A 51,887-nucleotide genomic window follows, 5' to 3' on the forward strand; every position below is an offset into this window, starting at 1 on the left:
GGTGTCGAGAACTTCGGAATCCCTCATCGCACTTCTCCTGATTGGAAGTAGCGAGTGTAGAAAGTCACGACCGCGTTCGGGACTCCTGGTTGCAGGCTGTTACCGGCGAAGCGATGGAAGGCGAGCTTTGTGGCACCAGCGGCAACGCGATGCCGCTCATCGGCTTCAGGCCAGACGGGCGGCGGCCAACAAGTCGCGAGTGCGCAAAGCCTCGCGGCGGGCGGCGGCCGCGAAGTCTTCACCGGCCGACGCGTACAGGATGGCGCGCGACGAATTGACGATGACCGCCCCCGTCGTGCGCCCAGCCGCATCAGCGCGATGCCCCGCGCGCACCGTGGCCAGCGCATCACCACCCTGCGCACCCACACCAGGAATGAGCAGCGGCAAGGTGGGCGCCAGCTCACGGACACGGGCAATTTCGTTGGGGTAAGTGGCACCCACCACCAGGCCGAGTTGTCCGTTCAGATTCCAGGGCCCCTGTGCCAGCTGGGCCACGTGTTCGTACAGCAGGGGCTGCCCAGCGACAGAGGCCAAGCGCTGGTTCTGCAAATCGTCACCGCCGGGATTCGAGGTGCGGCACAGCAAAAAGGCGCCCTTGCCGTGGTGTTTCAGATAGGGCTGCACCGAATCGAAACCCATGAACGGAGAGAGCGTGACAGCGTCGGCGCCATAGCGCTCGAAGGCTTCGATGGCGTACTGCTCGGCGGTGCTGCCGATGTCGCCGCGCTTGGCATCCAGGATCACCGGCACCTGCGACGCCACGCGCTTCATGTGCGCCATCAGCCGCTCCAGCTGGTCCTCAGCGCGGTGCGCCGCGAAGTAGGCGATCTGGGGTTTGAATGCGATGACCGCGTCGGCTGTGGCCTCCACGATGGCAGCACAAAAATCGTAAATGCGACTGGCGTCGCCCTTGAGCGCACCTGGAAAACGGGCCGGGTCCGGGTCCAGGCCGACACACAGCAGGGACCGGTTGCGCACCTCGGCAGCGCCGAGCATCTCGATGAACGTCATGGGGCTGGATTTTACGGTTGCGCCCTGAGCGTCAGCGCCGAGACCACGCGAACCAAGACACACCACTACCATCGCGGCATGCAAGCCCTCACCCGTCAGCAACTCACGTTGCTCGTTCTCATCACGCTGTTGTGGGGCGTCAACTGGCCGATCCTCAAGCTCGGCGTCTCCAGCTTCCCACCGCTGAGCTTTCGCGGTCTGAGCATCTGGATGGGCTTACCGGTGATCGCCATGGTGCTGGTCTGGCGTCGCGTGCCGTTCACCGTGGGTCGGGCGCACTGGCGCCAGCTGGCGCTGCTCACCTTGTTCAACATGTTCTTCTGGCACACGCTGGCCATCCTCGCGGTGCAGTCCCTCTCCAGTGGGCGCGCGGCGATCCTGGGCTACACCATGCCGGTGTTCTCTGCCGTCTTCGGGGCGCTCTGGTTCGGCCAGCGCCTGATCCCACGCGCCTGGGTAGGCGTGGCCGCCGCCGCGCTGGGGGTGGTGCTACTGCTGTGGCATGAGATCACCCAGTTTTCAGGGCGCCCGCAAGGCGTGGCCATGATGCTGATGGCCGCCGCCGGCTGGGCCGTGGGCACGCAGCTGATGCGGCGCACGACCATTCCAGCGCCGACGCTGACGCTCGCTTTCTGGATGACGCTGTTCACCGCAATCTGGATGACACTGCTGGCCGTGCTGTTTGAACGCAACGCCTGGAGTTGGCCCGCGCCACCGGTCTGGGGCGCGGTGATCTACAACGCGCTGGCGATTTTTGCGTTTGCCCAGGTCGCCTGGCTGATGCTGGCGCGCGACCTGCCACCGATCGCCTCCACCCTCTCGGTGATGTTCATTCCAGTGCTGGGCGTGTTCAGCGGTGCCTGGTGGCTGGGCGAAACCCTGCACTGGCAGGACTGGGCGGCAGTGGCACTGGTGGTCCTGGCGATCGGCACGGTGTTGTTGCCCTCCCCGCGCCGGCTTCGCCGTCACCCCCCAGGGGGCGGCACTGGCGGACCGGCATAGTTGGTTCCGCGGTGCCCTGGGGCGCGCGGCCTACGGACCGCTCGACGGGTTTGCGTGGCGCCTTGGCGGGGAGTGTCTTCCGAGCGGTCCGAAGGCCGCTCGGTCCCAGGACGCCGTCGGTCCGGCTCCGCCGGCCGACCAGCGTCGCCCCCTGGGGGGTGACGGCGAAGCCGGCGCGGGGGGGACCTACTGGTCCATCGCCAGGCACAGGTCGGCCCAGGCCTTGGCCTTGTCGGTGGGTGTGCGCAACAGGTAGGCCGGGTGGTAGGTCACGATCACCGGCACCCCTTGGTACCGATGCACCTGGCCGCGCAGCTTGCCGATGGGCTCGTTGGTCTGGAGCAGGGCCTGCACCGCGAAGCGACCCATGGCGAGGATGAGGCGCGGCTGGAGCAGCGCGACCTGGCGGGCCAGGTAGGGTTCGCACTGCGTCACCTCGGCGGGCAGGGGGTTGCGGTTGGCTGGCGGGCGGCACTTGAGCACATTGGCGATGTAAGCACCCTGATCGCCGGCCTCGCTGCGGCTGCGGCCCACCGCGCGCAGCATGTTGTCGAGCAGTTGGCCCGCGGCGCCGACGAAAGGCTCGCCCTGGCGGTCCTCGTTTTCGCCTGGCGCTTCGCCGACCACCATCCAGTCGGCCTGGGTGTCGCCGACACCAAACACGGTGTTCTGTCGACTCTCGCAGAGCCCACACGCACGGCAGCTGGCCACGGTGGCCCGCAAGGTGGCCCAGTCCATCTGTTCCACGCCTTCGGGCAAGGAGAATCTGGGTCGGTCGGCTGAGGGTGCGGCGACCGGCGCCACCAGAGGCGCTGAAGCTTCTGCACGCTGACGCTGGGGCGCAGGTGCTGCAGTTTCGCGAACCGGCAGCACCGGTTCGGTGGTCTGCCGTGCGGGTGAGTCGTCGCGCGGCGCCCACACGCGCACCCCCATCTCGGCCAGCATGGCGCGCTGGCGCGCGTCGAGTGCGGGCACGAACGAGGTGTCGGGCGTCTCGTCCTGAGCCTCGGGTCGTTGTTTGCTCATGCCGCGGCTTCCTTGTCCGAAACGGATGCCAGCGGCAGGCTCATCACCACCGCATCTTCGCGCTGAAACTGGCCAGCCGGGTAGTAGCCACGGCGCAAACCGACCTGGGTGAAGCCGTATCGCTCATAGACCCGGCGCGCCACGGTGTTGCTGAGCCTCACCTCCAGCCACAGGCACTGCGCCCCGCCCGCCCGCGACCACAGCACCAGCGCGTCCAGCAGGCAGCGCGCCCAGCCCTGGCGCTGGTGAGTGGGCGCGACGGTGATGTTGAGCAAATGCATCTCGTCCACGCCGGGCATGGCCACCAGGTAGCCCAGCAGCACCCGGCCATCGGCGCGCACCGGGTGCACCACCTCACCGGGCAACGACTCGCCCAGCAGCAAGATGGCGGCATAGCCCGAGGCCAGCGAGTCGGCAAAGTGCTTGAGCGACCAGGGATGGGCGTAGGCAGCCACCTCGACCGCGCGCACCGTATCCAAATCGTGTTCGGTCATCGGGGCAAAGCAGGCGCGACGCTCGCCGGACGACGGAGCGTCGGACGGCCAGGGCAGCCCTGGCGGCGTCAGCGAAGCACATGGTTGGGCTGGCGCCTGCATCGTCCGCACCTCAGACATCGAGCGGTGCCACCGGCGCGGGCGCGGCCAGCCGAGCGAGTTGTTCGCGGCGCAACTGCTCACGTTCGGCGCTGGTCTGGGCCACTTTGTCCCGCACATACAAGGGCAGCGCCAGGTGCGCTGGCACTGCTTTGCCCTCGGCCAAGGCAGCGGGGGCCAGCTGCAACAGCGCACGCGCGGTGGGAAAGGCCTGCTGGCGCTGGCCCGGTACCTCGCTGAACTCGGCGCCATGGCCAACAAACACATTGCCCGCGAGCAGATCGGTACGGGCATCATGCGCGGCGTCGGCGGGCCAGGCGTTGCGCCACCAGTCCGCGACATCGCCGGGGGCACACAGCCGCGGCGGAGACTGCTCCACCAGACCGGCATCGCTCAGGCAATACGCCGCCACGTACAGCTCGCCCATGCGCGCGTCCAGCAGCGCAGCGATCCGCCTTGGCGCAGGACCGCCAGCTTCAGCCTGCAAGGAGAGCGACTCGCGCGCCAACGCCTGCAGCGTGTCGACCGGCAGCACCTGCAGGCCGTCGGGCCGCTGCGGGCCACGTGCGCCATAGGCCAACCCCTGCACCACGGCGCAGGCCGTGCGCAGGCCGGTGAAAGAACCAGGGCCACGCGCAAATACCAGCGCGTCCAGCTCCTGCAGTGTCCAGCCAGCCTCAGCCAGCAGCGACTGGATCACCGGCAGCAAGGTCAGCGAGGCCTGAGCGGCACCGGGTCCGGTGTGCTGCCACATCGGCTGGCCCGGCGCGCCACTGCCCAGCGCGACCGACAAGGTGTCGGTGCTGGTCTCGATGGCGAGCAGTTTCAGGGTCGGCGCAGGCATGAGCCGATTATCGGACACCCCTTCTGAGGCGGACTGGGCCTGAGCAATGAACGCTTCCGGGCCACAAACCCGACCGGTCAGGTCGATGGCACCTTGCCGCTGCCAGCACCACCGCATAATGGAATTTCCATGGTTACATCCGGTATCACCCTGCACCCGCTCGCGGCTCGCCTGGCGCGTTGCTGGGTCGGTCGCGTGCTCGCAGCGGTGCTGGCCGGCCTGGCCTTGCCTGCCTGCGCCCAGCTACCGCCCGCAATGAGCGCGGCACTGCAGCGCGCGCAGGTGCCGCAGAGCGCGGTCTCGGCCCTGGTGGTACCGGTCGATCCGCCGCTGGCCGAGCGCTTGCGGCACCGGGCCGACGCATCGGTGAATCCCGCCTCGGTGATGAAGCTGGTGACCACCTACGCGGCGCTCGACCTGCTGGGCGCCGACTTCACCTGGGACACCCAGTTCCTCACCGACGGCACGGTGGACCAGGGCGCGCTGCGCGGCAACCTCTATGTGCGCGGCGGCGGTGACCCCAAGCTCGTGCTGGAGCGACTGACTGCCGCCTTCATGGCGCTGCAAGACAAGGGCGTGCGCGTGATCCTGGGCGACATGGTGCTGGACCAGAGCGCCTTCGACCTGCCCGAGCACGACCCTGGCGCGTTCGATGGCGAATCCCTGCGGCCCTACAACGCCAGCCCCGAGGCCTTGCTGGTCAACTTCAAATCGGTGGTGCTCACCTTCCAGCCCGATCGCGCTGCCGGCGTGGCCCACGTGCTGAGCGAACCGCCGCTGGCCGGTCTGGCGATCGACGCCACCGTGCCTCTGGGGCGCGGCGGCTGTGGTGACTGGCGCGAAACGCTGCAGGCCCGGTTCGACAGCGCCGAAGCCATCCGGTTCGTGGGCAGCTACCCGGCCAGCTGCGGTGAAAAGGTCTGGCCCGTGGCCTACCAGGACCCGGCCAGCTACGCCGTGCGCTCCATGGAGGGCCTTTGGCGCGCCAGCGGCGGCATGCTCACCGGTCAGGTGCGCGCCGGCCTCACCCCGCCGGGCGCCCGCCTGCTGCATAGCGCCGAGTCGCTCCCACTGTCCGCGATCATCGACGACGTCAACCAGTGGAGCAACAACGTGATGGCGCAGCAGGTCTTCCTCACGCTGGGCCGCCTGTCCCCGGCGCGAGTCGATGCCATGACCGAGCCGCGCGGACGCCTGCAGCCGATGCGCACCGGTCGCTTCGAGCGCTCGCGCGAAGTGGTCAGCCGCTGGTGGGCCTCCACCTTTGGCATCCGATCTGCACCGCCCACCATGGACAACGGTGCTGGCCTCTCGCGAACCGAACGCATCACACCCGAAGCCCTGGCCGAGCTGCTCAAGCGTGCCGCGCGCCACCCCCAGGGTGCACAGTTCGTGCAAAGCCTCTCGGTGGCCGGCGTCAGCGGCACGGCCGCGCGCATGGCTCGCGGCAACGACAGCGCCGCCCGCGGCAACGCCTGGCTCAAGACCGGCACCCTGCGCGACGTGACCGGCATCGCCGGCTACGTCAACGCCCGCAACGGCGCCCGCTACGTGGTGATTGGCTTCGTCAACCACCCCAACGCGCCAGCGGCCAGACCGGCACTGGATGCCCTGGTGGAGTGGGCGGCAGGATTGCCGGACTGAAGGCGGCTGGCAAAGGATCGCCGACACTGCGGTCCTCGCATCCTCCTTTTTGCACCCATGTCGCTCGGTGACCTGGTCGGCTACGCCGCCGCTTTTCTGACCACCGTGAGTTTTGTGCCCCAGGTCTGGCACACCCTTCGTTCGCGCGACGTGAGCGGCATCTCGCTGGGCATGTACGCCTGCTTCACCCTCGGGGTGTTTCTGTGGCTGATCTATGGTCTGGTGCTGGAAGCCTGGCCGGTGGTCATCGCCAACACCATCACGCTGGCCCTGGCGCTGGCCATTCTGACCATGAAGCTGCGGTTCGGACGGCGCTGAGTAATGGGTAAGGCGCAGTAAGTGCGTTCGGTGCCTCGGAGACACGTCCACTCGTTTACCCGCAAAGCAATTTCCAAAAACCAGTTTACGATTCTGGAATCGCACGGTCGTTCTTTTTTCAGATGGTGCGCCACCTCAATCATTCCTTTCGCTGGAGTCCTTTATGTTGATCAGAGCCTCGTTGAGTTCCGCAATTCTGGTCATGACATTGACCCTTTCCGCCTGCGGCGGCGGCGATGACTACGACAAACTGGTGTCATTCGGAGACAGCCTGAGCGACGTTGGAACCCACCAAGTCGGTACCGTGGCAGCGGCGGGCGGAGGCAGGTGGACCGTCAATTCGGCCGCGGGTGGCGAAATCTGGACCGAACGCCTCGCTGTCAGGCTCGGCGTGGCGAGGCCCTGCGCGGCCGAGACCGGACTTTCGCCTAATCTGCCGGGCATCTCCGGAGCGCCGATCGTCTCCAAGCCTGGTTGTTTTGGCTACGCACAGGGCAGCGCACGCATTACCGACCCCAGGGGCCCGAATTCGATTGCGTTGCAGGCCTTGGGGCAGCAGAACTTAGGCCTCATCGCCAAACCCATGGCCGACCAGATGGCTGCACATTTGGCGGCCACTGGGGGTCGCTACAACGGCAAGGAACTCGTCACTGTGCTGGCGGGCGCCAACGACGTGTTCATGGAATTGGCTTTCCTCGGCAATGCTGCGGCTGGTGGCGCTGCAGACGGCCCAACTGCTGTGGCTCGCCTCGGAGCAGCCGGTGCGAGACTCGGGCAGCTGGTCAAGTCCGAAATAGTCGCCAAAGGGGCGTCCCGAGTCTTGGTCCTCAATGTCCCCAACGTGGCAGGCACTCCGTTTGCGCGCGGCCTCGACATGAGCAACCCCGGCACAGCAGCCTTGATTGATGCCATGGTGGGCGCATTCAATACCGCCTTGAGGTCAGAGCTCACTGGGGTGACCGGTGTGCTGCTCGCCGACGCCTACACCCAGAGTCAAGACACAAGCCCTTACACCAACACCACAGACGTTGCTTGCGGAGCCAATGCGCTAGGTGGAACATCTCTGGTGTGCAACGCGGGTAACCTCAATAGTGGAGATGTTTCCCGTTACCAGTTCGCTGATGATGTGCATCCGAGCCCGTATGGCCAGCAAGTCCTGGCGGACTTCGCTGCACGCGAGATGGTTCGTGCGGGCTGGCTCTGACGTGAATCAGTAGCCAACAAAAAAGCCGACCCCGGGGTCGGCTTTTTCTTGGGTGAGGCAGCGCCTTCACCAGCGCCGGATGATCTGGTCGTAGGCGTAGTCACCAAACAGGCGGTGGGCTTCGGGGGTGAGATGGCGACCATCAGCGAACAAATAATCGACGTAATTGGCGTCGATCAGCGTGGTGGTGTCGCAAGCCGTTGCCACGGGCGGGACACAGACGGCGCTGGTCGCGTTGGTCAGGCCGTAGGCGCCGGGGATGCGCACCAGATCGTTGACGTAGAAGGCCAGGTCGATGAACAGCAGGTTGGCGCCCAGGTCCTCGGCGTTGACTTTGAAGCTATTGTTGAACGCCAGGGCCGCGTCAGAAAAGGCCACGGTCTGGCCCAAGGCGATCACCTCGGGCGCCTTGCCCAGGTCGTACATGCCCGCCACCGCGACGAACTTGGCGCCTGAAGCAATCAGAGCGCGCACCGAGTCCGCCAGGGTCCTACCGGCGGTAGATGCGGAAGCGGTGGACACAAAAATGTCCTGCATCGGGGCGTTGATCAGAAACAGGTCATTCGCCCCCGGTGCGCCCGCAGCGGTGATCTGGCCAGCGATGTCTGCAACCGTCGCGTTGCCGGCGGCAAAACCGTCGGCGGCGGTGAGCGTGAGCCCATAGCGCGTCGCGATCTGGTCCACCCACAGCCTGGCCGAGCCGTCGTTGACGGTGAAGCGCGGGCTGCCCAGGAAGCTCAGGCCATCACCCAGCACGCGGATGCGCGAAGGCCGCAGGGCCGAGACGATGTCGCCATCGCCGCAAGCGCTGAGCAGCGCCGGGCCCGCCAACGCAGCGGCGCCCGTGAGCAGGCTGCCTTGAAGGAAGCGGCGGCGCGAGTTCTGCGCGGGAATGGTGCGAGGGGAATCGGATTTCATGAAAGCTTTCTCTGGACACTCCGGGTCGGGACGATCCGGGGCGTTGAGGGGGAAGCTTAGTTTATCGGCTTGCCACCGATGGCTGGCAGGTGGTGGTGATTGGGCTTCAGGCCGCAGCCCGATGCAGGCGATCACTCACCCCTGCCCAGGCCGAATCAGCTGGCGGCGTTTCAACCCAGATCAGCGGCACGCCGGTGGCGTCGAGCTCGCGCATCACCGCAAACAGCTCGTGAGCGGCGCGCTGCGCGTCGTCGGGCATGCGCCGCAGCACCACGCCGCGCCCGGCGCGCAGGGCGGTGCGGGCATAGACCGCGATGTTTTTGGCGTCGGCACCCAGCACATCAAGAGCGGCCTGCAGTTGCTGGGCCGGCATGAGTCGCACCTTGGCCCGGGGTGCGTAATGGGAAGCCAGCGTGCCGGAGGCGCGGGGCGAGGCTTCATCGCGCAGCTTCAGACTCAGGCCGGTGATGGCCTCGATCTGCGCAGCGGTGATGGCTCCCGGGCGCAGCAGCACCGGCGCGCCCCGCGTGGCGTCGACGATGGTGGACTCGATACCAACCGGGCAGGCGCCGCCGTCGAGAATGAGCAACTCGTCATAGCCCAGATCGGCAAACTCTTCGCTCACATGCTGTGCCGTCGTCGGGCTCACGCGGCCGAAGCGGTTGGCACTGGGTGCCGCCACGCCGGCCACACCCGCGGCCTGCGCGGCGATCAGGAGCGACTGCGCCACCGGGTGCGCCGGACAGCGCAAACCGATCGAATCCTGCCCACCGGCGGCCGCAGCAGCCACCTCGGGCCGCCGCGGCAGGATCAGGGTCAACGGGCCAGGCCAGCAGGCCTGCATGAGCGCCACGGCGAACTCGGGCACCTGGGAGGCAAACGGTGCCACCGCGTCGCGCCAGCCGGGCGCGCCGGCGATGGTCGCGGGCGCGAGGTGCACGATGAGTGGATGGTCAGCGGGTCTGCCTTTGGCCGCAAAAATGCGCCGCACGGCCTGGGCGTCGTCTGCCCGCGCGGCCAGACCATAAACAGTTTCTGTCGGCATGCCGACCAGCCCACCGGCAGCCAGGCGCTGTGCCGCGGCCTCGATGGCGCCAGCCGCGCCAGACTGCAGGCGCAGTGGCATGGTCAGAGTGCGGGCAGGCCCAGCAGCGCCAGCACCTGACGCGCGGTGGCGCGCACCTGTTCCACGTTAGGGGCGGTGATGTTGAGGTGGCCCATCTTGCGCCCGGGTCGCGGGCTCAGCTTGCCGTACTGGTGCAGATGCGTGCCTGGCAAGGCAAGCACCTGGTCCCAGGGGGGCGACACAGGGCGCTCGCTCTGCTGGCTGCGCACGCCATTGGGCTCAAACCAAAGATCGCCAAGCAGGTTGATCATGATGGCCGGACTGTGCTGGCGCGGCGTGGGCAGGGGCAGACCCGCCAGCGTGCGCACCTGGGCCTCGAACTGCGAAAGGTCGCAGGCGTTCTGGGTGTAGTGGCCGCTGTTGTGCGGGCGCGGCGCCATTTCGTTGACGACCAGGTCGGGCTCTCCCGCTGAGTTCTTCACGATGAAGTACTCAACACACAACACGCCCACGTAGTTCAACTCATCGGCAATCGCAAGCGTGCTGGCAACTGCCCGCTCGGCCAGCGCGGGCGGCACTGCGCCTTCATAGGCCTCGGTCAACGCCAGAATGCCGTCGCGGTGGGTGTTGGCCTGCACCGGGAAGCTCACCCGCTGGCCATTGGCGCCGCGCGCCACGATCACCGAGCACTCGGCCTGCAACGGCAGCAGCTTTTCGATCACACACGTCACGCGCCCCAGATCAGCCCAGGCCTGGGCCAGCGCCTCGCGCGTCGACACGCGCACCTGACCTTTGCCGTCGTAACCCAGTCGAGCGGTCTTGAGGATGCCAGGCAACAAATCATCCGGGACCGCGGCCAGTGAGTCCACACTGTCGACCACGGCGTGAGGGGCGGGCGACACACCACTCACCGGCGCACACTTCACGAAACGCGCCTTCTCCAGCACCCGGTCCTGCGCCACAGCCACACACACGGCCGACGGCGCAACCGGGCGATGTGCGCCCAGCGTGACCAGCGCGGGCGCCGGTACGTTTTCGAACTCGGTGGTGATGGCCTCGCAGCGTTGCATCAGCTGGGCCAGACCTTGCTCGTCGTCGAAAGGCGTCTGGATGTGGAAGTGGCTGATCAGGCCGGCCGGGCTGGCAGGGTCCGGATCGAGCACCGCGGTGAAATAGCCCATGGCCTGCGCCGCCTGCACAAACATGCGGCCGAGCTGTCCGCCGCCCATCACACCCAGCGTCATCTGCTGACCAGTGGCCGACGTGCTGCCGGGAAGAATGGGTTTGAGGCTCATGGCAAGGTCATAGCTCTGGCGGCTGCAGTCTGTTCGGCGCGATAGGTGACGAGTTTTTCGCGCAAAGCCGCATCGTGGCTGGCAAGCAAGGCCACGGCAAACAACGCTGCATTGGCGGCACCCGCCTGCCCGATCGCAAAAGTGGCCACCGGCACACCCTTGGGCATTTGCACGATGCTGTGCAATGAATCCACGCCGCTGAGGTGTTTGCTCGCCACCGGCACACCCAGCACCGGCACCACCGTCTTGGCCGCCAGCATGCCCGGCAAATGGGCAGCGCCACCGGCACCAGCGATGATGGCCTGCAAGCCTCGGCCCGCTGCCGCTTCGGCGTAGGCAAACATGTCATCCGGCATGCGGTGCGCCGAGACGACACGCGCCTCATGCGCGATGTCGAAGTCCTTGAGGATCTGCACCGCGTGCTGCATGGTGTCCCAGTCACTGCTGGAGCCCATCACCACGCCGACTTGAATGGGATTCATCGGGTTGCCTTGTGCACGCCACCGGCGAGCGGGGCGGGAAAGCAGAGACCGACCCGCTGGCCTGCCTCCGGTAAAGTACCGATTTTACGTTTGCGCCCACGTCGGCCTGCAAACCGCCACCTCAAAACAAGCACCCATGATCAACGCCACCATCGCCAACTTTGAAACCGAGGTCATCGAAGCCTCGATGCAGACCCCCGTGCTGGTCGACTTCTGGGCTCCCTGGTGCGGCCCTTGCAAAGTGATCGGCCCGATTCTGGAGAAGATCGAGACCGCCTACGCCGGCCGCTTCAAGCTGGTCAAGATCGACTCCGACCAGGAACAGCAGCTGGCCCAGGCCTTTGGCGTGCGCAGCATTCCCACCTGCGTGCTGCTCATGAACGGCCAACCCGTTGACGGCTTCATGGGTGCGCTGCCCGAGGGCCAGGTCAAAGCCTTCCTGGACAAGCACCTGCCCGCGGCCGAAGAACTGGCCGCAATCGAAGAGGAGGCCGAGGCGCTGGACGCACTCGCCGCCGGCGACACCGAGGGCGCCCTGGAAAAGCTGCAACTCGCAGTGAATACGGACCCCAACAACAACGACGCCCGCTTCGACCTCGTCAAGCTGCTGCTGCAACTGGATCGGGATGACGATGCCAAAGTGGCGTTTGCGCCGGTGATCGCCAAGGCGCTCGCGGTGCGCCGGCTCGATTCGCTGCAACGCTGGATGGCGGCACGCGACGCGCAAATCGATGTGACCGATGCGGCCGCCCACACCGCTGCGTTGCAGGCGAGGATCTCCACCAACAAGCGCGACTTCGAAGCCCGCTTCGCGCTCGCCCAGCAACACATGGCGCAGGGCCGCTGGACCGACGCCATGGACGAGCTGCTCGACATCCTGATGCGCGACAAATCGTGGAACGACGACCTCGCACGCAAAACCTACATCGCCATCCTCGACATCATCGAGCCACCCAAGCCCAAAGTGGCCGAGGGCCAGGTGCCGCCGGAAGACCCGACCGTGGCCACCTACCGGCGGCGCCTCTCGAGCGTGGTGTTGAGCTGATCGGCTCGCGCAGCGCTGGCGGGGCTCAGCCCACCAGGCGAGTGAGCGCTTCCTGGTACTTGGCCGCGGTCTTGTCGATCACCTCTTTGGGAAGGCGCGGCGCCGGCGGCGACTTGTCCCAGGGCTTGCCGTTGATGCGCACGGCCTCCAGCCAGTCGCGCAGGAACTGCTTGTCGTAGCTGGGTGGGTTCTCGCCCACCACATAGCTTTCCAGCGGCCAGTAGCGCGAGCTGTCGGGCGTGAGCACCTCGTCCATCAGCACCACCCGGCCCTCGCGGTCCAGACCAAATTCAAACTTGGTGTCGGCAATGATGATGCCCTTGGCGAGCGCAATTTCGGCCGCGGCTCTGTAGAGCTTGAGCGCATACTCGCGGATCTGCGCCGCCACATCGGCACCCACCATCGCTACCGTCTGTTCGTAGGTGATGTTTTCGTCGTGCTCGCCCATCTCGGCTTTGGCCGCGGGCGTGTAGATCGGCTCGGGCAGCTTGGAAGCGTTCTGCAAGCCCTCGGGCAGCGGGACACCACACACCGAGCGGCTGTCCTGATACTCCTTCCAGCCGCTGCCGGCCAGGTAACCGCGCACCACCGCTTCCACCGGAATCGGTTTCAGGCGCTGCACCAGCATCGACCGGTCGCGCACCTGCGGCGCTTCCAACTCACTCACCACGCTCTCGGGCACCTCGCCGGTGAGGTGGATCGGGCAGATGTTCAGGCCATTCGGGCCGAGCTTGTCGAACCAGAACAGCGAGAGCTGGGTGAGCAAGGCGCCCTTGCCCGGAATCGGCTCGCCCATGATCACGTCGAAGGCGCTGATGCGGTCGCTGGCCACCATCAGGATGCGGTCGTCCCCCACAGCGTAGTTGTCGCGCACCTTGCCGCGCGCCAGCAGCGGCAGGGAGTTCAGGGCGGAGGTGTGAAGAGCGGAAGTCATGATCGATCGCCGGAAAGGAAACGGCCAAGAAAAAAGCCCGTTGAACAGTCAACGGGCTGGCGGCTATTCACGCCGATTATCGCAACTTCGCGTGGCCCCCATTCGAAGGCATGGGATGCCGCTCAAACCACCTGCTGCGCCAGCTCACCCTTGGTATAGCGCGTGGCCATCACGCTCAGGCTGTCGCCCTTGATCCTGGCACCCTGGCCTTCGCAGCCAAATTGCAGGTAGCGCTGTTTGGCGACCTGCTTGGCGGCCTCGCGCGCGGGCTTGAGCCACTCGCGGGCGTCGAACTTGTCGGGGTTCTCGGCCAGGAACTTGCGCACCGCGCCGGTCATGGCCAGACGCACGTCGGTATCGATGTTGATCTTGCGCACACCGTGCTTGATGGCTTCCTGGATTTCTTCCACTGGCACGCCGTAGGTCTGCTTCATCTTGCCGCCGTACTGGTTGATGATGTCCAGCAGGTCTTGCGGCACGCTGCTGGAGCCGTGCATCACCAGGTGGGTATTGGGGATGCGGGCGTGGATTTCCTTCACGCGGCCGATCGCCAGGATGTCGCCCGTGGGTTTGCGGCTGAACTTGTAGGCGCCGTGGCTGGTGCCGATGGCAATGGCCAGCGCATCAAGCTGCGTGGCCTTGACGAATACGGCGGCTTCTTCCGGGTCGGTCAGCATCTGGCTGTGGTCCAGTTTGCCTTCGGCGCCGATGCCGTCTTCTTCACCGGCTTCACCGGTTTCCAGGTTGCCCAGGCAGCCGAGTTCACCTTCGACGGTGACACCCGACCGGTGCGCCATGTCGACGACTTTGCGCGTCACGTCCACGTTGTAGTCGAACGAAGCTGGCGTCTTGCCGTCTTCCATCAGCGAACCGTCCATCATCACCGAGCCAAAGCCCAGCGCGATAGCACCTTCGCAGACCTTGACGCTGGTGCCATGGTCCTGGTGCATCACCAGCGGAATGTGCGGATACATCTCGGCAGCGGCCTGAATCAAGTGCTTGATGAAAGGCTCGCCCGCGTACTTGCGGGCGCCAGCGCTGGCCTGCAAGATCACCGGTGCACCGACCTCGTCGGCCGCGGCCATCACCGCCTGCACCTGTTCCAGGTTGTTGACGTTGAACGCGGGAATGCCGTAGCCGTTGGCCGCGGCGTGGTCGAGCAGTTCGCGCATGGAAACGAGCGCCATGAAAATCCCCTTTGAAGACGGTTGGTAACCGGTTGGTAACTCCGGGAATTTTAAGGCTTAAGACGAGCAGCCAGCAGTCTGCCAAGGCCATGTCGGCTGCATCGAAATCTGCCGAGGCGAGGAGAGCCCAAACGGGGCGACCATGGACTGGCTCCGCGGGGCCGTGCCAAGTGGATCAGCGCCTTCGCGGGAGGCGACCCTCGCAGTGGCAGGGCCGCACCGCGCGTCCGATGGACGAAAAATGCAAAGACCTATCTACCCCGCTCGGCAAAGCTTGAGCGTGTTGGTGCCGCCGGGCGACCCCATGGGTTCGCCCACCGTGATGGCGTAAATGTCGCCTGGCTGAACGATGCCGCGTGCCTTGAGGTGAGCCTCGGCGTCGGCCAGCGCGGTGTCTCGGTCGGCGCTGGTATCCATGAGCAGCGGACGCACGTTGCGGTACAGCGTCATGCGGCGCTGGGCAGCCTGGTTGGAGGTCACGGCATAAATCGGCATACGCACGTTGTGCCGGCTCATCCACAGCGCCGTCGAACCCGACTCGGTCAGCGCCACGATGGCCTTGGCGCCCAGGTGATGGGCGGTGAACAGGGCGCCCATGGCGATGGTCTGGTCGATGCGCTTGAAGGTCTTGCCCTTGAAATCGGCGCCCAGCTCGGCGTATTCGGCTTTTTCGGCTTCCTGGCAGATGTTGGCCATTTCCACCACCGTCTCCAGCGGGTACTTGCCGGCAGCGGTCTCGGCGCTGAGCATCACCGCGTCGGTGCCGTCGAGCACGGCGTTGGCCACGTCGCTGACCTCGGCGCGCGTGGGCACCGGGGCCAGGATCATGCTCTCCATCATCTGAGTGGCGGTGATGGCCAGCTTGTCCATCTCGCGCGCGAGCCGGATCATGTGTTTCTGCAGGCCAGGCACCGCCGCGTTGCCCACTTCCACCGCCAGGTCACCCCGCGCAACCATGATGCCGTCGGACACCTTGAGGATGTTGGCCAGCTCGGGAATCGCCTCGGCGCGCTCGATCTTGGCGATCAGGCCCGGCTTGTGGCCGGTGGCCGCCCCCGCCACGTTGCACAGCTGGCGCGCCAGCTCCATGTCGGTGGCGTTCTTGGGAAAGCTGACTGCCACGTAATCGGCCTTGAGGCCCATGGCGGTCTTGATGTCGTCCATGTCCTTGGCGGTGAGCGCAGGCGCCGTCAGGCCGCCGCCCTGCTTGTTGATGCCCTTGTTGTTGGACAACTCGCCGCCCAGCTTCACCGTGGTGTGCACCGCCGGTCCTGCGACCTTGTCCACCGTGAGCACGATCAGGCCGTCGTTGAGCAGCAGCGTGTCACCGGCCTTCACATCGCGCGGCAATTCCTTGTAGTCCAGGCCCACGCCGCCCAGGTCACCGGGCTCGCTGCGCGAGGCATCGAGCACGAATTTTTCTCCCGGCTGCAGCATCACCTTGCCATCGGCGAACTTGCCGACGCGGATCTTCGGACCTTGCAGGTCGGCCATGATGCCGACCTCGCGACCGGCGCGCTGCGCCGCTTCGCGCACCAGCGCTGCGCGGTCGATGTGGTCTTGCGCCGCACCGTGAGAGAAGTTGAGCCGCACCAGGTTCACACCGGCGCGGATCATGGCTTCGAGCATCTCGGGCGAACTGGAGGCAGGGCCAAGGGTGGCGACGATCTTGGTGGCGCGCTGGGGCATGAAATCAGTCTCCGAAAGGTGGGCAATCACCGGGGGTTTGTAATTTGGTTTCAATTATCGGCGAAACCAGTTACCGTCGGGTTACCACACCCCGCCCCTCAAAGCCTCACAAGGGAACAACACCGCTTGAACGCAAACACAAAACGTTCGAAAGGAGTGCGTTGCGCAGTCGCATGCGCTCTAGTGAACAGATTGCTGGAGCTGGCTTTCGCGTTTCTGCGCCTGCTCAGAACTTCTTCCAGACCGAGGGCGGTCTACGCCGTCGCTGGTGGACTGAAGGAGCCGGCCGCTCGCGATGCTGAGGTTGCAGGTTGGAAGAACCCGTGGATGCCGCACAGGTCTTCAAAGACCCATGTGAATCATTGATTTTGGTGCGGCTGGCGGGGATCGAACCCACGACCCTTGGCTTCGGAGGCCAATACTCTATCCACTGAGCTACAGCCGCATGCTGTCTGGAGACCCATAGTCTATCTGGAGGTCGCCTGGCCAATGACGACAACCTTCGGAGGCCAATACACCGCCACTGAACCGCTGGCGCACCGTGAATGGCGCCATCGTAAAAAATGGCGCAGTGCCTCGGGCAACCGCATCCTCAGAGACTCCTGCGCTGCGCACCTGAGCCTGAACGCAGTGGACCAAATTCTAACAGTCAGGGGGAATGCAAGCCGGCTGCAAGAGGGCGCTCGGTATAATCGCAGGCTGCCCGTCGCCTACGTGAATTCGCGGCCGGCCACTGTGGCCCCGAGGGCCCCATTCCGCTTTCTTTGAGGAAACCATGAGCGACCACGCGCACGAAGACCACACCGGCCCCATCAAGACGCCCGCCCAGTTGCTCTGGACGTCGTTCTTTTTCTTTGTGGCACCGATTTTCATCATCATTGGCCTGGTGTATTTCGTGACTTCGGGCAACAAGCCAGCCGCTGGCGCGGTGGATGTCGAGCTGGCCACGGCGCAGCGCATCCAGCGCATCGGCTCGGTGGAGCTACGCGACGCCAACCGGCCGCTGGCTTCTGGCGAAGCCGTCTACGCCGCTCAATGCACGGCCTGCCACGCGGCCGGGCTGGTGGGCGCGCCCAAATCGGGAGACGTCGCCGCCTGGGCGCCTCGCATCGCCACCGGGTACGAAGCCCTGCTGAACTCTGCCCTCAAGGGCAAGGGTGCCATGGGCGCTCAAGCTGGTGGCGCCTACAGCGACTTGGAGATCGGTCGCGCGGTGGTGCACATGGCCAATGCCGCCGGTGGTAAGTTTGAAATGCCGGCTGCGCCTGCAGCCGGCGGCGCTGCCGCGCCGGCTCCTGCCGCCGAAGCGCCCGCCGCACCCGCTGCGGCACCTGCTGCCGAGGTGGTGGCTGCGGCTCCCGCTGCGGCCGCCGCACCAGCTGCAGCGCCCATGGCCGTTGCCGCTGGCGCGGGTGAGGCGGTGTACAAGCAGGCTTGTACGGTGTGCCATGCTGCGGGCATTGCCGGCGCACCGAAGTCGGGCGACAAGGCCGCCTGGGGAGCGCGGGTGGGCAGCGGTGTGGATGCGCTGACCGCCAGCGTGCTCAAAGGTAAGGGCGCGATGCCGCCCCGCGGTGGCTCGGCCGCCTCGGACGCCGAGATCAAGGCTGCGGTGGAATACATGCTGGCGCAGCTCAAATAAGCCATCCGCTTCGTGCAAAAAAGAGAGCCCGTCACCGACGGGCTCTCTTTTTTTGCCTGCGCATGCAGGAGATGCGATCAGCGAGGTTTTGCTGACTGGCTGGGCGGCTGCGCTGCATGTCGGCGCTGAGGGCTGCGGACAAAGCCGAACTCGGCCGGCAGCTGCTGCGAACACACGTCTTGCGGCACCCATTCACCGCGCTCAACCGCATCGGCTGCGAGCACCATGTCGCTGGTGTGCACCAGTCCCAGCCCGAGCGCAGTCACCAGATACAGCCGCCCCTGTTCGTCGAGCAGGCAGCGCTGTACTGCACCCGCGTCCGCGCCGGTGTGGGCGAGCACCCGCCCATCGGGCTGCAGCCGCCAGACGAAGGGCGCGGCCTCCAGTTCCAGGTAAACCCGCTGCGGCCCATTCTGGAAAAACCATTGGCCTTGGTCATCGGCGGCGCAGTTACGGTGGATGAAGTCAATCAGCTTGTCGTGTCGAAGCAGCGAGCCTTTGATGGTCTGGCCGGTCTCGCCTGGCTCCAGTGCAAAGGGGCCGGCGGCCTGGGCGCCGTCATCGCGCATGTACCAGTTGCCGCGCGCATCTAGCCCGAGCCAGCCGAAGCAGTGCGGTACGTTGGGCCATTTGGCTAGTGCGGCTATGACCAGATCGTCCATGGGATTTTGTCCTTGCGATCAAGCACGCGCCAGCAGCCATTGCCCCACGGCTTCAGGCATGGTGCGCACATGGACTGGCCAACCGAGCACACCGTCGCTGGCGGTGGGAAAGCCCACATGGCCGCCTTGCGCAGGCTGCCAGAGGGTGACGCTTGCACTCACCTCGCGGTCCGTCGGCAGAGAAGCCGCGGGCACGAACGGATCGTTGAGGGCATTGAGCGCCAGCGCCGGCACCCGGATGCCGCCCAGCACCGGCTTGGCGGAGGCGCGCGCCCAGTAGTCGTCGGTATCGCGAAAGCCGTGCAGGGGCGCGGTGAACAGGTTGTCAAACGCGTAGAGGTCGCGCGCGGCAAGCAGCGCTTCGCGGTCGAACAGGCCGGGATGTTGGTCCAGTTTTCGCAGCGCCTTGGGCACCATGGTGGCGAGAAACATGCGCGTGTACACCAGCCGGTTGAAGCCGCGTCCGATGGCATGACCACCAGCCGCGAGGTCCAGCGGCGAACACACAGCTGCCACCGCGCGCACCGTGTCAGCGGCCCTGGCTCCCATTTCGCCGGCCCAGCGCAGCAGCGCATTGCCGCCCAGCGAGACACCGACCACGATCAGCGGGCGGCCCGCGTGTTCGACGGCAAAGCGACGCAGCACCCAGTCAATCTCGTGGAAATCACCTGAGTGGTAGGCGCGCGGCGCGTGGTTGAGTTCACCCGAGCAGCCGCGGAAATGCGGCACGGCAAACGCCAGCCCCTGGGCCGCAGCAAAGTCGGCAAATGCCATGGCGTAGTGGCTGGCTGACGAACCCTCCAGGCCGTGGAACAGCACCAGCAGCGGAGCCTTTGCATCGCTTGGGTGCCGGGCCTGATCCACATCGATGAAGTCGCCATCGGGCGTGGTCCAGCGGCTGCGCTGCCAGCTCGGCGGCGCACCGAAATAGCGGCGCGCGGCCAGCGCGGCCCAGATGGTCTGGGCGTTGCCACCGGGCAGCCAGCGCGGCGCGCGGTAGTCGATGCCAGGCGACACCCGGTCCAGTACGGACAACACCGCCGAGCCGGCCATCAATGCAGCACTGGGCGCGACGACGGCGCATCGGCCGGCTCGCCGGGCAGCCCGGGACTGGCGTGGTGCGCCACCATGCGCCAGCCTTGCGGTGTCTTGGCGTAGACATTGGTCGCCACCACCCACGCATGCTGCATACCGTCATCCCCCAGCACTTCGACCCGTTCAACCACGCTGTGGACGCTGCTGGCCCCGGCGTCAAGCCGCCGCACCTTGTCCGGAAACGCCCGCACGCTGCCGTTGGCGAACAGGGCCTCGAAGGCGGAACGTATGGCTGCGTGGCCCAGCAGGCGCGGCCCACCCGGATGGACGCAGAGCACATCGTCTTCGTCGGCCCAGCAGGCCATGAGCCGATCGATGTCGGCTTGCTGCAAGGCGTCGTAGAAGGCGGCTTCGGTGTCGTCGGGTGACCCCGGCGGGATCTTGGGTTTTCGCATGCCTGCTATTTTGCCCCGCGACGCATCCGGCCGCGCGATGCGCCCGGCCAGGCGACAACGGTGACGGGTATAGTCCGAAAGACTTGCTTTCTCACCCGGTTTGAACCGATAGATCGGCCCCCAAGGCCGCGGAGGATTCCCCATGCGCTACTCCCTTCCCCGCTTGCTCACCTGGGCCAGCACTCTGTTGCTTCTCACCAGCCTCAGCGGCTGCGGCTACAACGATTTCCAGCGTCTGGACGAGCAGAGCAAATCGGCCTGGTCAGAAGTGCTCAACCAGTACCAGCGCCGTGCCGACCTGATCCCCAACATCGTCGCCACCGTCAAGGGTGAAGCGAATTTTGAGCAGGAGACGCTCACCAAGGTGATCGAGGCGCGCTCCAAGGCGACCTCCATCCAGATGACCCCGGAGATGGTCAACGATCCGGCCGCGATGCAGCGGTTTCAGGCTGCGCAAGGCGAAGTGAGCAGCGCGCTGAGCCGTCTGATGGTGGTGGTGGAGCAGTACCCCAACCTGAAGGCCAACCAGGGCTTCAGCGATCTGCGGGTGCAGCTCGAAGGCACGGAGAACCGCATCACGGTGGCGCGCAACCGCTACATCCAGACCATCCAGGAGTACAACGTGCTGCAGCGCAGCTTCCCGACCAACCTGACAGCCATGGTGTTCAGCTATCCGCCCAAGGCGAATTTCCAGGTTGAGAACGAGGCTGCGATCTCGACGCCGCCCACTGTGGACTTCAACAAGCAATGACCCAAAGGGTGCGCAGCGGCATCGGCCGACGCGCTGCTCACGCCTCGCGCGCTGTGCGCTTCTGTGCTGCCGCCTGCCTCGGGCTGGTGCTCTTCCTGGCCACAGCGCTTTCCTTTGCCCAAGGGGTTCAGCCGTTGCCCGAATTGCGGGCCCGCGTCATAGACCAGACGGGCACGCTGGACGCCGGCGCCCTGGCGGCGCTGGAAGCAAAGCTGGCTGCCTTCGAGCAGGAGCGCGGTTCTCAGGTGGTGGTGCTGATGGTGGCCACCACCGCGCCCGAGGACATTGCCGACTACACCCAACGCCTGGGTGACGCCTGGAAGATCGGACGCCAGGACGTCGGCGACGGCGTGCTGTTCGTGATCGCCAAGGACGACCGGCGCTTGCGCATTGCCACCGCCAAGACGCTGGAAGGCGCGATTCCCGACCTCCTGGCGCGCCGCATCCTCGACCAGGCGGTGACACCGGCTTTTCGCCAGGGCGATTACGCCGGCGGCATCGCGGCCGGGGTGGACCAGATCCTGGCGCGAATCCGGGGTGAAGAACTTCCCTTGCCAGGAGAGCGCTCGCAGAACGTGGCCGGTGATCTGGGGTGGGTCGACCTGCTGATCTTCCTGGCCTTTGCCGTGCCCATGATCGCCGCGGTGCTGCGCAGTATCTTTGGCAACAAGCTGGGCACGCTGCTCACCGGCGTGGGCGCGGGTGGTCTCGCGTTCGCGCTCACTGCAGTGCTGTGGATCGCGATCGGTGCCGGGCTGCTGGGCATGCTCGCTGCGCTGTTCATGCAGCACATGCCGGTGCAGTCGGGCGGCGGGCGCGGTCGACGCGGCGGGGGGCATTGGGGCGGCACTGGGGGTTTCGGTGGCCGGGGTGGTGGCTTCGGCGGAGGCGGTGGCTTCAGCTCGGGCGGTGGCGGCAATTTCGGAGGCGGTGGTGCCTCGGGTGGATGGTGAGGAGACCCGCATCATGTTGAACCTCTCGCGCTGGCTTCGCCACCTCTGGCTGGACCTGAGCGACACCCGCCGCGCGGTACCTGACGACCTGGCCGAACGCCTGGCACGACGCATCGCTGCCAGCGAGGGGCGCCACACGGGTGAGGTGCGTCTTTGCGTGGAGGCGAGCCTGCCGCCAGGCGAGCTGTGGGGCGTGGGCCCCGAGCGCCCGCTGGCTCAGGTGGTGCGGGAACGCGCGCTGGGCTGGTTCGGTCGGCTGGGCGTTTGGGACACCGAGCACAACAACGGCGTACTCATTTACCTGTTGCTGGCCGAGCACGCGATTGAGTTTGTGGCTGACCGGGCGCTTGCCGAACGCGTACCGCAAGACCAATGGCAGGCCATCGTGGACCGCCTCAGCCACCGGTTGCGAGCGGGGGCGTTTGAAGACGGTTTGACCCAGGCGCTTGAAGAAGTCTCATTGCTGCTGGTGTCGCATTTCCCCGCTGAGCCGGGCGCAGCAAGAGCCAACGAGCTGCCCGACTGCGTGGCGAGAGCCTGAAGCGGCGCCACCTCACCACACCGAAACTCCTGCTCGACTCCACCGGGCGCGGTCATCCCGATTTGCGTGTGCTCTTGGTCAGCGGGGTGCGGTTGTTCATGACCACCTGCAGCTCCTCTTGAAGCGCCTTGTTCATCTGCGCAAAGCTCTTGAGTTTGCGCGTGGTGTCGCGCAGGCGGTCTGCCATTCGCTTGGAAATCGCCAGCAACAGGCGCGAGCCGACGCGCGGCTCGTCTTTGAGCAGCCGCATCAACGCGGTGCGCGAGAGCACAGCGGCGTAGATCTGGGTCGTAGCGGTGCAGGTGGCAGACCGCGGAGAGCCGTCGAGCACACCCATTTCACCGATCAGGTGGCCTGGCCCGATGATGTTGACCACCATGCTTTCCTGGTAGCCGTGCAGCTCGTTCTCCACCGCGATGTCGCCTTCGAGCACCAGCAGCATGTAGTCGTTCTGCCTGACCTCACCCTCCTGAATGAAGACAGTGCCTGCCGCGATGCGCTTGGGTCGCATGTAGGCCACCACCTTGAAAGCATCGGCCAGGGTGAGGTCGTCGAGCGCGCTGGGCGTGACCAGCAGGCGAGCGGCCACCTCTTCAGGCGCCAGATCGGGGCTTTCAAATATGGACGACATGGCAGCGGGTCAGCAAGAACGTTCAAGCATGGCGCACCATTTTGCGCGCAGCGTTCGTTCCGCTACAACGAAAAAAGCCGGCACGTGGCCGGACTTTCTCTTGGCAGTGCGCCCAACCGTCATTTTTTCTGACGGTACTTGCGCAGGGCAGCGATTTGTGCCGCCATGACGGCCAGCTCGGACGTCGCCTTGGCCAGGTCGATGTCACTGGCGGCGTTCTTCACGGCTTCTTCAGCTTGGCGGCGGGCTTCGGTGGCCTTGGCTTCGTCGAGGTCGTGGCCACGGATAGCGGTGTCAGACAAGACGGTGATGTGATTGGGCTGCACTTCCAGAATACCACCAGCCACAAACACGAACTCTTCGCCGCCATCTGCCTTTTCGATGCGCACCGCACCCGGCTTGATGCGGGTGATGAGCGGAATGTGGCCTGGCAAGATGCCCAGCTCACCCGCCTCGCCCGGCAGTGCAACAAACTTGGCATCGCCAGAGAAGATGGACGCTTCGGCGCTGACCACATCGACGCGGATGGTGCTCATAGGTACTCCTGTAAAAAGTCGAAGGGAAGCAGGTGATCGGGAGTCTGGCTGGGCGATGCGCGGGACAGTGCTTTTGCACAGGGAGCACACCCACCAAGCCGGGCACCTGAGTACACCGCTTTATGCGACTTTCTTGGCCTTTTCGAAGGCTTCGTCGATGGTGCCGACCATGTAGAACGCCTGCTCGGGCAGGTGATCGCATTCGCCGCTGGTGATCATCTTGAAGCCACGGATGGTTTCAGCCAATGGCACGTACTTGCCCGGTGAACCGGTGAAGACCTCGGCCACGTGGAAAGGCTGGCTGAGGAAACGCTGGATCTTGCGGGCGCGGGCCACGGCCAGCTTGTCTTCAGGCGCCAGTTCGTCCATGCCCAGAATGGCGATGATGTCGCGCAGTTCCTTGTAGCGCTGCAGCGTGTTCTGCACGGTGCGAGCCGTTTCGTAGTGCTCCTGGCCCACGACCAGCGGGTCGAGCTGGCGGCTGGTGGAGTCCAGTGGGTCCACGGCAGGATAGATACCGAGTGAGGCGATGTCGCGCGACAACACCACGGTGGAATCCAGGTGAGCGAAGGTGGTGGCAGGCGACGGATCGGTCAAGTCATCAGCCGGCACGTAAACGGCCTGGATCGAGGTGATCGAGCCCACCTTGGTGGAGGTGATGCGTTCCTGCAGGCGACCCATTTCTTCGGCCAGCGTGGGCTGGTAACCCACGGCGGAAGGCATGCGGCCCAGCAGCGCGGACACTTCGGTACCGGCCAGCGTGAAGCGGTAGATGTTGTCCACGAAGAACAGCACGTCCTTGCCTTCGTCGCGGAACGACTCGGCGATGGTCAGGCCCGTCAGCGCAACGCGCAGGCGGTTGCCTGGAGGCTCGTTCATCTGGCCGTAGACCATGGCCACTTTGGACTCTTCAAGCTTCTCCAGATTCACGACGCCGGAGTCGGCCATCTCGTGATAGAAGTCGTTGCCCTCACGGGTGCGCTCACCCACACCGGCGAACACGGACAGACCCGAGTGCGCCTTGGCGATGTTGTTGATGAGTTCCATCATGTTCACGGTCTTGCCCACACCGGCACCACCGAAAAGACCCACTTTGCCGCCCTTGGCAAACGGGCACACCAGGTCAATCACCTTGATGCCGGTTTCCAGCAACTCCTGGGAAGGGCTCAGCTCGTCGTAGGCCGGGGCCTTGCGGTGGATGGACGAGGTCAGCGCCTGATCGACCGGGCCACGTTCGTCGATGGGCGTGCCGAGCACGTCCATGATGCGGCCCAGCGTGGCCTTGCCCACGGGCACCATGATGGGGTTGTGGGTGTTGGAGACCACCATACCGCGGCGCAGGCCGTCGGACGAGCCCAGTGCAATCGTGCGCACCACGCCGTCGCCGAGCTGCTGCTGGACTTCCAGCGTCAGCGCGGAACCTTCCATTTTCAGCGCATCGTAAATGTGCGGCATGTTGTCACGCGGAAATTCCACGTCCACCACAGCGCCGATGCACTGAACAATCTTGCCTTGAATCTGAGCCATGATTGAAACCTTCTCTTTTCTCTAAATACGGTTGATCGACAACGTCAAACGGCTGCGGCGCCCGCCACGATTTCCGAAAGCTCTTTCGTGATCGCGGCCTGACGGGTCTTGTTGTAGACCAGCTTGAGTTCACTGATGACGCTGCCGGCGTTGTCGGTGGCAGCCTTCATGGCCACCATGCGCGCCGACTGCTCGGACGCCATGTTTTCTGCCACGGCCTGATAAACCTGGGCCTCGACGTAACGCAGCAGCAACTCATCGATGACTGCGGCAGCGTCGGGCTCGTAGATGTAGTCCCAGTCACGACCACCTGCGTTGTCCTGCAGTTCGCCAGCGTTGAGCGGGAGCAGCTGCTCAATGACGGCTTCCTGCTTCATCGTGTTGATGAATCGGGTGTAGCAGACATAAACCGCGTTCACCCGACCCTCGGTGTAGGCGTCTAGCAGGGTCTTGACCGGGCCGATCAGCTTGTCGAGATGAGGCGTATCGCCCAGGCCGGTGGCGCTGGAGAGCACCTTGGCACCAATGCGGTTGAGGAAGCCCAGGCCTTTGTTGCCAATGGCCACGGCTTCGGCCTTTTGCCCTTGGGCCTGCAGGTCCTTGAGCTGGGTGGTGAGTGCACGCAACACATTGGTGTTCATGCCGCCACACAGACCCTTGTCGGTCGTCACCAGGACAAAGCCAGCGGCCTTGGCTTCGTTCTTCAGCATGAACGGGTGCGTGTACTCCGGGTTCGCACGGCTGAGGTTGCCGGTGATCTGGCGCACCTTCTCCGCGTAAGGCCGGGCCGCACGCATGCGATCCTGCGCCTTGCGCATTTTGGAGGCGGCGACCATTTCCATCGCTTTGGTGATCTTCTTGGTGTTTTCCACCGATTTGATCTTGCCGCGTATTTCCTTGCCTGCTGCCATAGCTGCTCCTTGTGAAGGTCAGTGGCTCAGTACGTGCCGGTTTTCTTGAATTCGGCGATCGCAGCCGCCAACTGGGCTTCTGCGTCCTTGTCCATGGCGCGGTCGTTTTCCAGCTTGGTCAACAGGGCTGCGTGCTTGTCTTTCAGGTGGGCGTGCATGCCGGCTTCGAAAGGCAGCACCTGCTTGATTTCGATGTCATCCAGGTAACCTTTGTTCACAGCGAACAGCGTGGATGCCATCAGCGCAATCGATTGGGGGCTGTACTGGGCCTGCTTCAGCAATTCGGTCACGCGAGCACCACGGTCGAGCTGCTTGCGGGTGGCTTCGTCCAGGTCGGAGGCGAACTGCGCGAAGGCGGCCAGTTCACGGTACTGGGCCAGGTCGGTACGGATACCACCGGAGAGGTTCTTGATCAGCTTGGTCTGGGCCGAGCTACCCACCCGCGACACCGAAATACCGGCGTTGATGGCGGGACGGATACCGGCGTTGAACAGGCTGGTTTCCAGGAAGATCTGGCCGTCGGTGATCGAGATCACGTTGGTGGGCACAAAAGCAGACACGTCACCGGCCTGCGTTTCGATGATGGGCAGAGCGGTCAGCGAACCGGTCTTTCCCTTGACTTCACCCTTGGTGAAGGCTTCGACGTAGTCGGCGTTCACGCGGGCTGCGCGCTCCAGCAAGCGGCTGTGGAGATAGAACACGTCACCGGGGTAGGCTTCGCGGCCTGGCGGACGGCGCAGCAGCAGCGACACCTGGCGGTACGCCACGGCCTGCTTGGAGAGGTCGTCGTACACGATCAGGGCGTCTTGTCCGCGGTCGCGGAAGTACTCGCCCATGGTGCAGCCGGAGTAAGCTGACAGGTACTGCATAGCAGCGGATTCAGAGGCCGAAGCGGCCACGACGATGGTGTAGTCCATCGCGCCGGCTTGCTCCAGGGCACGCACCACGTTCTTGATCGACGAGGCCTTCTGGCCAATCGCGACGTAGACGCAGGTCATGTTCTGACCCTTCTGGTTGATGATCGCGTCAATGGCCACCGCCGTCTTGCCGGTCTGGCGGTCACCGATGATCAGCTCGCGCTGGCCACGGCCGACAGGCACCATCGAGTCAATCGACTTCAGGCCGGTCTGCACCGGCTGGTCCACCGATTTGCGGGCGATCACGCCGGGCGCGACTTTCTCGATCACGTCGGTCATCTTGGCGTTGACCGGGCCTTTGCCGTCGATGGGCTGGCCCAGCGCGTTCACGACACGGCCGATCAGCTCAGGGCCGACCGGCACTTCCAGAATTCGGCCCGTGCACTTGACGGTATCGCCTTCGGAGATGTGCTCATATTCACCCAGAATCACCGAGCCCACCGAGTCGCGCTCGAGGTTCAGCGCCAGACCGAAGGAAGGCACGCCATCCTTGTTGGCCGGAAATTCCAGCATTTCACCCTGCATCACATCGGACAGGCCGTGCACGCGGACGATGCCGTCGGTCACCGACACCACGGTACCTTGGTTGCGCACATCGCTCGATGCACCCAGCCCCTCGATGCGGGACTTGATCAGTTCAGAGATTTCGGCGGGATTGAGTTGCATGACTCTTTCCTTCTTTCGTTAAATGGGATGAGGGCGCGCCCGTGATTGGCAGACCGGCTGTCAGGCCGTGAGGGCCACTTTCATTTGATCCAGGCGGGCCTTGACCGAGGTGTCGAGCACCTCGTCGCCCACCACCACGCGGATTCCACCGATGAGCTCGGGCTGCAGCTTGACCTGCAGGTTGAGCTTGCGGCCAAACCGTTTCTCCAGCACACCCGAGAGGCCTGCCAGTGCGGCGCTGTCCATCTCGAACGCGCTGTACACGATGGCATCCGAAGCGCCCAGCTGCGCGTTCTTGAGCGCGCGGAACTGCTGAGCAATCTCAGGCAGGGCCACCAGGCGACCGTTGTCGATCACGGTGCGCAGGAAGTTCTCCGCCATGGGCGGCAACTTGCTTTTCAGCACGCCAGCCATCACGCCCATCACCTGCTCGGGCGTGGACTTCGGGTTGTCGGCGAACTGACGCAGCTGCTCGTTGGACGCCACAGCGGCCAGCTCGTCCAGCCAGGACGAAGCCGCGGCCACGTCGGCGCGGGCGGCCTGGTAGAGCGCTTCAGCGTACGGTCGGGCGATGGTTGCAATTTCGGCCATGGTCTACCTGTGAATGCCTGGAGGGTTCAATCAAAACAAGGTGGAATCAGAGCTCGGTCTTCAAGCGACCGAGCAACTCGGCATGAACACCCGGATTGATTTCGCGCTTGAGGATTTGCTCGGCACCCTTGACCGCCAGCGCCGCCACTTCTTCTCGCAGTGACTCACGCGCCTTGACGATCTGTTGCTCCGCTTCCTGGCGAGCGTTGGCCATGATCTTGGCTGCCTCTTCGGTGGCGCGGGCCTTGGCCTCTTCGATCACGGTCTGTGCACGGCGCTCGGCATCGGCCAGTCGGGTGGCGGATTCGTTGCGCGATTTGCTCAACTCTTCTTCCACGCGCTTGTTGGCCACGGCCAGCTCGGTCTTGGCTTTCTCGGCGGATGCCAGACCTTCGGAAATCTTCAGCGCACGCTCGTCAAGCGCCTTGGCGATGGGTGGCCACACGAATTTCATCGTGAACCACACCAGGATCGCAAAGACGATGGCCTGCGCGAAGAGGGTTGCATTGATGTTCATCGCAACGCCTTTCTGTGTGTTGACAAGACTGGGAACGCACCTGCTGGAACGAGCGACCCACCCGCCGTCTCACCAAGGTCGAGAGACCCTGGCGAGCAAGCAAACGGACAGGTCAGCACGACAGCAGACCCGATTACAGCGTGAAGGGGTTGGCGAAGGCGAACAACAGCGCGATCGCCACGCCGATCAGGAAGGCGGCGTCGATCAGGCCAGCCAAGACGAACATCTTGGTCTGCAGATCGTTCATCAGCTCAGGCTGACGAGCCGAAGCTTCGAGGAACTTGCCGCCCATCAAAGCAATGCCAATCGAGGCGCCGATGGCACCGAGGCCCACGATAAGACCGCAAGCCAGTGCGACAAGACCCAGAACGTTTTCCATGATGACTCCTTAATTGGTCAAAGTTGAGAAAGAAACAGTGAGAACGAGAACCGAAAACTCAGGACTGGAGGAACTCCAGCTCACTCAGTGAGCGTCATGCGCCTGCCCCAGATAAATCAGGGCCAACATCATGAAGATGAACGCTTGGAGCGTAATGACGAGGATGTGGAAAATGGCCCACACCGTGCCGGCAATCAGGTGGCCGACAAAAAACAGACTACCGCTCAAGGAAAGGGCAGCAAAACCACCGAGCAGTGCAATCAGCATGAACACCAGTTCACCAGCAAACATGTTGCCGAACAACCGCATGCCGTGGGACACCGTCTTGGCCACGAATTCGATCATCTGCATCGCGAAGTTGATAACCCCGAGCAGCACGGCGTAAAGTGGGTTCTTGCTGGTGCCGAAAGGCGCGCTCACGAGTTCGTGCGCCCAGCCGCCCAGGCCTTTGATTTTCACGTTGTAGTACAGACACATCAGCAGCACGGACACCGACAGACCCAGCGTGGTCGACAGATCGGCAGTGGGCACCACGCGCAAATAGTCCTTGAAGCCGAGCGCGGGACCGACCACGTGCCACGTGGCGGGCAACAGGTCCACCGGGATCAGATCCATGAAGTTCATCATGAAAATCCAGATAAACACCGTCAATGCCATGGGCGCCACCAGCTTGCGGCTGTTGGCGTTGTGGATCAGTGCCTTGGCCTGGGTATCCACCATCTCGACCAGCAGTTCCACCGCCGCCTGAAAGCGACCTGGCACGCCTGCATGCGCCTGGCGCGCTGCGCGCCACAACACGAAGCTGATCAACATGCCGAGCAGCACCGTCACCACCACCGAATCGATGTTGATGACCGAGAAGTCCACGATGGACTCCTGCTTCTTGTTCGTCATGTGAACCAGGTGGTGACGGATGTACTCCCCTGGGGTGGGTCCTTGACCTTCAGCAGACATGTTTGTTCGCACCAATCAAACGTTTTTAACCGAGCGCCGAGACTGGATCCAGAATCCAGCCCAGTACACCTTGAGCGTAACCACCAGCCCCAGCAACAGCCCCAGCCAACTCAGCCCGGGCACCACCTGAGGCGCCAGCCACAGCATCGCCACAGCCAGCAAAACCTTCACCCCCTCCCAAAAGAGGAGGCCCACAAAAGCAGCTTGCGCCACGCCTGACATCAACCGAGACCAGGCACTGGCCGTGAGCCCGTACGCCATCAGCGCTGACGGAACCACCACCGCGGCCGATCCGTAGAGTACGGACCAGACCACTTGAGCACGCTGCGTCAGCAGCCAGCTCAAACCACCCAGCAACAGCCCGACCAGCAACTGCACGCCGACCAGACGCCAAACCGACAAAACCGGTTGACGCGCTCGCCACTGAGCTGCCTCTTCGGGCGTCAGCGGCTTGAAATCGGGCTCGTTCGCCTCAACATCTCGACTGCCTGAGGCCTGATCTGTCGACTCGACCGTAGGCATTGTCGACATGAGAAATTACAAATGGTTTACAGATGCTTGGGTTTCAGTGCAGCCGACGATTATACGTAGAAACCCCAGCTCTCCGTCAAGGAGCCCTCGTCGGGAGAGGTCTTTGGGCCCGCCGTCGGATAATCCTGCCATGAACACTCCTCTGGACACAGCGCTGGCCCACCTGCCAGGCACCCCCTGCTACCTCAACGGCCAGTACGGCCCGGTTCGTGATGCCAAAGTCAGTGTGCTGGACCGTGGCTTTATCTTTGGCGACGGGGTGTACGAGGTGCTGCCGGTGTACGACGGCAAGATTTTCCGGTTTGAACAGCACATGGCGCGACTGCATCGTTCGCTCGGCGAGCTGCGCATCGACAACCCGCTGGCCAGTTCCGAGTGGCTGGCGATCGCACGGCGCCTGATCCAGTCGCAGATCGAGGGCGGCGGCTCGGTCAATCAGCTGGTCTACATCCAGATCACGCGCGGCGTGGCGGTGCGTGACCACGTCATGCCCCGCGGGCTGACGCCCACCGTGTTCGTCATGGTCAGCGACATGAAGTTGCCTGCGCCTGCGCAACGCGAGCAAGGTGTGACCTGCGTCAGCGCAGACGACTTCCGCTGGAAGAAAGCCCACATCAAGAGCACCAGCCTGCTGGGCGCGGTGTTCTCGCGCCAGATCAGCGCCGACGCCGGCGCGCTGGAGACGGTGATGTTTCGCGACGGCATGCTGAGCGAGGGCGCGGCCAGCAACGTTTGGGTGGTGAAGAACGGTCAACTCATGGGTCCGCCCAACGATCACCTGGTGCTCGAAGGCATCCGCTTCAGCCTGCTGGAAGACATTTGCCGCGAACGGGGCATTCCCTTTGAGCTGCGCCGCATCACCCGCGCCGAGGTGCTGGACGCCGACGAATTGCTGCTGTCTTCCGCCACCAAGGAAGTTCTGCCCATCACCCAGCTGGATGGTGTGTCGGTGGGCACGGGCCAACCGGGACCGGTGTACGCGAGCCTCTATGCCGGCTACCAGCAAGCCAAAACCACACAGTCGATCTGAGGTCCACCGTGATCACGCCACCGGAGATTCCACCCGAGCGCTCGCTGATCGAGTACCCCTGTCATTTCCCGATCAAGGTGATGGGCGCGCAGGTGGACGGTTTTCTGAGCGCCATGGTGCACATCGCGCGCTCGTTCGACGCGAACTTTGACGAGGACACCATCGAGCGACGCCCAAGCAAGGCCGGCAATTACCTGGGCCTCACGCTGTCGGTTTACGTGACCAGCCGAGAACAGCTCGACGAGCTGTACCGCACGCTGACGACACACCCAATGGTGCGGGTGGTGTTGTGACTCCCCGCCGGGATGAATCCATCCTGCGCCGCAGGCATCGCTCAGCCCATTGCCTCCTGCTGCGCAAGAAGCGCTTCTCTGGAGCCGGATGCTGACCGTGCGTGACCTGGGATTGGTCGACTATCTGCCCACCTACCAGGCGATGCAGACCTTCACCGCCGAGCGCGGCGTCGACACAACAGATCAGCTCTGGATTTGTGAGCATCCTCCCGTGTTCACGCAGGGTCTGGCAGGACGGGAAGACCATTTGCTGGCGCCAGGCGAGGTTCCGGTGGTGCAGACGAATCGGGGTGGTCAGGTCACGTACCACGGGCCAGGCCAGGTGGTGGCCTATCCGCTGATCGATCTGCAGCGCGCGGGCTACTACGTGAAGGAGTACGTCTACCGCATCGAAGAAGCGGTGATCCGTACGCTGGCCGGCTTCGGCGTCACCGGCCACCGGGTCGCCGGTGCACCGGGCATTTACGTGCGGCTGGACGATCCGGGCAGCCACGCGCTGCTGCCGCAGCGGCCGCAGAAGCGCGAAGTGGGGCAACCGATGCCCGACCCGGACTTCGCTGGGCTGGGCAAGATCGCCGCGCTCGGCATCAAGGTCAGCCGCCACTGCACCTACCACGGTGTATCGCTCAACGTGGCCATGGACCTGCAACCCTTCCAGCGCATCAACCCCTGCGGCTACGCCGGCTTGCAGACGGTGGACCTTTCTACAATCGGGGTGTCCGTGCCCCTTGATGATGCGGCTCAGGCCCTGGGTCACCAGCTCGCGGCCACCCTCGCCCCCTGAATCCAACCGCGCCATCCGCGCCAAAGCCATGTCCCGCTCCGACACCCCAACAGCACCGGCCGACAACACCGTTCGTCAGGCCCAGCCGGCCGCCTCCTACGACGCCACGGCCAAGCAGAAGAGCCAGGCCAAGACCGCCCGCATCCCGATCAAGATCGCGCCAGCCGAGGTGCTGAAAAAACCGGAATGGATTCGTGTGAAAGCTGGTTCGCCCACCACGCGCTTCTATGAAATCAAGGACGTGCTGCGCGCCAACAAGCTGGTCACCGTGTGCGAAGAGGCAAGCTGCCCCAACATCGGCGAGTGCTTCGGCAAGGGCACCGCCACCTTCATGATCATGGGCGACAAGTGCACACGGCGCTGCCCGTTCTGCGACGTCGGCCACGGCCGGCCCGACCCGCTGGACACCGACGAACCGCTCAATCTGGCCAAGACCATCGCTCAGCTCAAGCTGAAGTACGTGGTGATCACCAGCGTCGACCGCGATGATTTGCGCGACGGCGGCGCCGGCCATTTTGTCGATTGCATTCGCCAGGTCCGAGAGCTGTCACCGGGCACGCAGATCGAGGTGCTGGTGCCCGACTTCCGCGGCCGCGACGACCGCGCGCTGGAGATCCTGAAGGCAGCGCCACCCGATGTGATGAACCACAACCTGGAAACCGTGCCCCGCCTGTACAAGGAAGCGCGACCAGGTTCGGACTATCTCTTCAGCCTGAACCTGCTCAAGAAGTTCAAGGCGCTGTTCCCGAACGTGCCCACCAAGAGCGGCCTGATGGTCGGTCTGGGCGAAACCGACGAGGAAATCCTTCAGGTCATGCGCGACATGCGCGCGCATGGCATCAACATGCTGACCATCGGCCAGTACCTGGCGCCCAGCGGCCACCACCTGCCAGTGCGCCGCTACGTGCATCCCGACACCTTCAAGATGTTTGAGGCCGAGGCCTACAACATGGGCTTCACCCACGCTGCCGTGGGCGCCATGGTGCGCTCCAGCTACCACGCCGACCAGCAGGCACACGGCGTGCTCAACGTCAGTGTGAGCGATCAGTATTGAATGCGAAAATTTAAAATAGAACGCGATAATTCAGTTCGCCAGTGTCTCGTTTCTTTCAATGACTCGAAGTGATTGAGAAACCATCGAAGTCGTTGAGACACTATCGAAGTTCAGAGTCCGACTGAACAAGATAACTTAGGCGGTTTGTTTGCGCTTCTCCTCTCGCGATGCGATTCACATCCGTCCACTCTCCGAACCTGACCTTCTTCCCCAAAGACGGCAACACCTGGAGGGTCGACTGGTATGGCGACGTATCGTTTCCAGACAGGCGTCAAAGCTACAAGCAGCCCTCCGTAACGGACCAACACATCAGGAACATACCCACGTGCCACGCCCGGCACAGGGATACGAACGGGCTGAACTTCGAACGAGTGGACGGATACGTCGAAGTCGAGCAGGAGTAGGTAGTCCTTCTCGAGCAAAGACTCGAACGCATCAATCTCGGTATTCCTACTACTTGAGTAGCCGCCCGTCACTACCAAGTGGTTCTTCGGGATTCTGCGAACCGGCATCCAGAACACCTCCAAGACAACAAGATCGTCGCATTAGCTTTCAGACTTTGTCGCACTCAATTATGAACAAAAATCTTAGAAACCCCTCGATTGTCGCTTGTGGATGTGATTCCTCTCAGTCAGCGTTCAACCCTGAGCCACCCGCTGCCGTTCAGTCTCGGTAGGGCCCGCACTTGAGTTCGGGGCTGGGAATCTCGTTGCAGTGATCAAAGGCCTCTGGCTTGAGCCCGCCGCCCAAGGTATGAAACGGCCCAAAGCATTCCTGACTCTCGCGGTACAGGCGCCACCAGGTGGCGCAATCGGTTGACTCCGTCAGCTGCTCCACGGGGCGCTTGACCACCGGCGGAGCTGGCGATTGGGGCGCAGCGCCCGATGGCGCTGCCGCCGCTGGCGGCTCAGGCAATGCGGGTGTGTGCGCCCGCTCGCGTGCCGAGCGCTCTGCGGCTTCGCGTTGCTGATCCGGGGTCAGCTCATACTGGCGGGTATCGACGCGGGTGGCACTGTCGCGGTACTTCTCAGGCACCGAATCCGACCAAAAGGTGCGGCCCTTGTCATCTACCCAGCGGTAGATATCGCCAGCCTGCAACCCCGCCTGGGTGCAGAGCAGCAGCGTCGCAAGACACATTCGATGAACCGCGAACATGCACGCCTCCTAAGTGAATCGGCGTCTGCGGGTCGCCAAGCGGGACATGCGGCCACGCGTTGCGCGTACATTCATGCCTGCGCCACGGGGTGCAGCTTCTCCCAAGCCGTGATCGCCTCGGCAGCGTACATCAGAGCCGGCCCGCCGCCCATGTAGACGCATACCGCCAGCATTTCCTCCAGCTCGGCCCGGGTGCACTGCAGGCGGTGCAGGGCCTTGATGTGAAAGCCGATGCAGCCTGAGCAACGCTGGGTGACACCGATGGCCAGCGCAATCAGCTCTTTCTGCTTGGCGCTGAGCACGCCATCGGTGATCGCCGCTTTCGCCAGCGCACCAAAGCCGGCCATGGCCTCGGGCTGAGATTTTCGAAACGGGGCCAGACTCTCGTTGATGTCCTGCATCAAACCACTGTGATCAAACGTTGCCATCGCATCCTGTCCTGCATGAAAAAAAATCGAAACACGCCCACTGCACGCACCACACACGGGGCCATGCCTTCATGAGCGCCAACTTGCTCGCCTTGGGCGCGATCATGCTTTGGGCCTCGCTCGCGGCGCTGGGTGTGGCACTGACGCATGTGCCGCCCCTGCTGTTGACCGGTTTGGCGCTGCTGATAGGCAGTCTGATCGCCTTGCCGCTGTCGCGCTTTGACTTCCGTCAGTGGCGCGTACCGCTGTCGACCTTGGCGGTGGGGGTGTACGGCCTGTTCGGCTTTCACTTTCTGCTCTTCATGGCGCTCCAGAACGCGCCGCCGGTTCAGGCCAACCTGGTGAACTACCTCTGGCCGCTGGGCATCGTGTTGATGGCGCCGCTGTTCCTGCCCGGCGTTTCATTGACCGCGCGCCACGTGCTGGCGGGGCTGCTGGGTTTTGCCGGCGCGGCGCTGGCCATCCTGGGTGGCCGCCCGATAGAGCCTGGCGCCTCGCTGTGGGCCTGGGGCTACATCCCGGCCTTGATGTCGGCCTTCATCTGGGCCAGCTATTCGCTCCTTACCAAACGCATGCGTGCGTTCCCGACTGCTGCCATCGGCACGTTTGCGCTGGTCTCCGGCGTGCTGGCCCTGCTGTGCCATGCCTGGCTGGAGCCCTCGATGGCGCTGACCGCAAAAGACCTGGCGCTGATCGTGCTGCTGGGCATTGGGCCGCTGGGCGGCTCCTTTTTCCTGTGGGATGCGGCGCTCAAGCGCGGCGACGCACGCCAGATCGGCGTGCTAAGTTTTCTCACACCCCTGCTGTCCACGCTGGTGCTGCTGGCAATGCGCGGCGAAGTCCCTAGCCTCTCGGTGGGACTGGCCGCCGCCATGATCGTGGGCGCAGCGGTCATCGCCACACGCGCTGCCTGAAGATCCGGCGTCGGGCCGCCGCAAATCGCAACAGCCTCCTCAGGGGCGGAAGTCCCCGGCTCACACCCTGCCTGTCCAGGGCGCGAAGGACCAGCAGTTCAATCCGACATCAAGGCAGCCGGGTCTTCGGCAGACAACACGCTTTGTGCCCAGGCGCCGAGCTTGCTGGTGTCGCAGCGCAGGATCTGCTGCTTGACCGCCAGGATCTGCGCTGGGTGCATGGAGAAACTGCGCAGGCCCAGACCAATCAGCAAGCGCGTCATGGCGACGTCGCCTGCCATTTCCCCGCACACGCTCACACCTTTGCCTTGCGCACGGCATTGCGCGATGGTGCTGGCCAACAGGTGCAGCACCGCAGGGTGCACCGGGTTGTACAGGTGGGCCACGGCCTCGTCGGCGCGATCAATCGCCAGCGTGTACTGAATCAGGTCGTTGGTGCCGATGGACAGAAAATCGAAATGCCGCAGAAACATCGGGATGGTGAGCGCGGCTGCCGGGATCTCGATCATGGCGCCCAGGCGCACCGGACCGTACTCGGTGGCGCTGGCGGTCAGCTGCTCACGTGCCCGGTCGATCAATGCCAGGGTCTGGCGAATTTCACTGGCGTGCGCCAGCATGGGGATCAGCAGGTGGATCGGGCCGAAGGCCGCGGCACGCAAGATGGCGCGCAGCTGCGCCAGAAACATGGCGGGTTCTGAAAGACTCCAGCGGATGGCGCGCAGACCCAGCGCCGGGTTGAGGTGGTCTTCGCCCGCGCGCGCCGCTGTGCGGTCCAGCGGTTTGTCAGCGCCGACATCCACCGTGCGGATCGTCACCGGCAGGCCTTGCATGCCCTCAACGGCGCGCCGGTAGGCTTGGAACTGCTCCTCTTCGTCGGGCAACTTGCCGCTGCGACCCATGAACAGGAACTCGGTGCGAAACAGGCCCACGCCGACAGCGCCCGCGTTGAGCGCAGCGGCCGTGTCCTGAGGCTGCTCGATGTTGGCCAGCAACTCGATGCGCTGGCCGTCGAGTGTCACGGCTGGCGTGTTCTTCAGCCGCGACAGTCGCTCCCGCTCCAGTTCGCCCAGACGCTGCTTGGCTCCGTATTCGGCCAGCAACACCGGCGAGGGGTCGATCACCACCACACCCTGATCGCCGTCGATGATGACCCAGTCATCCTGGATGATGAGATGGCTGGCCGTGCGCGCACCGACCACGGCGGGAATGTCCATGCTGCGCGCCACGATGGCGGTGTGGCTGGTCTTGCCACCGACATCGGTGACGAACCCAGCGAACACGCTTTGCTTGAACTGCAGCATGTCGGCCGGCGAGAGGTCGTGTGCGATCAAGACCAGAGGCACATCCACTGTGGGGTCGAGCAGCGCTTTGTCCTGCTTTTTGGCCGGACCCGATGGCGGCGCAGCCACTGGTGAGCCCGCGCCGCGCATCACCCGCAGCATGCGCTCGACCACCTGCTCCAGATCGGCCTTGCGCTCGCGCAGGTAAGGGTCTTCCATCTCATCGAACTGCCGCGCGATGACTTCCAGCTGCGTCGTGAGCGCCCACTCGGCGTTGTAATGCCGGTCCACGATCCAGGTCTTGACACCGCTGCGCAGCTGCTCGTCTTGCAGCAGCATGAGGTGCACGTCGAGCAGCGCGCTGAGTTCGGGGTGGGCATCGGCGGGATCGAGCTCGTGCAGGTTCTTCTGTACCTTGTGCACCTCCTCCACCACCGCCTTGCGCGCATCGCGCAGCCGCGTGATCTCGCCTTCGACCTGTTCCGGCTTCACAAAGTAGTGCGCCACGTCGATGCGGCTGGACGCCACGATCACTGCCCGCCCGATGGCAATGCCACGAGAGACAGCGAGGCCGTGTACCGTGAACGTCATGCGCAAACCACCGCACACCGCCGCTGGCACGGGTCGTTCATGCCCAGGAGGGGCGTTTCGCCTTGACGCGGCCCGGCGGCGAAACGGCCTTCCAGCGCGAGGCAGTGCCTGGGCAGCATCATTCGCCTTCCCCAAACTTGTCGTGGATCAGCGCCACGATGGCATCCATCGCCTGCTGTTCGTCGGCGCCACTGGTCTCGATCTCGACCTCGCTGCCGATGCCAGCGGCCAGCATCATCACGCCCATGATGCTCTTGGCATTGATGCGGCGCTCGCCGCGCGACATCCAGACCTCGCAGCTGTGATTGCCCGCGATCTTGGTGAGCTTGGCCGAAGCGCGCGCATGAAGACCCAGCTTATTGCTGATGGTCACGGTGGTCTTGATCATGGAGGGCTCGTTTGGCCTGGTTCTGAGGTGCGGTGATCGCCACCTGGATCACACCCTGGGTGCCGCCGATCATGGCGCGCGATACCAGGGCGTCAAGCGACTCGTGGCGGTAAGACACCGTGCGCAACAACATGGGCAGGTTGACGCCGGTGATGAGCTTGGCATTGCCGTCGTTCATCAGCTTTTGCGCCACGTTGCACGGCGTGGCGCCAAACACATCGGTGAGCACCAGTGTGTTGGGCAAAGCAGCCTGGCGCAGGATGGCACTGGCCTGGGCCAGCGTTTCTTCCGGCGGCATGTTGGGCTGCACATCCAGCGCCGTCACCGCCGCCGCACTGTCCGGGAACACATGCAGCACGCACTGGCGCAAGGCCGAGGCCAGAGGGGCGTGGGCGATGATGAAGATGCCATTCATGCCTGGAGTTTAGTCCTGCGCCCTGTGTGAAGGCTGACGGTAGCGCTGCAAGAAAGTGCCGTACGCCCACAAACAGCACAGACCAAACAGCCCCACCGAGCCACGAAAGCTCGCTTCCGTATCCCAGCCCAGCAGCCCAAAGCCATCCACTGCGAGCCCGATCGCCCACTGCACACAGAACACGCCGGCAAAAATCACCAAGTTGTAGGCCGAGAGCGCGCGACCGGCCGCCTGCGGCGGCAGTGCCTGCGCCACCGCCGGTTGCGACAGCGACACAAAGGTGCTGCTGACACAGAACAGCGCCCACATGCCCCAGCCTGCGAGCGGGCCGAGCAGCACGATCGCCAGCAAGACCAGCAGGCTGACCGGCAGCCCCCAGGCGATCAGTCGCTCGGGCATCAGGCCACGGTGCACCAGATGCGGGTTCACCAGCCCCCACAACCAGAAGGCGGTGAGCATGCAAAGATTGATCGCGAACAGGCCAAACGCCGATTGTTCCGCGCTGTAGCCCGCCACCCGCACCATCCAGGGGCCAGCCCACAGCGTCTGCACCGCCACCATGCCGCCGTAGTTGATGAAACCGATCGGCGCCATCTGGCGAAAGAACGGGTGACGCACGATCTGGCCGTAGCCAATGGCGGGCGCCGCGGCACCTGAAGCGCTCTCGCTTGGCCAGCCTGGCACCAGCTGCCAGAGCACCGCCATGGAGAGGATCAGCAGGAGCGCCAGCAACCAGAACAGGCCACGCCATCCGGTCAGCGGCAGCAGCCACTGCACCGGCAGGGTCGCGGCCACCATGCCCAGCGAGCCGGTCATCAGCATCCACGAGTTCACTCTGAGCAGCGTGGCCGGCGAGAGCCAGCGGCGAAAACCGGTGAGCGGCGCCATCAGGCAGGCACTCACGCCCATGCCGGTGAGCACGCGGGCGGCCAGCAGGCCGGAAAAACTGGTGGCCAGCGCAAACGCGGCACAGCCCAGCACCGCCAGCGTCAGAAAGCCCACAATCACGCGCCGCGGACCATAGCGGTCCAGCCAGTTGCCCAGCGGCAGCTGGGTGGTTGCGAAACCCAGGAAATAGCCACCCGCCAGCAGGCCCAGGTCGCTGGCGCTGAGGGTCAGCTCGGCGCTCAGCGTGGGTGCCAGGGTGGCGGTGACCGCGCGCACCAGGGCGGACAGGAAGTACGCCAGCGCAAACGCGAGAAACACCCAGACCGCTGTGCGAGGGCTCAGCCAGTCGGGGTTGGGCGCAACCCTGCCACCGGCGCTCATGGAGTCGGCAGCCTCAGGCCGCCGAAAAACGTGTCCAATGCTTCGGCGGGCAGGCGCTCGCCGTAGACCGCAGCCTGAAACACTTGCTGACCTTGAGCGAAATAGGCGGCGCGGATCTGCACCGCGGCTCCACTCGGGTCCTGCCCCTGAGCACTCACTCCCAGCACCTGCGCCGCGCCCGCCACCTTCACCGGCCACGCGGTGGAGGCCTCGTCATCAGGCGGCGAGCTCACGCGGATCGCCATCAGGCTGGCGCTGCGCCAAGCCAATGTGGCGGGTCGCAACTGGTCGGCATCAGGAACTTCGGCCCAGGCCAGCGCAAAACGCAGCCCGCCGGCTTCACAGCTGAGCAAGTGCAGTTCGGTGGGTGTGCCAAGCAGCGGCACGCTGCGCTGCGCCGCATCGGGCTTGCAGGGCATGAGGGCCTGAAGCGGCGTGCCTTCAACACGCGTTTCGCGCCAATTGAAGGTGGGGCTGCAGGCGGTCAAGCCCAGCGCACACAGCAACAGGGCAGCGCCGGCACGGTGAAAAGAAACCGGCACACAAAGCTCCAAAGGGATTCGAGATGATCGGGCGACAGGCGTCTAGCCAAGCGTCGCGCACAATCTCGATATGAACGCTCTGGATGGTATCCGCATACTTGACTTGTCGCGCGTGCTCGCCGGCCCCTGGTGCACCCAGACCCTTGCCGATCTGGGCGCCGACGTGGTGAAGGTGGAGCGGCCGCCCAGCCCCCACCACCCCGGTGGCGACGACACCCGCGGCTGGGGTCCACCGTTCCTGCGCGGGCGCGACGGAATCGACTCCGCCGAAGCCGCCTACTACCTGGGCGCCAATCGAAACAAGCGCTCCATCACCTGCGACATCGCCACGCCCGAGGGTCAGTCACTGATCCGCGAGCTGGCCCTGAAAGCCCATGTGTTCGTCGAGAACTACAAGGTAGGCGACATGGCCCGCTATGGTCTGGACTTCGCCAGTCTGCACGCCCTCAATCCCAAGCTGGTCTACTGCTCCATCACCGGCTTCGGCCAGACCGGGCCCTACAAGGACCGCGCAGGCTACGACTACGCCATCCAGGGCATGGGTGGCCTGATGAGCGTGACCGGCGAGCGCGATGACCTGCCCGGTGGCGGACCGCAAAAGGTGGGTGTGGCGGTGGCTGACCTGTTCACCGGCCTGTACGCCACCGTCGCGATTCAGGCCGCGCTGCGTCACGCCGAGCACACCGGCGAAGGCCAGCACATCGACATGGCGCTTCTGGACACCCAGGTGGCGATGCTGGCCAACCTCGGCGCCAACTACCTGGTGCGCGGCCGCGAAGAAGGCAAGGTACCCGGGCGCGCTGGCAACGCCCATGTGAATATCGTGCCTTATCAGGTGTTCGAGGTCGCGCCCGATGCCAGCGGCCACCCGCAGCACATCATCCTCGCGGTGGGCAACGACAGCCAGTTCGCCAAGTTCTGCGAGGTGGCAGGCCGCCCCGAGATCGCGGCCGATGAGCGTTTCGCACGCAACCAGAACCGGGTGCGCCACAGGGCCACGCTGGTGCCAATGCTTGAAGCCATTTTCAAGACCCGCAGCAAGGCCGACTGGCTGGCCGCACTGGAGGCGGCCAAGGTACCGGGCGGGCCGATCAACAACCTGGCCGAGGTATTTGCCGACCCTCACGTGCAGCAGCGCGGCATGGTGCAGCGCTGGCAACACCCGCTGGCCGATGCGGTCGATCTGGTCGCCAGCCCCCTCAAGCTCAGCGCCACCCCGGTGCGCAACGACTTGCCGCCACCGCTGCTGGGCGAACACACGGCGGCCGTGCTGAACGACTGGCTGGCCATGCCGGCTGAGCGCTTGTCTGATTTGAAGCGCCGCAGTATTGTCTGAACATACGAATACCAACATGGCCACCGCCACCGAATCCGCCCCCGGCCACCTGCCTACCCCAGCGTCTTTGCGTGGCGCGGCGCAGGCTGCTGCGGCGCGCGGCGAGCCGCTGGTGGTCATGACCACGCTGGTCGGCTGCCCCTATTGCGATCTGGTGCGCAACCACCATTTGCTGCCGATGCGGCGCGATGGCCTGGTGCACGCGGTCGAACTCGACATTCGCGACCGCCGCTCCAACCTCCAGAGCTTTACCGGCGAAAACACCACGCCAGCGGCGCAGGTGACGGCCTGGAAGGCGCGCTTTGCGCCTACGGTGCTGTTCTTTGGCCCCCAGGGTCAGGAATTGGCCGAGCGCCTGGTGGGCATGGCAGTACCGGATTTTTACGGCGAGTACCTGGACGCGCGACTCGGAGAAGCGCGCAGCAAGCTGAAGTAAATCGTTCGGATTTACAAGGCTTCGAGAATAAGCGCTTGCTTACTTCATCGCGCCAAACACCTTCTTGAGGATGGCACTGCCGGTTCCTACCGGATCTTGCCGAATCTTGCGCTCTTCTTCACCGATGATGGTGTAGAGCCCATCGAGCGACTTTCCAGTCACGTACTGCTGGATGTTGGCGTCTTCCTTTTTGACCAGACCCAAGTTGGCTACCTTTCCAGCGACGCGGTTGTATTTGTCAGCCAGACCCACTTTTTCCGTGGCCTTGGTCACCACCGGCAAGAATTTCTCGCCTAACGGCGCGCGCGTCTTCTCCGCAAAAAACTGCGTCACCGAGTTGTCGCCGCCCTTGAGGATGTTCTTGGCGTCGGTCACCGTCATGCTTTTGACGGCGCCCACCAGCAAGTCCTTGCCCATCGGTACCGCGGTTTCAGCCGCGCGGTTCATGCTGGTGACCAGTTCGTCAATGCGTTTGCCTTGGCCCGTCATCTTCAGCAGCTTGGATGCATCCTCCAGAAAGCCAGGCAGGGGGATGCGTACCTTGGGATTGCCGAGAAACCCATCTGGCTTGCCCAGCAGCGCCACCGCCGCCAGCGCGCCTTTTTCCAGCGCCGTTTTCAGGCCACGGCTGGCATCTTGGTCGGTCAGATCTGAAAGCGACAGGGCCAACGCCTGCTGATGGGCGGCGAGCACGAACAAGGCCGCTGCGCTGGTGAGGGATTGATTAAACTGGCGTCGTTGCATGGTGAACTCCTGGGCATTCGATGGGTCGGACAGATTTGCCCCCGCATCGCCCACTGTAGAGCCGACCCCGAGAAATCACAATGACACCCTCCGTTCTCCGCACTTCGCCCCCCCGGCGCGTGCTCTTTTCCACGCTGGCAGCACTGGGTGTCGCACTCTCGCTCACACTGACCGGGTGTGGCGCCCGGGAAGCCGCACCGGAGTCCACCTTTGTGCTCATCGATGGCAGCAAGGCCACGACCGCCGACCTGAAAGGCAAGGTCACATTGGTCAATTTCTGGGCAACGACCTGCGTGTCCTGCGTGAAAGAGATGCCGGCCCTTGTAGCGACGTACAAGAAGTACCAGCCTCAGGGGTTCGAGACCCTGGCGGTCGCCATGGAGTACGACCCACCAGCCTGGGTACTGAATTTTGCGCAAACGCGCCAGTTGCCGTTCAAGGTGGCGCTGGACAACACGGGCGAAATCGCCAAAGCATGGGGCGACGTGAAGCTCACGCCGACCACCTACCTGGTGGACAAACAGGGCCGCATCGTCAAACGCTATGTGGGTGAGCCCGACATGTCGGCGCTGCACAAGCTGATCGAAGAACTGCTCGCCCAAGCCTGACCCGGGACCTCGGCTACCGGGGGGCCAAAGGGATCAGGGCTAGAGGTTCGCACCAGCCAGCCCTTTCGATTGGTTCTCGGGCCACCGCGCGGGCGGCAATCCCTCACTCTTTGCGGTAAGCGTCGTGGCAGGCCTTGCAAGTCTGCCCCACAGCGCCAAAGGCGGCCTTGACGTTGTCGAGGTTGCCGGTCTTGGCAGCAGCGGAAAGCTTCACGACCTCGGCCTGCATCTTGTCGGCGCCGTCCTTGAACTTGGCCTGCTCGGTCCAGATCTCGGGCTTGGCGCGCGTCTCGCCCTTGTCGGTGCCTTCGCCAAAGCCGGCCCAGGGCAGTTTGCTCATGGTTTCCACGATGGCAGCATTCTCCGCCACCATCTTGGCGTCAAACGGCACGCGGCCGTTGGCCATGGCCCCGATTCGGCCAAAGTGCGTGCCCATCACGGAAAACGCGGCTTTGCGGTACTTGACCGCATCTTCCGGCTTCTGAAACTGGGCCAAAGCGGGGATGGACACGGCGGTAAAGGCGGTGGCAAAAGCAAGCGATGCGATCAGCTTCATAGGGACTCCTCAGAAGATTAACGGGTTGGGGCAGGCTCGGCGCGCTTCCAGTGACCTCTCAGTCACTTCCGCGGGAGTGTATTCCTACTGGGTGAGTTCCGCTGGCCACGCCACGCGAAAGACTGATACATTTTGTTCTATCCGCCGCCTGCCGCACTGAGCCATGCACACTGTCCGCGTCTGGGATCTGCCCACCCGCTTGTTCCATTGGGCGCTCGCTGCCTGCATCGTTGGGCTGGTCGTCACTGGCAACATCGGTGGCAACTGGATGAACTGGCACCTTCGCCTGGGCTACGCCGTGCTCACGTTGCTGCTGTTTCGCCTGGTCTGGGGCTTGGTCGGAGGTCGCTGGTCGCGCTTCAGCAGCTTTCTCTACTCGCCCGGGTCGCTGCTGCGCTATCTGCGGGGCCAGGGCGACATCAGCCACAGCGTGGGCCACAGCCCGCTGGGCGCTCTGTCGGTGTTTGCGTTGCTGGCAGTGCTGCTGCTGCAGGTGGGCACCGGCCTGGTCAGCGACGACGAAATTGCATTCAGTGGCCCGCTGGTGCGCTTCGTATCGGGCGACACCATTGCGTCCGCCACCGGGTACCACAAGAACATCGGCAAGTTCATCGTGATGGGGCTGGTGGTGCTGCACCTGCTGGCGATTCTGTTTTACAAGCTGGTTCAAAAGCAGAGCCTCGTGCGGCCCATGGTGGTGGGCGACAAGCAGCTGGGCGTGGCGGCTCCGGACGCTCGGGACAGTGCAGGTTCGCGGCTGCTGGCGCTGGTCGTGTTGGGTATTTGCGCCGGGATTGTTCGCTGGGTGGTGAACCTGGGCGCCTTTGCAGGCTATTAGGCACTTGTGTCGTTGCGCACCGCCCCGCCCCGGATCCAGCTGCTGCCCGCGCGCAATCCCGACGCGCTGGCTCAGGTGCGAAGCCTGTTCCTGGACTATCAAGCCAGCCTGACGGTCGATCTTTGCTTTCAGGGCTTTGCTGACGAACTGACTCGATTGCCTGGGGACTACGCCGAGCCAGAGGGAGATCTCCTGCTGGCGCTGGTGGATGGTGCACCGGCTGGTTGCGGTGCTTTTCGGGCCCTGCCGCACAGCGACCACCTCAACGCCTGCGAGATGAAGCGGCTGTTTGTTAGGCCTCCTTATCGGGGCATGGGACTGGGGCGCATGATGGTCGAGCACCTCATGGGTGGCGCGCGGCTGGCGGGGTACTCCACCATGTTGCTGGATACCCTGAGCGACATGGAGACGGCGCGCACTTTGTACCAGGAGCTGGGCTTCACCGAGGTGGCACCTTATTATCTCAACCCGATTCCCGGGGCCCACTACCTCAAGGCCGATCTCTGAACCCAGGTCCATCGCGACCGCAGCAGAAGTGAAAAAGCCGCTGTGCCCATGCGCAGCGGCTTGAGCTTTGGCCAAATGGCCGTGGAGCTTCAGGCGGCTTTCTGAGCCTGTGCCAGCAGCGTGGCGGCGTCGCTGACTTCGAACTTGCCGGGACCTTCGATGTTCAGCGTCTTGACCACGCCGTCCTGAACCAGCATCGAATAGCGGTTGCTGCGCAGGCCCATGCCGCGGGCGGTGAGGTCCAGAGTCAGACCGGTGGCCTGGGCAAAATCGGCGCTGCCGTCGGCCAGCATGCGCACCTTGCTCCCGGTTTTCTGGTCACGCGCCCAGGCACCCATCACAAACGCGTCGTTCACGCTCAGGCACCAAATCTCGTCCACACCGGCCGCCTTGAAGGCTTCGGCGTGCTCCACAAAACCGGGGACATGCTTGGCCGAGCAGGTCGGGGTGAACGCACCGGGCAGGGCAAAAATGGCGACCGTCTTGCCGGCACTGGCTTTTTGCGTATCGACCGGGTTGGGGCCGATGCTGCAACCGTTGCCCTCGACTTCGCTGTACTCCATCAGGGTGGTTGCCGGAATTTTGTCGCCGATCTGGATCATGGTTCTTGCTCCTCGCGTGAGTTGGCCCGCAGGCCTTGGATGGGCCCCGGCATCACCGGGGAAGAAAAAACAAAAAGCGACCGAATTGTCGGTCGCTTTTTGTTGTCGCGCAGAATAACGCGCTCATAGAACTCAGGCCAGTGCGGCCTTTGATGGCATCAGACCAGCGCAGCCTTTTGCACCAGGCGCGTGGCGACCCAGTTCTTGGTCTTGGAGAGCGGTCGGCTTTCGGTGATCTCGATCACGTCGCCCGTCTTGTACTCGCCCTTTTCGTCATGGGCGTGGTACTTGCTGGACTTGGCCACGATCTTGTCGTAGAGCTCGTGCTTGACACGGCGCTCGACCAACACGGTCACGGTCTTGGCGCGCTTGTCGCTGACGACCTTGCCGACCAGGGTGCGCTTGAGGGATGTTTTGGCTTCCGTCATGGGGTCGCTCCTTATTTGGCCGCAGCCGCAGCGCGCTGCTTCTCGGCCAAGATGGTCTTGGCGCGGGCAATGGCGCGACGGGTGTCACCCAGCGTGGCGTTGTTGTTGAGTTGTTGCGTGGCTTTTTGCATGCGCAGGCCAAAGTGGGCCTTTTGCAGCGACTTCACTTCGGCTTCGAGACCAGCCACATCCTTCTGGCGCAATTCAGCAGTTTTCATCTTGTGTTCTCCTGAATCACTGACCCAGCATGCGCGTCACGAACGTGGTGCGCAGGGGAAGTTTGGCGGCGGCCAGGGTGAACGCCTCGCGAGCGAGCTGTTCAGGCACGCCTACGATTTCGTACAGCACTTTGCCGGGCTGAATTTCAGCCACGTAGTACTCGACCGAGCCTTTGCCGTTGCCCATGCGGACCTCGGCAGGCTTGTTGGAGATCGGCTTGTCGGGGAACACGCGGATCCAGATGCGGCCGCCGCGCTTGACGTGACGGGAGATCGCACGGCGTGCGGCCTCGATCTGGCGCGCGGTCAGACGACCGCGATCGGTGGACTTGAGACCGAAGTCGCCAAAGGCCACGGTGGCGCCACTGGTGGCGACTCCCGTGTTGCGGCCTTTTTGCTCCTTGCGGTACTTGCGGCGTGCAGGTTGCAGCATGTTTATTCTCCTTTGCCGTCCGCAGGTGCCCCTGCGGGTGCGTCTTTGCGAACGCGCTTAACGGCGGGTTTGGGTTCGGTCGCTGCAGCAGTGGCTTCGGCAGGCTTGTCGCTGCCATCGGCCGGTGCGGCATTGGCGCCAGGGCGTCGCACAGCGGCGCGCGCAGGCGGGCCAGCGGGACGCTCACGGCGCGGACCGCGGGGGCGGCGCTCTTCTTCTGGACGCGGCGTCTCGGCGACGGGCGCATCGTTGCGGCCCAGCGTGTCGCCTTTGTAGACCCAGACCTTGACGCCGATTACGCCGTAGGTGGTCTTGGCTTCGGACGTGCCGTAGTCGATGTCGGCGCGCAGGGTGTGAAGCGGCACGCGACCTTCGCGGTACCACTCACAACGGGCGATCTCGATACCGTTCAGGCGACCCGACGACATGATCTTGATGCCCTGTGCACCCAAGCGCATGGCGTTCTGCATCGCGCGCTTCATCGCGCGGCGGAACATGATGCGCTTTTCAAGCTGCTGCGTGATGCTGTCCGCGATCAGCTTGGCATCAATTTCGGGCTTGCGCACTTCTTCGATGTTGACCGCGACCGGCACGCCAAGCTTGGTGGCCAGCTCGCGCTTGAGGCGCTCGATGTCCTCGCCCTTCTTGCCGATCACCACGCCCGGACGTGCCGAGTAGATGGTGATGCGAGCGTTCTTGGCGGGGCGCTCGATCACGACGCGCGACACGGCAGCGTTCTTCAGCTTGCCTTTGAGGTACTCACGCACCTTGATGTCTTCGGCGAGCATGCCGGCGAAATCGCGATTGCTGGCGTACCAGCGGCTGGCCCAATTGCGCGAAATGGCAAGGCGGAACCCGGTAGGGTTGATTTTTTGTCCCATAGTCCTAGCCTTCTTCAGTTGCCAACCGTCACATAGATGTGACAAGTGGGTTTGCTGATGCGGTTACCGCGGCCTTTGGCGCGGGCGGCGAATCGCTTCAGCGTGGTGCCTTGTTCGACGTAGATGGTCTTGACCTTCAGCTCGTCGATGTCGGCGCCATCGTTGTGCTCAGCGTTGGCAATGGCCGACTCCAGGCACTTCTTGACTATGCCGGCAGCTTTCTTCTGGGTGAACGCCAGGATGTTGAGCGCCTGGTCGACCTTCTTGCCGCGAATCAGGTCGGCCACGAGGCGGCCCTTGTCGACCGACAGGCGCACGCCACGGACGACCGCACGGGTTTCTGTACTCATGGTGGGTCCTTACTTCTTCGCTTTTTTGTCGGCCGGGTGGCCTTTGAACGTGCGCGTCAGCGAAAACTCGCCGAGCTTGTGTCCCACCATCTGGTCGGTGATGTAGACAGGCACGTGCTGCTTGCCGTTGTGCACGGCGATCGTCAGTCCGATGAATTCGGGCAGGATCATGGAGCGGCGCGACCAAGTCTTGACCGGCTTCTTGTCCTTGTTGGCCTGCGCCTTCTCCACCTTGGCCATCAGGTGATGGTCAATGAAAGGGCCTTTTTTGAGGGAACGAGTCATGTTGTCAACCCTTTACTTCTTGCGACGCGAGACGATCATCGACTGCGTGCGGCGGTTGTTGCGGGTCCGATAGCCCTTGGTCAGGTTGCCCCACGGATCCACCGGAGCGCGGCCTTCGCCGGTCTTGCCTTCACCACCACCGTGCGGGTGATCGATCGGGTTCATCGCGGTACCGCGAACGGTCGGGCGAATGCCCATGTGACGCTTCACACCGGCCTTGCCGAGCTGGCGCAGGCTGTGTTCCTGGTTGGACACTTCACCAATGGTGGCACGGCAGTCGACGTGGACCTTGCGCACTTCGCCCGAGCGCATGCGCACTTGGGCATAGATGCCTTCACGTGCCAGCAACACAGCGGAGGCGCCAGCGGAGCGGGCGATTTGCGCGCCTTTGCCGACCTGCAACTCGATGCAGTGGATGGTCGAGCCAACCGGGATGTTGCGGATCGGCAGGGTGTTGCCGATGCGGATCGGGGACTCCGAACCCGACAACAGCGTGGCGCCCACTTCCACATTGCGCGGTGCGATGATGTAGCGGCGCTCGCCATCGGCGTAGCAAAGCAGCGCGATGTGCGCGGTGCGGTTCGGGTCGTACTCGATGCGCTCAACCTTGGCCGGGATGTTGTCCTTGGTGCGACGGAAGTCGACCACGCGGTAGTGGTGCTTGTGACCACCGCCCTTGTGGCGGGTGGTGATGTGGCCGTTGTTGTTGCGGCCGGCTTTCTGGAATTGCGGCTCCAGCAGCGGCGCATACCCTTCACCTTTGTGCAGGTGATCGCGCGTGACTTTCACCATGCCGCGACGGCCTGGTGAAGTGGGTTTCATCTTGATGACTGCCATGATTACGCCTCCCCGCCAAAGTTCAGTTCCTGACCGGGCATCAGCGTCACGTACGCTTTGCGCACGTGGTCGCGGCGACCCATGGTCTTGCCAAAGCGCTTAGCCTTGCCCTTCTGGTTGAGCACGGAAACGCCTTTGACCTGGACCTTGAACATCAGCTCCACTGCAGCCTTGATCTCGGGCTTGGACGCATCGCGCAGCACCTTGAACAGCACCGCGTTGCTTTGCTCGGCAGCCTGGGTGGCCTTCTCGGACACGATCGGTGCCACGAGGACCTGCATCAGGCGACCTTCGTCGTATTTTGTGACGCTCATGCGAACATCTCCTTCAACTGGTCGATGGCCGCCTTGGTGACGATCACCTTCTTGTAGTGCACCAGCGACAGCGGATCGGCGTAACGCGGCTCGACCACCAGCACGTTGGGCAGGTTGCGCGAAGCCAGGTACAGGTTCTCGTCCACTTCCTCGGCGATCACCAGCACCGACTGCAGGTTCATGGCCTTGAACTTGTCGGCCAACTGCTTGGTCTTGGGCGAGTCGACTTTGATCGAATCGACCACGGCCAAGCGGCCTTCACGCACCAGCTGCGAGAAGATCGACGCCATGCCGGCACGGTACATCTTCTTGTTGATCTTCTGGGTGAAGTTTTCGTCCGGGCTGTTGGGGAAGGCGCGACCGCCTCCGCGCCAGATTGGGGAAGACGTCATACCGGCGCGGGCGCGGCCCGTGCCTTTTTGCTTGAACGGCTTCTTGGTCGAGTGCTTGACCATCTGACGGTCTTTTTGAGCACGCGTACCCTGGCGCGCATTGGCCTGGTAGGCCACCACCAGCTGGTGGATCAGCGCTTCGTTGTAGTCGCGACCAAACACGGTCTCCGGCACGTCAACGTTGGACGCTGCCTGACCTTGGTCGTTCAGGAGTTCAACTTGCATCAGTTTGCTCCCTGAGTGGCTGCATCGGCAGCCTTGGCCTTGACGGCGGGACGCACGGTCAGGAAACCGCCGTTGGCGCCCGGCACCGCACCGCGGATCATCAGCAGCTGACGGGCTTCGTCGATGCGGAAGACGTCGAGGTTCTGGATGGTCTTGGTCTGATCACCCATGTGGCCGGTCATTTTCTTGCCCGGAAACACGCGACCCGGATCCTGGGCCATGGAGATCGAGCCCGGCACGTTGTGCGAACGGCTGTTGCCGTGCGAGGCGCGCTGAGACTTGAAGTTGTGGCGCTTGATGGTACCGGCGAAGCCTTTACCGATCGAGGTACCTTGAACGTCCACCTTCTGACCAGCTGCGAACACCGCAGTGGCAGCCACCATCGCACCGGGCTGGTACTGGGCAGCAACGTCAGAAGCGACGCGAAATTCCTGGATGATCTCACCCGCTTCAACACCGGCCTTGGCCAGGTGGCCCGCTTGGGGCTTGGTGACGCGGGAAGCGCGACGGGCACCGAAGGTAACCTGAAGCGCGTCATAGCCATCGTTGGCTTGAGTTTTGACTTGCGTCACGCGGTTGTTGGACACGTCGACGACCGTGACAGGGACAGCGTCCCCATCTTCGGTGAACAGGCGCATCATGCCAACCTTGCGACCCAACAACCCGAGGGAGTTGCTAAGACTCATTGTTTTCTCCGTTCCCGACTTCAATTGGCCGGGGCTGATGGTGCAGCGCTTCTCCCTGGACAAGCCCAGGCATGTGCGCCGCGTTTAGGGGTACGGACACCGCTTTCGCAGGCCGCATCGGCAATGCCGAATCTCCTGATCGAGACCAGGAAAGCCCGCCAGTATAACCAGCGAGCGAACTTTCTGCAAGCACCTCGCCCGTTCAGGCGAGGCACCTGGGCCACAGCAATTTACTGAAGCTTGATTTCCACGTCCACGCCTGCAGGCAGGTCGAGCTTCATCAGGGCGTCAACCGTCTTGTCGGTCGGGTCCACGATGTCCATCAGACGCTGGTGCGTGCGGATTTCGAGCTGGTCGCGGCTGGTCTTGTTGACGTGCGGCGAACGCAGGATGTCGAAACGCTTCATGCGCGTCGGCAGGGGCACCGGGCCCTTGACGATGGCGCCAGTGCGCTTGGCGGTCTCGACAATTTCGGCAGCCGAGGTGTCGATCAGTTTGTAGTCAAACGCCTTGAGGCGGATGCGGATCTTTTGCTTGGAAGACATGGGGTTTCTCCTTACGCAATGATCTTGGCCACGACGCCGGCGCCGACGGTGCGACCGCCTTCGCGG

Annotated in this window: 65 protein-coding genes and 1 tRNA gene (1 of these 66 cut by a window edge); 19 read left to right on the forward strand and 47 right to left on the reverse strand. The window is 64.1% G+C overall.

What is annotated here, in order from left to right; genetic code table 11:
- Positions 1-27, reverse strand: the 5' end (the start) of a protein-coding gene (locus tag QUV25_RS16915; RefSeq protein ID WP_300865657.1) for a DUF1800 domain-containing protein. Its footprint begins 1,749 nt before the window's first position; 27 of the gene's 1,776 nt are visible here — the first part of the coding sequence; its start codon is at positions 25-27; the stop codon falls past the left edge of the window.
- A gap of 138 nt (positions 28-165) precedes the next feature.
- Positions 166-1,011 carry an orotidine-5'-phosphate decarboxylase gene (gene pyrF / locus QUV25_RS16920; protein WP_300865658.1) on the reverse strand — a complete coding sequence of 282 codons (846 nt, stop codon included), beginning with the start codon at positions 1,009-1,011 and terminating at the stop codon, positions 166-168.
- Between the two features lie 78 nt (positions 1,012-1,089).
- Between pyrF and QUV25_RS16925 the strand changes: the two genes are divergently transcribed.
- Complete coding sequence (locus QUV25_RS16925) at positions 1,090-2,013, forward strand: EamA family transporter (protein WP_300865659.1); 924 nt, start codon at positions 1,090-1,092, stop codon at positions 2,011-2,013.
- 186 nt (positions 2,014-2,199) lie between these two features.
- Here the strand turns inward: QUV25_RS16925 and QUV25_RS16930 are convergent, their stop codons facing one another.
- From QUV25_RS16930 to tsaB, 3 genes are all read right to left on the reverse strand, one after another.
- A complete protein-coding gene (locus tag QUV25_RS16930) occupies positions 2,200-3,039 on the reverse strand; it encodes a uracil-DNA glycosylase (protein ID WP_300865661.1) in 840 nt (279 codons plus the stop codon).
- On the reverse strand, positions 3,036-3,533 hold the full coding sequence (gene rimI, locus QUV25_RS16935; protein WP_300865663.1) for a ribosomal protein S18-alanine N-acetyltransferase: 498 nt from the start codon (positions 3,531-3,533) through the stop codon (positions 3,036-3,038). Before rimI ends, QUV25_RS16930 begins: the two co-directional genes overlap by 4 nt.
- Positions 3,534-3,645: 112 nt before the next feature.
- The gene (gene tsaB / locus QUV25_RS16940; RefSeq protein WP_300865665.1) at positions 3,646-4,476 is read right to left on the reverse strand and encodes a tRNA (adenosine(37)-N6)-threonylcarbamoyltransferase complex dimerization subunit type 1 TsaB; all 831 of its coding nucleotides are present in this window, start codon (positions 4,474-4,476) and stop codon (positions 3,646-3,648) included.
- 129 nt (positions 4,477-4,605) lie between these two features.
- On the opposite strand from tsaB, the gene dacB reads away from it, so the two are divergent.
- The 3 genes from dacB to QUV25_RS16955 all read left to right on the forward strand — a co-directional run bounded on the left by dacB (position 4,606) and on the right by QUV25_RS16955 (position 7,642).
- Entirely contained in the window at positions 4,606-6,120 is a 1,515-nt protein-coding gene (gene dacB, locus QUV25_RS16945; protein ID WP_300865667.1) for a D-alanyl-D-alanine carboxypeptidase/D-alanyl-D-alanine-endopeptidase, read from the forward strand.
- Between the two features lie 57 nt (positions 6,121-6,177).
- On the forward strand, positions 6,178-6,438 hold the full coding sequence (locus QUV25_RS16950) for a SemiSWEET transporter (RefSeq protein ID WP_300865669.1): 261 nt from the start codon (positions 6,178-6,180) through the stop codon (positions 6,436-6,438).
- Between the two features lie 202 nt (positions 6,439-6,640).
- On the forward strand, positions 6,641-7,642 hold the full coding sequence (locus QUV25_RS16955) for an SGNH/GDSL hydrolase family protein (protein WP_300865670.1): 1,002 nt from the start codon (positions 6,641-6,643) through the stop codon (positions 7,640-7,642).
- A 66-nt stretch (positions 7,643-7,708) separates the two neighbouring features.
- Here the strand turns inward: QUV25_RS16955 and QUV25_RS16960 are convergent, their stop codons facing one another.
- The 4 genes from QUV25_RS16960 to purE form a co-directional block, all read right to left on the reverse strand.
- Positions 7,709-8,560, reverse strand: a complete 852-nt coding sequence (locus QUV25_RS16960; protein WP_300865672.1) for an SGNH/GDSL hydrolase family protein — start codon at positions 8,558-8,560, stop codon at positions 7,709-7,711.
- Positions 8,561-8,666: 106 nt separating this feature from the next.
- On the reverse strand, positions 8,667-9,686 hold the full coding sequence (locus tag QUV25_RS16965; protein ID WP_300865674.1) for an L-threonylcarbamoyladenylate synthase: 1,020 nt from the start codon (positions 9,684-9,686) through the stop codon (positions 8,667-8,669).
- 2 nt (positions 9,687-9,688) lie between these two features.
- Positions 9,689-10,921 (reverse strand): 5-(carboxyamino)imidazole ribonucleotide synthase, encoded by a 1,233-nt coding sequence (locus QUV25_RS16970; RefSeq protein WP_300865676.1) that lies wholly within the window; start codon positions 10,919-10,921, stop codon positions 9,689-9,691.
- Complete coding sequence (gene purE, locus QUV25_RS16975) at positions 10,918-11,403, reverse strand: 5-(carboxyamino)imidazole ribonucleotide mutase (protein ID WP_300865677.1); 486 nt, start codon at positions 11,401-11,403, stop codon at positions 10,918-10,920. The genes QUV25_RS16970 and purE overlap by 4 nt, the downstream gene beginning before the upstream one ends.
- 136 nt (positions 11,404-11,539) lie before the next feature.
- Between purE and trxA the strand changes: the two genes are divergently transcribed.
- A complete protein-coding gene (trxA, locus tag QUV25_RS16980) occupies positions 11,540-12,448 on the forward strand; it encodes a thioredoxin (RefSeq protein WP_300865678.1) in 909 nt (302 codons plus the stop codon).
- Between the two features lie 25 nt (positions 12,449-12,473).
- Here the strand turns inward: trxA and QUV25_RS16985 are convergent, their stop codons facing one another.
- The 4 genes from QUV25_RS16985 to QUV25_RS17000 all read right to left on the reverse strand — a co-directional run bounded on the left by QUV25_RS16985 (position 12,474) and on the right by QUV25_RS17000 (position 16,703).
- Positions 12,474-13,382: a phosphoribosylaminoimidazolesuccinocarboxamide synthase gene (locus tag QUV25_RS16985; RefSeq protein WP_300865680.1), complete on the reverse strand. Its 909-nt coding sequence runs from the start codon at positions 13,380-13,382 to the stop codon at positions 12,474-12,476.
- Positions 13,383-13,504: 122 nt separating this feature from the next.
- Positions 13,505-14,569: a class II fructose-bisphosphate aldolase gene (gene fba, locus QUV25_RS16990; RefSeq protein ID WP_300865681.1), complete on the reverse strand. Its 1,065-nt coding sequence runs from the start codon at positions 14,567-14,569 to the stop codon at positions 13,505-13,507.
- A gap of 255 nt (positions 14,570-14,824) precedes the next feature.
- Positions 14,825-16,258 (reverse strand): pyruvate kinase, encoded by a 1,434-nt coding sequence (gene pyk / locus QUV25_RS16995; RefSeq protein ID WP_300865683.1) that lies wholly within the window; start codon positions 16,256-16,258, stop codon positions 14,825-14,827.
- 369 nt (positions 16,259-16,627) lie between these two features.
- Positions 16,628-16,703: transfer RNA gene (locus QUV25_RS17000), tRNA-Arg, on the reverse strand.
- 330 nt (positions 16,704-17,033) lie between these two features.
- On the opposite strand from QUV25_RS17000, the gene QUV25_RS17005 reads away from it, so the two are divergent.
- Positions 17,034-17,900, forward strand: a complete 867-nt coding sequence (locus tag QUV25_RS17005) for a c-type cytochrome (RefSeq protein WP_300865684.1) — start codon at positions 17,034-17,036, stop codon at positions 17,898-17,900.
- Positions 17,901-17,977: 77 nt separating this feature from the next.
- Here the strand turns inward: QUV25_RS17005 and QUV25_RS17010 are convergent, their stop codons facing one another.
- From QUV25_RS17010 to QUV25_RS17020, 3 genes are read right to left on the reverse strand one after another with little or no spacing between them, the layout of a single operon-like run.
- Positions 17,978-18,562, reverse strand: coding sequence for a DUF2946 family protein (locus tag QUV25_RS17010; RefSeq protein ID WP_300865686.1), 585 nt, complete (start codon positions 18,560-18,562; stop codon positions 17,978-17,980).
- An 18-nt stretch (positions 18,563-18,580) separates the two neighbouring features.
- Entirely contained in the window at positions 18,581-19,615 is a 1,035-nt protein-coding gene (locus QUV25_RS17015; protein WP_300865688.1) for an alpha/beta fold hydrolase, read from the reverse strand.
- Positions 19,615-20,052, reverse strand: a complete 438-nt coding sequence (locus tag QUV25_RS17020) for a nuclear transport factor 2 family protein (RefSeq protein ID WP_300865690.1) — start codon at positions 20,050-20,052, stop codon at positions 19,615-19,617. The genes QUV25_RS17015 and QUV25_RS17020 overlap by 1 nt, the downstream gene beginning before the upstream one ends.
- Before the next feature lie 142 nt (positions 20,053-20,194).
- Here QUV25_RS17020 and QUV25_RS17025 point away from each other — a divergent pair, with 142 nt between their 5' ends.
- From QUV25_RS17025 to QUV25_RS17035, 3 genes are read left to right on the forward strand one after another with little or no spacing between them, the layout of a single operon-like run.
- Positions 20,195-20,803, forward strand: a complete 609-nt coding sequence (locus QUV25_RS17025; protein WP_300865692.1) for a LemA family protein — start codon at positions 20,195-20,197, stop codon at positions 20,801-20,803.
- The gene (locus tag QUV25_RS17030) at positions 20,800-21,756 is read left to right on the forward strand and encodes a TPM domain-containing protein (RefSeq protein ID WP_300865693.1); all 957 of its coding nucleotides are present in this window, start codon (positions 20,800-20,802) and stop codon (positions 21,754-21,756) included. Before QUV25_RS17025 ends, QUV25_RS17030 begins: the two co-directional genes overlap by 4 nt.
- Before the next feature lie 13 nt (positions 21,757-21,769).
- Entirely contained in the window at positions 21,770-22,297 is a 528-nt protein-coding gene (locus QUV25_RS17035) for a TPM domain-containing protein (RefSeq protein ID WP_300865695.1), read from the forward strand.
- A 52-nt stretch (positions 22,298-22,349) separates the two neighbouring features.
- Here the strand turns inward: QUV25_RS17035 and QUV25_RS17040 are convergent, their stop codons facing one another.
- From QUV25_RS17040 to QUV25_RS17085, 10 genes are all read right to left on the reverse strand, one after another.
- Entirely contained in the window at positions 22,350-22,928 is a 579-nt protein-coding gene (locus QUV25_RS17040; RefSeq protein ID WP_300865696.1) for a cyclic nucleotide-binding domain-containing protein, read from the reverse strand.
- 119 nt (positions 22,929-23,047) lie between these two features.
- A complete protein-coding gene (locus tag QUV25_RS17045; protein WP_291010060.1) occupies positions 23,048-23,464 on the reverse strand; it encodes a F0F1 ATP synthase subunit epsilon in 417 nt (138 codons plus the stop codon).
- Positions 23,465-23,584: 120 nt separating this feature from the next.
- Entirely contained in the window at positions 23,585-24,991 is a 1,407-nt protein-coding gene (gene atpD / locus QUV25_RS17050; protein ID WP_300865697.1) for a F0F1 ATP synthase subunit beta, read from the reverse strand.
- Between the two features lie 44 nt (positions 24,992-25,035).
- Complete coding sequence (gene atpG / locus QUV25_RS17055) at positions 25,036-25,902, reverse strand: F0F1 ATP synthase subunit gamma (protein ID WP_300865699.1); 867 nt, start codon at positions 25,900-25,902, stop codon at positions 25,036-25,038.
- A 26-nt stretch (positions 25,903-25,928) separates the two neighbouring features.
- Positions 25,929-27,485, reverse strand: coding sequence for a F0F1 ATP synthase subunit alpha (gene atpA, locus QUV25_RS17060; RefSeq protein ID WP_300865700.1), 1,557 nt, complete (start codon positions 27,483-27,485; stop codon positions 25,929-25,931).
- A 60-nt stretch (positions 27,486-27,545) separates the two neighbouring features.
- On the reverse strand, positions 27,546-28,076 hold the full coding sequence (locus QUV25_RS17065) for a F0F1 ATP synthase subunit delta (protein ID WP_300865702.1): 531 nt from the start codon (positions 28,074-28,076) through the stop codon (positions 27,546-27,548).
- Between the two features lie 46 nt (positions 28,077-28,122).
- On the reverse strand, positions 28,123-28,593 hold the full coding sequence (locus tag QUV25_RS17070; protein ID WP_300865703.1) for a F0F1 ATP synthase subunit B: 471 nt from the start codon (positions 28,591-28,593) through the stop codon (positions 28,123-28,125).
- 133 nt (positions 28,594-28,726) lie between these two features.
- Positions 28,727-28,972: a F0F1 ATP synthase subunit C gene (atpE, locus tag QUV25_RS17075; RefSeq protein WP_291010066.1), complete on the reverse strand. Its 246-nt coding sequence runs from the start codon at positions 28,970-28,972 to the stop codon at positions 28,727-28,729.
- A gap of 84 nt (positions 28,973-29,056) precedes the next feature.
- Positions 29,057-29,926, reverse strand: a complete 870-nt coding sequence (gene atpB / locus QUV25_RS17080) for a F0F1 ATP synthase subunit A (protein WP_300865705.1) — start codon at positions 29,924-29,926, stop codon at positions 29,057-29,059.
- A 15-nt stretch (positions 29,927-29,941) separates the two neighbouring features.
- Positions 29,942-30,448: an ATP synthase subunit I gene (locus tag QUV25_RS17085; protein ID WP_300865764.1), complete on the reverse strand. Its 507-nt coding sequence runs from the start codon at positions 30,446-30,448 to the stop codon at positions 29,942-29,944.
- A 139-nt stretch (positions 30,449-30,587) separates the two neighbouring features.
- On the opposite strand from QUV25_RS17085, the gene QUV25_RS17090 reads away from it, so the two are divergent.
- From QUV25_RS17090 to lipA, 4 genes are all read left to right on the forward strand, one after another.
- Positions 30,588-31,487, forward strand: coding sequence for a D-amino acid aminotransferase (locus QUV25_RS17090; protein WP_300865707.1), 900 nt, complete (start codon positions 30,588-30,590; stop codon positions 31,485-31,487).
- Positions 31,488-31,495: 8 nt separating this feature from the next.
- The gene (locus QUV25_RS17095) at positions 31,496-31,780 is read left to right on the forward strand and encodes a DUF493 family protein (protein ID WP_300865709.1); all 285 of its coding nucleotides are present in this window, start codon (positions 31,496-31,498) and stop codon (positions 31,778-31,780) included.
- An 88-nt stretch (positions 31,781-31,868) separates the two neighbouring features.
- Complete coding sequence (gene lipB, locus QUV25_RS17100; protein WP_300865711.1) at positions 31,869-32,564, forward strand: lipoyl(octanoyl) transferase LipB; 696 nt, start codon at positions 31,869-31,871, stop codon at positions 32,562-32,564.
- Between the two features lie 28 nt (positions 32,565-32,592).
- Positions 32,593-33,618, forward strand: coding sequence for a lipoyl synthase (gene lipA, locus QUV25_RS17105; protein ID WP_300865712.1), 1,026 nt, complete (start codon positions 32,593-32,595; stop codon positions 33,616-33,618).
- Between the two features lie 663 nt (positions 33,619-34,281).
- Here the strand turns inward: lipA and QUV25_RS17110 are convergent.
- Positions 34,282-34,773: a DUF4124 domain-containing protein gene (locus tag QUV25_RS17110; RefSeq protein WP_300865713.1), complete on the reverse strand. Its 492-nt coding sequence runs from the start codon at positions 34,771-34,773 to the stop codon at positions 34,282-34,284.
- Positions 34,774-34,844: 71 nt separating this feature from the next.
- On the reverse strand, positions 34,845-35,201 hold the full coding sequence (locus QUV25_RS17115; RefSeq protein ID WP_300865715.1) for a carboxymuconolactone decarboxylase family protein: 357 nt from the start codon (positions 35,199-35,201) through the stop codon (positions 34,845-34,847).
- Positions 35,202-35,272: 71 nt separating this feature from the next.
- Here QUV25_RS17115 and QUV25_RS17120 point away from each other — a divergent pair, with 71 nt between their 5' ends.
- Positions 35,273-36,115, forward strand: a complete 843-nt coding sequence (locus tag QUV25_RS17120; protein ID WP_300865716.1) for a DMT family transporter — start codon at positions 35,273-35,275, stop codon at positions 36,113-36,115.
- A 98-nt stretch (positions 36,116-36,213) separates the two neighbouring features.
- On the opposite strand, the gene ptsP is transcribed toward QUV25_RS17120, so the two are convergent.
- The 5 genes from ptsP to QUV25_RS17145 all read right to left on the reverse strand — a co-directional run bounded on the left by ptsP (position 36,214) and on the right by QUV25_RS17145 (position 40,600).
- Positions 36,214-37,986, reverse strand: coding sequence for a phosphoenolpyruvate--protein phosphotransferase (ptsP, locus tag QUV25_RS17125; protein ID WP_300865718.1), 1,773 nt, complete (start codon positions 37,984-37,986; stop codon positions 36,214-36,216).
- Between the two features lie 118 nt (positions 37,987-38,104).
- Positions 38,105-38,374 (reverse strand): HPr family phosphocarrier protein, encoded by a 270-nt coding sequence (locus QUV25_RS17130; RefSeq protein WP_300865720.1) that lies wholly within the window; start codon positions 38,372-38,374, stop codon positions 38,105-38,107.
- Positions 38,343-38,789 (reverse strand): PTS fructose transporter subunit IIA, encoded by a 447-nt coding sequence (locus tag QUV25_RS17135; protein ID WP_300865721.1) that lies wholly within the window; start codon positions 38,787-38,789, stop codon positions 38,343-38,345. The genes QUV25_RS17130 and QUV25_RS17135 overlap by 32 nt, the downstream gene beginning before the upstream one ends.
- Positions 38,790-38,798: 9 nt before the next feature.
- A complete protein-coding gene (locus tag QUV25_RS17140) occupies positions 38,799-40,058 on the reverse strand; it encodes an MFS transporter (protein ID WP_300865723.1) in 1,260 nt (419 codons plus the stop codon).
- Positions 40,055-40,600 carry a hypothetical protein gene (locus QUV25_RS17145; protein ID WP_300865725.1) on the reverse strand — a complete coding sequence of 182 codons (546 nt, stop codon included), beginning with the start codon at positions 40,598-40,600 and terminating at the stop codon, positions 40,055-40,057. Before QUV25_RS17145 ends, QUV25_RS17140 begins: the two co-directional genes overlap by 4 nt.
- A 70-nt stretch (positions 40,601-40,670) precedes the next feature.
- On the opposite strand from QUV25_RS17145, the gene QUV25_RS17150 reads away from it, so the two are divergent.
- Entirely contained in the window at positions 40,671-41,936 is a 1,266-nt protein-coding gene (locus QUV25_RS17150) for a CaiB/BaiF CoA-transferase family protein (RefSeq protein WP_300865726.1), read from the forward strand.
- Positions 41,937-41,952: 16 nt separating this feature from the next.
- Positions 41,953-42,372, forward strand: a complete 420-nt coding sequence (locus QUV25_RS17155) for a hypothetical protein (RefSeq protein WP_300865727.1) — start codon at positions 41,953-41,955, stop codon at positions 42,370-42,372.
- A gap of 39 nt (positions 42,373-42,411) precedes the next feature.
- On the opposite strand, the gene QUV25_RS17160 is transcribed toward QUV25_RS17155, so the two are convergent.
- Positions 42,412-43,116, reverse strand: a complete 705-nt coding sequence (locus tag QUV25_RS17160) for a DUF4197 domain-containing protein (protein ID WP_300865728.1) — start codon at positions 43,114-43,116, stop codon at positions 42,412-42,414.
- A gap of 80 nt (positions 43,117-43,196) precedes the next feature.
- Between QUV25_RS17160 and QUV25_RS17165 the strand changes: the two genes are divergently transcribed.
- Positions 43,197-43,724 carry a TlpA disulfide reductase family protein gene (locus tag QUV25_RS17165; protein WP_300865729.1) on the forward strand — a complete coding sequence of 176 codons (528 nt, stop codon included), beginning with the start codon at positions 43,197-43,199 and terminating at the stop codon, positions 43,722-43,724.
- Positions 43,725-43,827: 103 nt separating this feature from the next.
- On the opposite strand, the gene QUV25_RS17170 is transcribed toward QUV25_RS17165, so the two are convergent.
- On the reverse strand, positions 43,828-44,280 hold the full coding sequence (locus tag QUV25_RS17170) for a cytochrome c (RefSeq protein ID WP_300865731.1): 453 nt from the start codon (positions 44,278-44,280) through the stop codon (positions 43,828-43,830).
- A gap of 163 nt (positions 44,281-44,443) precedes the next feature.
- Between QUV25_RS17170 and QUV25_RS17175 the strand changes: the two genes are divergently transcribed.
- Positions 44,444-45,118, forward strand: coding sequence for a cytochrome b/b6 domain-containing protein (locus tag QUV25_RS17175; protein WP_300865733.1), 675 nt, complete (start codon positions 44,444-44,446; stop codon positions 45,116-45,118).
- Between the two features lie 12 nt (positions 45,119-45,130).
- On the forward strand, positions 45,131-45,625 hold the full coding sequence (locus QUV25_RS17180) for a GNAT family N-acetyltransferase (protein WP_300865734.1): 495 nt from the start codon (positions 45,131-45,133) through the stop codon (positions 45,623-45,625).
- 89 nt (positions 45,626-45,714) lie between these two features.
- Here the strand turns inward: QUV25_RS17180 and QUV25_RS17185 are convergent, their stop codons facing one another.
- From QUV25_RS17185 to rpsJ, 12 genes are all read right to left on the reverse strand, one after another.
- Positions 45,715-46,227 (reverse strand): peroxiredoxin, encoded by a 513-nt coding sequence (locus QUV25_RS17185; RefSeq protein ID WP_300865735.1) that lies wholly within the window; start codon positions 46,225-46,227, stop codon positions 45,715-45,717.
- A 158-nt stretch (positions 46,228-46,385) separates the two neighbouring features.
- Positions 46,386-46,655, reverse strand: coding sequence for a 30S ribosomal protein S17 (gene rpsQ, locus QUV25_RS17190; RefSeq protein ID WP_066272358.1), 270 nt, complete (start codon positions 46,653-46,655; stop codon positions 46,386-46,388).
- Positions 46,656-46,666: 11 nt separating this feature from the next.
- Positions 46,667-46,873, reverse strand: a complete 207-nt coding sequence (gene rpmC / locus QUV25_RS17195) for a 50S ribosomal protein L29 (protein ID WP_159589033.1) — start codon at positions 46,871-46,873, stop codon at positions 46,667-46,669.
- Positions 46,874-46,889: 16 nt separating this feature from the next.
- A complete protein-coding gene (gene rplP / locus QUV25_RS17200; RefSeq protein WP_300865739.1) occupies positions 46,890-47,306 on the reverse strand; it encodes a 50S ribosomal protein L16 in 417 nt (138 codons plus the stop codon).
- A 2-nt stretch (positions 47,307-47,308) separates the two neighbouring features.
- Entirely contained in the window at positions 47,309-48,187 is an 879-nt protein-coding gene (rpsC, locus tag QUV25_RS17205; RefSeq protein ID WP_291010089.1) for a 30S ribosomal protein S3, read from the reverse strand.
- A 14-nt stretch (positions 48,188-48,201) separates the two neighbouring features.
- Positions 48,202-48,537: a 50S ribosomal protein L22 gene (gene rplV, locus QUV25_RS17210; protein WP_291010090.1), complete on the reverse strand. Its 336-nt coding sequence runs from the start codon at positions 48,535-48,537 to the stop codon at positions 48,202-48,204.
- A gap of 9 nt (positions 48,538-48,546) precedes the next feature.
- Entirely contained in the window at positions 48,547-48,822 is a 276-nt protein-coding gene (rpsS, locus tag QUV25_RS17215; protein WP_291010091.1) for a 30S ribosomal protein S19, read from the reverse strand.
- 12 nt (positions 48,823-48,834) lie between these two features.
- A complete protein-coding gene (gene rplB / locus QUV25_RS17220) occupies positions 48,835-49,659 on the reverse strand; it encodes a 50S ribosomal protein L2 (protein WP_300865741.1) in 825 nt (274 codons plus the stop codon).
- Between the two features lie 2 nt (positions 49,660-49,661).
- A complete protein-coding gene (rplW, locus tag QUV25_RS17225; RefSeq protein WP_291010093.1) occupies positions 49,662-49,973 on the reverse strand; it encodes a 50S ribosomal protein L23 in 312 nt (103 codons plus the stop codon).
- Positions 49,970-50,590: a 50S ribosomal protein L4 gene (rplD, locus tag QUV25_RS17230; RefSeq protein ID WP_291010094.1), complete on the reverse strand. Its 621-nt coding sequence runs from the start codon at positions 50,588-50,590 to the stop codon at positions 49,970-49,972. The genes rplW and rplD overlap by 4 nt, the downstream gene beginning before the upstream one ends.
- Positions 50,590-51,276, reverse strand: coding sequence for a 50S ribosomal protein L3 (gene rplC, locus QUV25_RS17235; RefSeq protein WP_300865743.1), 687 nt, complete (start codon positions 51,274-51,276; stop codon positions 50,590-50,592). Before rplC ends, rplD begins: the two co-directional genes overlap by 1 nt.
- A 230-nt stretch (positions 51,277-51,506) precedes the next feature.
- Entirely contained in the window at positions 51,507-51,821 is a 315-nt protein-coding gene (gene rpsJ / locus QUV25_RS17240) for a 30S ribosomal protein S10 (RefSeq protein ID WP_291010095.1), read from the reverse strand.
- Positions 51,822-51,887: the final 66 nt, after the last annotated feature.

Origin of the sequence: Hydrogenophaga sp. (assembly GCF_030373245.1) — a bacterium.
Classification (GTDB): Bacteria; Pseudomonadota; Gammaproteobacteria; order Burkholderiales; family Burkholderiaceae_C; genus Hydrogenophaga.

Coding starts and splice junctions, on each gene's coding strand:
- pyrF (WP_300865658.1), bottom strand. CDS start 1,011: ATGACGTTCATCGAGATGCTCGGCGCTGCCGAGGTGCGCAACCGGTCC.
- QUV25_RS16925 (WP_300865659.1), top strand. CDS start 1,090: ATGCAAGCCCTCACCCGTCAGCAACTCACGTTGCTCGTTCTCATCACG.
- QUV25_RS16930 (WP_300865661.1), bottom strand. CDS start 3,039: ATGAGCAAACAACGACCCGAGGCTCAGGACGAGACGCCCGACACCTCG.
- rimI (WP_300865663.1), bottom strand. CDS start 3,533: ATGACCGAACACGATTTGGATACGGTGCGCGCGGTCGAGGTGGCTGCC.
- tsaB (WP_300865665.1), bottom strand. CDS start 4,476: ATGCCTGCGCCGACCCTGAAACTGCTCGCCATCGAGACCAGCACCGAC.
- dacB (WP_300865667.1), top strand. CDS start 4,606: ATGGTTACATCCGGTATCACCCTGCACCCGCTCGCGGCTCGCCTGGCG.
- QUV25_RS16950 (WP_300865669.1), top strand. CDS start 6,178: ATGTCGCTCGGTGACCTGGTCGGCTACGCCGCCGCTTTTCTGACCACC.
- QUV25_RS16955 (WP_300865670.1), top strand. CDS start 6,641: ATGACATTGACCCTTTCCGCCTGCGGCGGCGGCGATGACTACGACAAA.
- QUV25_RS16960 (WP_300865672.1), bottom strand. CDS start 8,560: ATGAAATCCGATTCCCCTCGCACCATTCCCGCGCAGAACTCGCGCCGC.
- QUV25_RS16965 (WP_300865674.1), bottom strand. CDS start 9,686: ATGCCACTGCGCCTGCAGTCTGGCGCGGCTGGCGCCATCGAGGCCGCG.
- QUV25_RS16970 (WP_300865676.1), bottom strand. CDS start 10,921: ATGAGCCTCAAACCCATTCTTCCCGGCAGCACGTCGGCCACTGGTCAG.
- purE (WP_300865677.1), bottom strand. CDS start 11,403: ATGAATCCCATTCAAGTCGGCGTGGTGATGGGCTCCAGCAGTGACTGG.
- trxA (WP_300865678.1), top strand. CDS start 11,540: ATGATCAACGCCACCATCGCCAACTTTGAAACCGAGGTCATCGAAGCC.
- QUV25_RS16985 (WP_300865680.1), bottom strand. CDS start 13,382: ATGACTTCCGCTCTTCACACCTCCGCCCTGAACTCCCTGCCGCTGCTG.
- fba (WP_300865681.1), bottom strand. CDS start 14,569: ATGGCGCTCGTTTCCATGCGCGAACTGCTCGACCACGCCGCGGCCAAC.
- pyk (WP_300865683.1), bottom strand. CDS start 16,258: ATGCCCCAGCGCGCCACCAAGATCGTCGCCACCCTTGGCCCTGCCTCC.
- QUV25_RS17005 (WP_300865684.1), top strand. CDS start 17,034: ATGAGCGACCACGCGCACGAAGACCACACCGGCCCCATCAAGACGCCC.
- QUV25_RS17010 (WP_300865686.1), bottom strand. CDS start 18,562: ATGGACGATCTGGTCATAGCCGCACTAGCCAAATGGCCCAACGTACCG.
- QUV25_RS17015 (WP_300865688.1), bottom strand. CDS start 19,615: ATGGCCGGCTCGGCGGTGTTGTCCGTACTGGACCGGGTGTCGCCTGGC.
- QUV25_RS17020 (WP_300865690.1), bottom strand. CDS start 20,052: ATGCGAAAACCCAAGATCCCGCCGGGGTCACCCGACGACACCGAAGCC.
- QUV25_RS17025 (WP_300865692.1), top strand. CDS start 20,195: ATGCGCTACTCCCTTCCCCGCTTGCTCACCTGGGCCAGCACTCTGTTG.
- QUV25_RS17030 (WP_300865693.1), top strand. CDS start 20,800: ATGACCCAAAGGGTGCGCAGCGGCATCGGCCGACGCGCTGCTCACGCC.
- QUV25_RS17035 (WP_300865695.1), top strand. CDS start 21,770: ATGTTGAACCTCTCGCGCTGGCTTCGCCACCTCTGGCTGGACCTGAGC.
- QUV25_RS17040 (WP_300865696.1), bottom strand. CDS start 22,928: ATGTCGTCCATATTTGAAAGCCCCGATCTGGCGCCTGAAGAGGTGGCC.
- QUV25_RS17045 (WP_291010060.1), bottom strand. CDS start 23,464: ATGAGCACCATCCGCGTCGATGTGGTCAGCGCCGAAGCGTCCATCTTC.
- atpD (WP_300865697.1), bottom strand. CDS start 24,991: ATGGCTCAGATTCAAGGCAAGATTGTTCAGTGCATCGGCGCTGTGGTG.
- atpG (WP_300865699.1), bottom strand. CDS start 25,902: ATGGCAGCAGGCAAGGAAATACGCGGCAAGATCAAATCGGTGGAAAAC.
- atpA (WP_300865700.1), bottom strand. CDS start 27,485: ATGCAACTCAATCCCGCCGAAATCTCTGAACTGATCAAGTCCCGCATC.
- QUV25_RS17065 (WP_300865702.1), bottom strand. CDS start 28,076: ATGGCCGAAATTGCAACCATCGCCCGACCGTACGCTGAAGCGCTCTAC.
- QUV25_RS17070 (WP_300865703.1), bottom strand. CDS start 28,593: ATGAACATCAATGCAACCCTCTTCGCGCAGGCCATCGTCTTTGCGATC.
- atpE (WP_291010066.1), bottom strand. CDS start 28,972: ATGGAAAACGTTCTGGGTCTTGTCGCACTGGCTTGCGGTCTTATCGTG.
- atpB (WP_300865705.1), bottom strand. CDS start 29,926: ATGTCTGCTGAAGGTCAAGGACCCACCCCAGGGGAGTACATCCGTCAC.
- QUV25_RS17085 (WP_300865764.1), bottom strand. CDS start 30,448: ATGCCTACGGTCGAGTCGACAGATCAGGCCTCAGGCAGTCGAGATGTT.
- QUV25_RS17090 (WP_300865707.1), top strand. CDS start 30,588: ATGAACACTCCTCTGGACACAGCGCTGGCCCACCTGCCAGGCACCCCC.
- lipB (WP_300865711.1), top strand. CDS start 31,869: ATGCTGACCGTGCGTGACCTGGGATTGGTCGACTATCTGCCCACCTAC.
- lipA (WP_300865712.1), top strand. CDS start 32,593: ATGTCCCGCTCCGACACCCCAACAGCACCGGCCGACAACACCGTTCGT.
- QUV25_RS17110 (WP_300865713.1), bottom strand. CDS start 34,773: ATGTTCGCGGTTCATCGAATGTGTCTTGCGACGCTGCTGCTCTGCACC.
- QUV25_RS17115 (WP_300865715.1), bottom strand. CDS start 35,201: ATGGCAACGTTTGATCACAGTGGTTTGATGCAGGACATCAACGAGAGT.
- QUV25_RS17120 (WP_300865716.1), top strand. CDS start 35,273: ATGAGCGCCAACTTGCTCGCCTTGGGCGCGATCATGCTTTGGGCCTCG.
- ptsP (WP_300865718.1), bottom strand. CDS start 37,986: ATGACGTTCACGGTACACGGCCTCGCTGTCTCTCGTGGCATTGCCATC.
- QUV25_RS17130 (WP_300865720.1), bottom strand. CDS start 38,374: ATGATCAAGACCACCGTGACCATCAGCAATAAGCTGGGTCTTCATGCG.
- QUV25_RS17135 (WP_300865721.1), bottom strand. CDS start 38,789: ATGAATGGCATCTTCATCATCGCCCACGCCCCTCTGGCCTCGGCCTTG.
- QUV25_RS17140 (WP_300865723.1), bottom strand. CDS start 40,058: ATGAGCGCCGGTGGCAGGGTTGCGCCCAACCCCGACTGGCTGAGCCCT.
- QUV25_RS17150 (WP_300865726.1), top strand. CDS start 40,671: ATGAACGCTCTGGATGGTATCCGCATACTTGACTTGTCGCGCGTGCTC.
- QUV25_RS17155 (WP_300865727.1), top strand. CDS start 41,953: ATGGCCACCGCCACCGAATCCGCCCCCGGCCACCTGCCTACCCCAGCG.
- QUV25_RS17160 (WP_300865728.1), bottom strand. CDS start 43,116: ATGCAACGACGCCAGTTTAATCAATCCCTCACCAGCGCAGCGGCCTTG.
- QUV25_RS17165 (WP_300865729.1), top strand. CDS start 43,197: ATGACACCCTCCGTTCTCCGCACTTCGCCCCCCCGGCGCGTGCTCTTT.
- QUV25_RS17170 (WP_300865731.1), bottom strand. CDS start 44,280: ATGAAGCTGATCGCATCGCTTGCTTTTGCCACCGCCTTTACCGCCGTG.
- QUV25_RS17175 (WP_300865733.1), top strand. CDS start 44,444: ATGCACACTGTCCGCGTCTGGGATCTGCCCACCCGCTTGTTCCATTGG.
- QUV25_RS17185 (WP_300865735.1), bottom strand. CDS start 46,227: ATGATCCAGATCGGCGACAAAATTCCGGCAACCACCCTGATGGAGTAC.
- rpsQ (WP_066272358.1), bottom strand. CDS start 46,655: ATGACGGAAGCCAAAACATCCCTCAAGCGCACCCTGGTCGGCAAGGTC.
- rpmC (WP_159589033.1), bottom strand. CDS start 46,873: ATGAAAACTGCTGAATTGCGCCAGAAGGATGTGGCTGGTCTCGAAGCC.
- rplP (WP_300865739.1), bottom strand. CDS start 47,306: ATGCTGCAACCTGCACGCCGCAAGTACCGCAAGGAGCAAAAAGGCCGC.
- rpsC (WP_291010089.1), bottom strand. CDS start 48,187: ATGGGACAAAAAATCAACCCTACCGGGTTCCGCCTTGCCATTTCGCGC.
- rplV (WP_291010090.1), bottom strand. CDS start 48,537: ATGAGTACAGAAACCCGTGCGGTCGTCCGTGGCGTGCGCCTGTCGGTC.
- rpsS (WP_291010091.1), bottom strand. CDS start 48,822: ATGACTCGTTCCCTCAAAAAAGGCCCTTTCATTGACCATCACCTGATG.
- rplB (WP_300865741.1), bottom strand. CDS start 49,659: ATGGCAGTCATCAAGATGAAACCCACTTCACCAGGCCGTCGCGGCATG.
- rplW (WP_291010093.1), bottom strand. CDS start 49,973: ATGAGCGTCACAAAATACGACGAAGGTCGCCTGATGCAGGTCCTCGTG.
- rplD (WP_291010094.1), bottom strand. CDS start 50,590: ATGCAAGTTGAACTCCTGAACGACCAAGGTCAGGCAGCGTCCAACGTT.
- rplC (WP_300865743.1), bottom strand. CDS start 51,276: ATGAGTCTTAGCAACTCCCTCGGGTTGTTGGGTCGCAAGGTTGGCATG.
- rpsJ (WP_291010095.1), bottom strand. CDS start 51,821: ATGTCTTCCAAGCAAAAGATCCGCATCCGCCTCAAGGCGTTTGACTAC.